The 51,278-nt window shown below is 68.0% G+C and carries 45 protein-coding genes (1 of these 45 cut by a window edge); 23 read left to right on the top strand and 22 right to left on the bottom strand.

Features of this window, described 5'->3' with window-relative positions; all coding sequences use genetic code 11:
• The 4 genes from ABD255_RS16555 to ABD255_RS16540 form a co-directional block, all read left to right on the top strand.
• Positions 1-2,430 (top strand): UvrD-helicase domain-containing protein (locus tag ABD255_RS16555; RefSeq protein WP_344214716.1); only part of this gene is annotated, 2,430 nt, incomplete at its 5' end.
• A gap of 143 nt (positions 2,431-2,573) precedes the next feature.
• Entirely contained in the window at positions 2,574-3,206 is a 633-nt protein-coding gene (locus ABD255_RS16550; protein WP_344214714.1) for a LysE/ArgO family amino acid transporter, read from the top strand.
• Positions 3,207-3,276: 70 nt separating this feature from the next.
• Positions 3,277-3,378: a DUF4291 family protein gene (locus tag ABD255_RS16545; protein WP_344214712.1), complete on the top strand. Its 102-nt coding sequence runs from the start codon at positions 3,277-3,279 to the stop codon at positions 3,376-3,378.
• Positions 3,379-3,714: 336 nt separating this feature from the next.
• The gene (locus ABD255_RS16540; protein WP_344214710.1) at positions 3,715-4,341 is read left to right on the top strand and encodes a DUF6308 family protein; all 627 of its coding nucleotides are present in this window, start codon (positions 3,715-3,717) and stop codon (positions 4,339-4,341) included.
• Here ABD255_RS16540 and ABD255_RS16535 read toward each other — a convergent pair whose 3' ends face one another.
• A complete protein-coding gene (locus tag ABD255_RS16535) occupies positions 4,342-5,940 on the bottom strand; it encodes an LLM class flavin-dependent oxidoreductase (protein ID WP_344214708.1) in 1,599 nt (532 codons plus the stop codon).
• Positions 5,941-6,025: 85 nt separating this feature from the next.
• Between ABD255_RS16535 and ABD255_RS16530 the strand changes: the two genes are divergently transcribed.
• Both ABD255_RS16530 and ABD255_RS16525 read left to right on the top strand, forming a co-directional pair.
• On the top strand, positions 6,026-6,457 hold the full coding sequence (locus ABD255_RS16530) for a MarR family winged helix-turn-helix transcriptional regulator (protein WP_344214706.1): 432 nt from the start codon (positions 6,026-6,028) through the stop codon (positions 6,455-6,457).
• Between the two features lie 4 nt (positions 6,458-6,461).
• Positions 6,462-7,385, top strand: a complete 924-nt coding sequence (locus tag ABD255_RS16525) for a PLP-dependent cysteine synthase family protein (RefSeq protein WP_344214704.1) — start codon at positions 6,462-6,464, stop codon at positions 7,383-7,385.
• Here ABD255_RS16525 and ABD255_RS16520 read toward each other — a convergent pair.
• Positions 7,362-10,430, bottom strand: coding sequence for an AfsR/SARP family transcriptional regulator (locus ABD255_RS16520; RefSeq protein WP_344214702.1), 3,069 nt, complete (start codon positions 10,428-10,430; stop codon positions 7,362-7,364). The two genes, ABD255_RS16525 and ABD255_RS16520, sit on opposite strands and share 24 nt — an antisense overlap.
• 145 nt (positions 10,431-10,575) lie before the next feature.
• Between ABD255_RS16520 and ABD255_RS16515 the strand changes: the two genes are divergently transcribed.
• The 4 genes from ABD255_RS16515 (at position 10,576) to ABD255_RS16500 (ending at position 13,018) form a co-directional block, all read left to right on the top strand.
• Positions 10,576-11,151, top strand: coding sequence for an NADPH-dependent FMN reductase (locus ABD255_RS16515; RefSeq protein ID WP_344214700.1), 576 nt, complete (start codon positions 10,576-10,578; stop codon positions 11,149-11,151).
• A gap of 30 nt (positions 11,152-11,181) precedes the next feature.
• Positions 11,182-11,721, top strand: a complete 540-nt coding sequence (locus ABD255_RS16510) for a dihydrofolate reductase family protein (RefSeq protein ID WP_344214698.1) — start codon at positions 11,182-11,184, stop codon at positions 11,719-11,721.
• A gap of 170 nt (positions 11,722-11,891) precedes the next feature.
• Entirely contained in the window at positions 11,892-12,470 is a 579-nt protein-coding gene (locus tag ABD255_RS16505; RefSeq protein ID WP_344214696.1) for a hypothetical protein, read from the top strand.
• On the top strand, positions 12,467-13,018 hold the full coding sequence (locus ABD255_RS16500) for a hypothetical protein (RefSeq protein ID WP_344214694.1): 552 nt from the start codon (positions 12,467-12,469) through the stop codon (positions 13,016-13,018). Before ABD255_RS16505 ends, ABD255_RS16500 begins: the two co-directional genes overlap by 4 nt.
• Before the next feature lie 102 nt (positions 13,019-13,120).
• On the opposite strand, the gene ABD255_RS16495 is transcribed toward ABD255_RS16500, so the two are convergent.
• The 9 genes from ABD255_RS16495 to ABD255_RS16455 all read right to left on the bottom strand — a co-directional run bounded on the left by ABD255_RS16495 (position 13,121) and on the right by ABD255_RS16455 (position 24,599).
• Positions 13,121-14,491 carry an FAD-binding oxidoreductase gene (locus ABD255_RS16495; protein ID WP_344214692.1) on the bottom strand — a complete coding sequence of 457 codons (1,371 nt, stop codon included), beginning with the start codon at positions 14,489-14,491 and terminating at the stop codon, positions 13,121-13,123.
• 250 nt (positions 14,492-14,741) lie between these two features.
• The gene (locus ABD255_RS16490; protein ID WP_344214690.1) at positions 14,742-15,407 is read right to left on the bottom strand and encodes a GntR family transcriptional regulator; all 666 of its coding nucleotides are present in this window, start codon (positions 15,405-15,407) and stop codon (positions 14,742-14,744) included.
• 62 nt (positions 15,408-15,469) lie between these two features.
• Positions 15,470-16,396: a D-2-hydroxyacid dehydrogenase gene (locus ABD255_RS16485; RefSeq protein ID WP_344214688.1), complete on the bottom strand. Its 927-nt coding sequence runs from the start codon at positions 16,394-16,396 to the stop codon at positions 15,470-15,472.
• Positions 16,393-17,268 (bottom strand): carbohydrate ABC transporter permease, encoded by an 876-nt coding sequence (locus ABD255_RS16480; protein ID WP_344214686.1) that lies wholly within the window; start codon positions 17,266-17,268, stop codon positions 16,393-16,395. The genes ABD255_RS16485 and ABD255_RS16480 overlap by 4 nt, the downstream gene beginning before the upstream one ends.
• The gene (locus ABD255_RS16475; RefSeq protein ID WP_344214684.1) at positions 17,268-18,224 is read right to left on the bottom strand and encodes a carbohydrate ABC transporter permease; all 957 of its coding nucleotides are present in this window, start codon (positions 18,222-18,224) and stop codon (positions 17,268-17,270) included. The genes ABD255_RS16480 and ABD255_RS16475 overlap by 1 nt, the downstream gene beginning before the upstream one ends.
• Positions 18,225-18,231: 7 nt before the next feature.
• Positions 18,232-19,557, bottom strand: coding sequence for an ABC transporter substrate-binding protein (locus ABD255_RS16470; RefSeq protein ID WP_344214682.1), 1,326 nt, complete (start codon positions 19,555-19,557; stop codon positions 18,232-18,234).
• A gap of 139 nt (positions 19,558-19,696) precedes the next feature.
• On the bottom strand, positions 19,697-21,631 hold the full coding sequence (locus tag ABD255_RS16465) for a beta-galactosidase trimerization domain-containing protein (RefSeq protein ID WP_344214680.1): 1,935 nt from the start codon (positions 21,629-21,631) through the stop codon (positions 19,697-19,699).
• Positions 21,628-22,476 carry a 2-hydroxy-3-oxopropionate reductase gene (locus ABD255_RS16460; protein WP_344214678.1) on the bottom strand — a complete coding sequence of 283 codons (849 nt, stop codon included), beginning with the start codon at positions 22,474-22,476 and terminating at the stop codon, positions 21,628-21,630. Before ABD255_RS16460 ends, ABD255_RS16465 begins: the two co-directional genes overlap by 4 nt.
• On the bottom strand, positions 22,473-24,599 hold the full coding sequence (locus tag ABD255_RS16455; protein WP_344214676.1) for an alpha-amylase family protein: 2,127 nt from the start codon (positions 24,597-24,599) through the stop codon (positions 22,473-22,475). Before ABD255_RS16455 ends, ABD255_RS16460 begins: the two co-directional genes overlap by 4 nt.
• A 103-nt stretch (positions 24,600-24,702) precedes the next feature.
• On the opposite strand from ABD255_RS16455, the gene ABD255_RS16450 reads away from it, so the two are divergent.
• Positions 24,703-25,509, top strand: coding sequence for a hydroxypyruvate isomerase family protein (locus ABD255_RS16450; RefSeq protein ID WP_344214674.1), 807 nt, complete (start codon positions 24,703-24,705; stop codon positions 25,507-25,509).
• A 23-nt stretch (positions 25,510-25,532) separates the two neighbouring features.
• Positions 25,533-25,949, top strand: coding sequence for a DUF4259 domain-containing protein (locus ABD255_RS16445; RefSeq protein WP_344214672.1), 417 nt, complete (start codon positions 25,533-25,535; stop codon positions 25,947-25,949).
• Between the two features lie 84 nt (positions 25,950-26,033).
• On the opposite strand, the gene ABD255_RS16440 is transcribed toward ABD255_RS16445, so the two are convergent.
• A complete protein-coding gene (locus ABD255_RS16440; protein ID WP_344214670.1) occupies positions 26,034-27,023 on the bottom strand; it encodes a helix-turn-helix domain-containing protein in 990 nt (329 codons plus the stop codon).
• A gap of 239 nt (positions 27,024-27,262) precedes the next feature.
• On the opposite strand from ABD255_RS16440, the gene ABD255_RS16435 reads away from it, so the two are divergent.
• Positions 27,263-30,697 (top strand): S8 family serine peptidase, encoded by a 3,435-nt coding sequence (locus ABD255_RS16435; protein ID WP_344214668.1) that lies wholly within the window; start codon positions 27,263-27,265, stop codon positions 30,695-30,697.
• A 136-nt stretch (positions 30,698-30,833) separates the two neighbouring features.
• Positions 30,834-31,919, top strand: coding sequence for an alpha/beta hydrolase family protein (locus tag ABD255_RS16430; protein ID WP_344214666.1), 1,086 nt, complete (start codon positions 30,834-30,836; stop codon positions 31,917-31,919).
• Here ABD255_RS16430 and ABD255_RS16425 read toward each other — a convergent pair.
• The 3 genes from ABD255_RS16425 to ABD255_RS16415 are packed head-to-tail and all read right to left on the bottom strand — an operon-like array spanning position 31,916 to position 33,803.
• A complete protein-coding gene (locus ABD255_RS16425) occupies positions 31,916-32,743 on the bottom strand; it encodes a methyltransferase domain-containing protein (RefSeq protein WP_344214664.1) in 828 nt (275 codons plus the stop codon). The two genes, ABD255_RS16430 and ABD255_RS16425, sit on opposite strands and share 4 nt — an antisense overlap.
• A 50-nt stretch (positions 32,744-32,793) precedes the next feature.
• The gene (locus ABD255_RS16420) at positions 32,794-33,453 is read right to left on the bottom strand and encodes a hypothetical protein (protein ID WP_344214662.1); all 660 of its coding nucleotides are present in this window, start codon (positions 33,451-33,453) and stop codon (positions 32,794-32,796) included.
• Positions 33,450-33,803 (bottom strand): hypothetical protein, encoded by a 354-nt coding sequence (locus ABD255_RS16415; RefSeq protein WP_344214660.1) that lies wholly within the window; start codon positions 33,801-33,803, stop codon positions 33,450-33,452. Before ABD255_RS16415 ends, ABD255_RS16420 begins: the two co-directional genes overlap by 4 nt.
• Before the next feature lie 327 nt (positions 33,804-34,130).
• Here ABD255_RS16415 and ABD255_RS16410 point away from each other — a divergent pair, with 327 nt between their 5' ends.
• On the top strand, positions 34,131-36,278 hold the full coding sequence (locus tag ABD255_RS16410) for a histidine kinase (RefSeq protein WP_344214658.1): 2,148 nt from the start codon (positions 34,131-34,133) through the stop codon (positions 36,276-36,278).
• Positions 36,275-36,937 carry a response regulator gene (locus ABD255_RS16405; protein ID WP_344214655.1) on the top strand — a complete coding sequence of 221 codons (663 nt, stop codon included), beginning with the start codon at positions 36,275-36,277 and terminating at the stop codon, positions 36,935-36,937. Before ABD255_RS16410 ends, ABD255_RS16405 begins: the two co-directional genes overlap by 4 nt.
• Before the next feature lie 37 nt (positions 36,938-36,974).
• Here the strand turns inward: ABD255_RS16405 and ABD255_RS16400 are convergent, their stop codons facing one another.
• The 3 genes from ABD255_RS16400 to ABD255_RS16390 form a co-directional block, all read right to left on the bottom strand.
• Complete coding sequence (locus ABD255_RS16400) at positions 36,975-37,337, bottom strand: cupin domain-containing protein (RefSeq protein WP_344214653.1); 363 nt, start codon at positions 37,335-37,337, stop codon at positions 36,975-36,977.
• A gap of 63 nt (positions 37,338-37,400) precedes the next feature.
• Entirely contained in the window at positions 37,401-40,535 is a 3,135-nt protein-coding gene (locus ABD255_RS16395; protein WP_344214651.1) for an ATP-binding protein, read from the bottom strand.
• A 93-nt stretch (positions 40,536-40,628) separates the two neighbouring features.
• On the bottom strand, positions 40,629-41,594 hold the full coding sequence (locus ABD255_RS16390; protein WP_344214649.1) for a helix-turn-helix transcriptional regulator: 966 nt from the start codon (positions 41,592-41,594) through the stop codon (positions 40,629-40,631).
• Positions 41,595-41,654: 60 nt separating this feature from the next.
• On the opposite strand from ABD255_RS16390, the gene ABD255_RS16385 reads away from it, so the two are divergent.
• Positions 41,655-42,800, top strand: a complete 1,146-nt coding sequence (locus ABD255_RS16385) for an epoxide hydrolase family protein (protein ID WP_344214646.1) — start codon at positions 41,655-41,657, stop codon at positions 42,798-42,800.
• Positions 42,801-42,858: 58 nt separating this feature from the next.
• On the opposite strand, the gene ABD255_RS16380 is transcribed toward ABD255_RS16385, so the two are convergent.
• The 3 genes from ABD255_RS16380 to ABD255_RS16370 all read right to left on the bottom strand — a co-directional run bounded on the left by ABD255_RS16380 (position 42,859) and on the right by ABD255_RS16370 (position 46,533).
• Positions 42,859-45,714 carry a caspase, EACC1-associated type gene (locus ABD255_RS16380; protein ID WP_344214644.1) on the bottom strand — a complete coding sequence of 952 codons (2,856 nt, stop codon included), beginning with the start codon at positions 45,712-45,714 and terminating at the stop codon, positions 42,859-42,861.
• Positions 45,715-45,717: 3 nt separating this feature from the next.
• Positions 45,718-46,131: an effector-associated constant component EACC1 gene (locus tag ABD255_RS16375; protein ID WP_344214642.1), complete on the bottom strand. Its 414-nt coding sequence runs from the start codon at positions 46,129-46,131 to the stop codon at positions 45,718-45,720.
• 90 nt (positions 46,132-46,221) lie between these two features.
• Positions 46,222-46,533: an antibiotic biosynthesis monooxygenase family protein gene (locus tag ABD255_RS16370; RefSeq protein ID WP_344214640.1), complete on the bottom strand. Its 312-nt coding sequence runs from the start codon at positions 46,531-46,533 to the stop codon at positions 46,222-46,224.
• Between the two features lie 90 nt (positions 46,534-46,623).
• On the opposite strand from ABD255_RS16370, the gene ABD255_RS16365 reads away from it, so the two are divergent.
• The 6 genes from ABD255_RS16365 to ABD255_RS16340 all read left to right on the top strand — a co-directional run bounded on the left by ABD255_RS16365 (position 46,624) and on the right by ABD255_RS16340 (position 50,880).
• Positions 46,624-47,616, top strand: coding sequence for an SDR family oxidoreductase (locus ABD255_RS16365; RefSeq protein WP_344214638.1), 993 nt, complete (start codon positions 46,624-46,626; stop codon positions 47,614-47,616).
• Positions 47,617-47,724: 108 nt separating this feature from the next.
• Entirely contained in the window at positions 47,725-48,642 is a 918-nt protein-coding gene (locus ABD255_RS16360; protein WP_344214636.1) for a hypothetical protein, read from the top strand.
• 51 nt (positions 48,643-48,693) lie between these two features.
• Positions 48,694-49,362 (top strand): RibD family protein, encoded by a 669-nt coding sequence (locus ABD255_RS16355; RefSeq protein ID WP_344214634.1) that lies wholly within the window; start codon positions 48,694-48,696, stop codon positions 49,360-49,362.
• On the top strand, positions 49,355-49,804 hold the full coding sequence (locus ABD255_RS16350) for a cytidine/deoxycytidylate deaminase family protein (RefSeq protein WP_344214632.1): 450 nt from the start codon (positions 49,355-49,357) through the stop codon (positions 49,802-49,804). Before ABD255_RS16355 ends, ABD255_RS16350 begins: the two co-directional genes overlap by 8 nt.
• An 81-nt stretch (positions 49,805-49,885) precedes the next feature.
• The gene (locus ABD255_RS16345; RefSeq protein ID WP_344214630.1) at positions 49,886-50,242 is read left to right on the top strand and encodes a hypothetical protein; all 357 of its coding nucleotides are present in this window, start codon (positions 49,886-49,888) and stop codon (positions 50,240-50,242) included.
• On the top strand, positions 50,239-50,880 hold the full coding sequence (locus tag ABD255_RS16340; protein WP_344214628.1) for a hypothetical protein: 642 nt from the start codon (positions 50,239-50,241) through the stop codon (positions 50,878-50,880). The genes ABD255_RS16345 and ABD255_RS16340 overlap by 4 nt, the downstream gene beginning before the upstream one ends.
• On the opposite strand, the gene ABD255_RS16335 is transcribed toward ABD255_RS16340, so the two are convergent.
• Positions 50,881-51,278 carry the 3' end of a helix-turn-helix transcriptional regulator gene (locus ABD255_RS16335; RefSeq protein WP_344214626.1) on the bottom strand. 559 nt of this gene lie beyond the right edge of the window, so only the last 398 of its 957 coding nucleotides appear in the window; the start codon falls outside the window, past its right edge; the stop codon is at positions 50,881-50,883.

The raw sequence follows: 51,278 nt of genomic DNA, 5'->3' as shown, positions 1-51,278 counted from the left end.
ACCCGGCCGGCGATCACCCCAGACGACCTTTCCCCGGCCCCCATCACCTCCACCGCCGACATCCCACAGAGCCCCGGCGCTGCAATCTCCCCCGCCGACACGCCCCTCAGTTCCGGCACTGCAAACCCCACCGCCGACGCTCCTGCCCACAGCCCCGCCGTCCTCACCACAACGCCGATCACGGACGTCACCGGCGATCAACTTTCCCTGCTCGGCGACTTGGAAGACCCCACCGACTCCGACCGATCCGACGTCGAGCCCACCGACTCCGACCTGTCCGACGGCGAGCCCACCGCCGGCCCGCCCAGCGCCGACGCACCCGACGCCGACCTGACCACCGCTGCCGACGTACCTCACCTCGCCAGCGTCATCCCGCTCCGCCGCCACCTGACCGCCGTCCCCACACCCACAGACGCCGACGACCGCCAGCCACCCGGCGACGCCGACATCTCCACAGCCGCAGGCACCCCCACACCCGCAGGCACCCCCACACCCGCAGGCACCCCCACACCCGCAGGCATCCCCACAACTACCGACCTCTTCGCACCAGCCGACTCGCCCGCCGCCGGAGGCGCCGCGCAGTCGTCTCCCACAGCCGCCACCCCAGGTACCCCCGGCGGACCCGCCGTGACAATCCTCGGCTCCGAGCCGCACGTCGACCTCCCCCGCGCCCAAGCCTCCGTCCTCCGCGAGCGCGAAGCAGCCGACGTCGCCGCCATCATCGACCAAGCCCTACGCGACAACTGGCAGATCTACGACGAGAAGACCACCACCTGGCGCCCCGCCGGCGCCGGCGACATCGCCGTACTAGTCCCAGCCCGTACCTCGCTCCCGTTCCTCGAGGAAGCCCTAGACCGCGCCGACATCCCGTACCGCGCCGAAGCCAGCTCCCTCGTCTACCAAACCGCCGAAGTCCGCGACCTGCTCGCCTGCGCCCGCGCCCTCGGCGACCCCAGCGACCAGCTCGCCCTAGTAACTTCCCTCCGCTCACCCCTGTTCGGCTGCGGCGACGACGACCTCTTCACCTGGAAGCGCTCCGGCGGCTCGTTCAACCTGACCGCGCCAGTCCCCGACTCCCTCCTGACTCACCCGGTCGGCGAGGCGATGGAGTGGCTGCGCCGCACGTACTACGCCGCCCGCTGGCTGACCCCGAGCGAAGTACTCGCCAGGATCGTCGCCGACCGCCGCATGCTCGAAGTCGCCGCCACGGGCCCCCGCGCCCGTGACGCCTGGCGCCGGGTGCGATTCGTCGTCGACCAGGCCCGCGCCTGGTCCGAGGTGGAGCACGGCGGCCTGCGTTCGTACCTCGCCTGGGCCGCGCATCAAGGCGAAGAAGCCTCGCGCGTCGCCGAAGCCGTCCTGCCCGAGACGGACGCGGACGCGGTACGGGTGATGACGATCCACGCCGCCAAGGGCCTGGAGTTCCCGATCGTCATCCTGTCCGGCATGACCGCCGCACCGAACCGCCAGCGCGGAGTACAGGTGTTGTGGCCGGCCGAAGGCGGTTATGCGGTGAAGCTGCGGTCGTCCGTCCAGACCGAGGACTTCGATCTCGTGCAGCCCGTCGACGAGCAGATGGACGACTTCGAACGCCGCCGACTCCTGTACGTCGCTGCCACCCGCGCGCGTGATCACCTCGTCGTGTCCTTGCACCGCTCCGGCAACCGCAAGCACTCCAGCAACGCCGAACTCATCGCCTCCGCGGGTGGCGTCGAGGCGGCCTCGGCCAACCTCTTCACCGGCCCAGCCGTCGTCGCAACCTCCAACGGCTCCTCCTCAGCCGAGGTCGCCCCACCGCTGAACCGCGCCGAGTGGAACGACCGCGTGTCCTCCGCCCGCCAAGCCAGCCGCAAACGATCCGCCCAAAGCGCCTCCGGCCTGGAGGGCACCGGCCCGGATGTCGCCCTCCACGATGCAGACCCGGGCGCCGCCAAAGCCCCTCGCGATGTCGAGTTGCCACCCTGGTCGAAGGGCCGCTACGGCACAGCCATCGGCCGAGCCGTCCATGGCGTGCTCCAGGTCGTCGACCTAGCCACCGGTGCAGGCCTGGATGCCGCAGTCTCTTCGCAGTGCATCGCCGAAGGCATCGTCGAGTACGCCGACGTCGTGACCGCGCTGGTCCGCTCAGCTCTCGCCTCGGAGGTTGTCCAACGAGCAGCCGCCCGCGAACACTGGCGCGAGTCGTACGTCGGCACCCTCCAACCAGACGGCACCGTCCTCGAAGGCTTCGTGGACCTCATCTACCGCGAGGACGACGGCAGCCTCATCATCGTCGACTACAAGACCGACGCGATTCCCGCGGCTGCCCTGGACACCCGAGTGGCCCACTACGCCCCACAGTTGCAGGCCTACTCGGACATCCTCCCCAACACCGGCCGCCCGATCCTCCTGTTCCTGGCCCCCACCACAGCCCACGCCCACCAGCTGTAAATCCACTTGCTCGCGTCACCTGACGACCTGCACGATCGAGGCATGACCACGACTCGTGCCCCTCTGCTATTGCCCTCCGCCACTGTTTCGGTGCGGGTCCAGCAGCAGACCGGCCGACTGCGGAGGCCTACCAACTCGCGGTCGTGACCGCGGCCCTCGTCGCGGGGCTCCTCGCCGGCTATGGCATCGCCATGCCCGTCGGAGCCATCGCGACCTACCTTGTGGCCCTCACCGCCCGCACTTCCCTGAAACTAGGCGCCTTCGCAGCCCTAGGCGTGGCGACAGCAGACGGCCTCTACGCCCTCATCGCCACCGCAGGCGGCTCAGCCCTGACCCCACTCATCGAACCAATCACCACCCCACTGAAGTGGATCTCGGTCTTAGTCCTACTGGCCTTGGCAACACGCGGCGCAACCACAGCCATCACCCAACATCGCCGCCTCCAGACCTCTCCCACGTCAGCCACCACCCCACCCAGCCCCACCCGCGCCTACTTCGCCCTGCTGGGCATGACCCTTCTCAACCCCACCACGATCATCTACTTCACCGCCCTTGTCCTAGGCAGCCAAGACGCCACCACCCCCACCCACCTAGAACAATCCATCTTCGTCCTAGCCGCCTTCACCGCCTCGGCCTCCTGGCAACTAGCCCTAGCCACCAGCGGCGCCCTCCTAGGCCGCCTCCTCACCACCCCGACGGCCCGCCTACTAACCGCCCTACTCTCCAGCCTCCTGATCACCGCCCTAGCCCTACACCTCCTCCTGACCACCCTCTGAACCCCAAGCGGCCCTAGGTCGGCACAACCGATCCAGGGCCGCACTACGATCCCCCAACATGGAGCCCTCAATGACTTCATCCACGCCCTACCGACAGGTCCGGGCGATGTACGACGAGACCACCATCGCCGTGTACCAGGCCTACCCACCCGAAATCGCCGAGCCCGCCTAACCCGCACCTCCCCCACCGAAGCCACCACCCTCCTCCCCACCGAGCACCCCTACCCCCTCCCCGACGAACTCGCCAAACGAAGCAGGAAGGCGAGCAACCGTCTGGCAAGGGTCATGTCGCCTCCGTTCGGTGATGGCTTGTGACGGAGAGTCTATGGAGAATGAAGTGAGCTGGAGGCGACTGGTTACAGGGTGTGGATAAGTGGGGATGTCACCCTGTGCCGGGGTACGGGTGGGCGTCCCCTACGATTCACCGCATCCGGATGTAGCTCGGATTCGGAGTCGGATGGCCCAGTCCGGCTGGCGGGTCTGCCACGAAGAGTGTGAGGGTGTGGCCATGAACATCGGTAGTCGGAAGATCGTCGTGGACGAGGCAATCGCGCAGCTGCGGCTGTACGCCGAGACGAACGGCGCGGTGCTGAAGTACTACGACGGTCTTCCCGGGATGACGAACGTCGGTGGCTCCGAGCCGGACAAGGTGACGCTGGAGGACCTGGCGCGCACGATGGTGGCCGGTTCCGACCTGCGGGCGGCGGACATTCCCTGGCTGCTCGAGGTGGAGGCCGAGAAGGAGTTCGCCGCGATCCCGGTGGACGCGCGGCTCGAGGACGCGGCGCCGGGGAGCGCGCTGTTCGAGGCGGCGAACGTGCTGGACGAGAAGTTCTCCGGGCACCGCGGGTTCGGGCACGCCAAGAAGGCGAAGCTGCTGCACCTCAAGCGGCCATATCTCTTCCCCGTCAGCGACAGCTTCATCCGGATGACCTACAGCAACGCGTCGGCGGGCGCGGACTTCCTGGCCGCCGTGCACAGCGACATGGTCAACCCGGGGAACGTTCGTGACTTCAAGCTGCTGCAGGTTCGGCTGATCGCTGAGCCTGCGACGTCGGCTGCGCGCGTACTGGCGGAGGCGCCGACGCTTCGGCTTCTCGACATCCTCGCGTCGCTGCTGGGCGAGGCCAAGTAGTTACATCACGCCTAGGCGGGCCAAGGGCTCGACTAGTTCTCGTTCCTCGTAGGAGAGGTGCGAGAGGAGGGTGTCGTCCAGGAGGTCTACGGCTGTGCGTAGGCCGGTGATGTCGCCTGAGCCGTCTACTAGGGCTACGAGCGCCTTGTCCACGCCTTCTAGGACGTCGTGGATGATCAGGTGCTCTTCCTGGAGGCGGTTCACTACTGGTGTCAGGGCGGGGTCTGCTCGGCGTAGGCGCGGGAAGAGTGAGGCGTCTTCTATTGAGTGGTGTGTCGTTACCAGGCGGCAGTAGGACTCGCAGTAGACGCCTAGGGTCCAGTTGTTCTGGCGCATGGTCATGGTGTTGATGTGGGAGCGGGCTTGGCCTACGTCTATCGAGCCGGCTGCTACCTGTTCGATGAGGTCTCGGATTTGGTCGAGTTCGGCGCGTAGGTGGTCGTGGACTTCGATGAGGTGCTGGCCTGAGGCCAGTTGGTGTGGTGCGTAGACGCGGTCGGGGTCGAGGGCTGGGCCGGTTGGGCGGGCTGCTTCGTCCCATGGCTGTACTGCGCTGCGCTTCGTCGCGGGTGGCGGGGTCGGCACCACGCTGAAGTTGCCGCGGGTGGCTGAGGCGCCGGTGGAGGTCGTGGTGGCGGCAGGGATGGAGGCGGTGCTGTCCGAGTGGGCGGGGGTGGCGGCTGGCGAGGGCGTGGCGCCGTTGGTGATGGCGAACGACGTGGTGGCGCGGGCGGCGGCTACTGACTCTCGGACTGCTTCGGCTACCTCGGCGAAGCGGCGGATGCTGTCGGGGTCGTCTGAGGCGAGGATGTAGGTGCTCATGCCCTCGGTCAGGGTCAGTTCGGTTAGTTGCTCGATCCAGAGGTCCTCTGGGCCCTGAAGGAAGCCGCCGTTGCCGTCGAAGCGGCCGGAGAGGTTGTAGAGGCGGCGGATGGCGGACGGGGCGCGCCCGGCCGCGGTGGCCGCCTCGTCGATGATTTTGTTCATCGCGGGGAGCTCCGACGGCGGCGCATAGCCGCTGGATGGCAGCCAGCCATCGGCGAGCCGGCCGGTCAGCGCGAGCATGCGCGGCTTGTAGGCGCCCAGCCAGATCTCCACGTCGTGCGCGGGCTCAGGGCCGCGCTTAGCCCCCGCAACCGTGTAGTGCTTACCCGCCAGGCGGATCCCGCCGCCAGTCGGAGTCCAGACCTCGCGGATGATCGCGATGGCCTCCTCCAGCGCAGTGATGCTCTCCCCTGTCGTCAGCTGCGGCCCAGCGTTGGCAGCGACGGCCTCCAGGAAGCCTCCTGCGCCCAGACCGAGCTCAACCCGCCCGCCGGTGATCCGGTCGAGTGTCGCCACGCTGCGGGCCAGGACGACCGGGTGCCGCAGCGGGAGGTTCGCGACGTTGGTGGAGACCTTCACCGTCTCCGTATGCGCCGCGATCACCGACAGCAGCGTCCAGGCGTCGAGCAGCCGCGGCTGGTACGGGTGGTCCTGCACGGTGACGAGGTCTAGCCCGACCTGCTCGGTCAGCCGCGCCAGCGCGATCACCCGCTCGGCGTCCTCGACCGCCGGCGTCAGGAACGTGCCGAAGACCAGCTCATGCCCGTAATCCATGCTCTACCCCAATTAGTTCGTGCCACGTAATATTGACCCGACGAACAAATTACTTCGTGCCACGAACAATCACAAGGGGAGCCCCGTGAAGGAGACGCTCGGAGCCGCCAGCGCCCTGGTCAGGCTGACCTTCCTGGTGCAGAACCTGTACGTCGAGGTCGGCCGCGGCTGCGATCTCACCCAGGCTCAGGCGCAGATGTTGTGCTCGCTCAGCGACCGCTCGGTCGGGATGGCGGAACTGTCCGGCATGCTCGGCCTGGAGCGGTCCAGCCTGACCGGGCTGGTCGATCGCGCCCAGCAGCGCGGCCTGGTGGTCCGGGAGAACAATCCGCACGATCGCCGGGCCGTCAAGGTGACGCTCACCGCTGAAGGAACCAGCGCTTTGAACAGGTTCCACGACGAGTTAACCAGGCGTCTGAGCGACCTCCTGCAGGACCTGCCCGCCACCGAGCGCGAGCGATTCACCAGGACGCTGGGCCGAGTCGTCGCCGGCGTACCCGCCGTGTTCGCGGACTGAGCCGATGATCCTCGACTCGGTGCTTGAGGCGATCGGCGACACGCCCCTGGTCAGACTGCGGCGCATCGTGCCGGACGGCGCTGCCCAGGTCCTGGTCAAGCTCGAGGGCGGCAACCCGACCGGCAGCTACAAGGATCGGATGGCCCTCGCCATGATCGAAGGCGCCGAGCGCCGCGGAGTACTGCGGCCGGGGCAGCGCGTGGTGGAGTTCACTGGCGGCAGTACGGGCTCCTCGCTGGCCTTCATCTGCGCGGTGAAGGGCTATCCCCTGTCGCTGGTGTCGTCGGACGCGTTCTCGCCCGAGAAGCTCCGCACGATGCAGGCGTTCGGCGCCGACCTGGTCGTAGTGCCGAGCGACCAGGGCCGCATCACGCCGGACCTGTTCGTCCGGATGCGCCACGAGGTCGACCGCATCATGGAGGCCGAGAACGCCTTCTGGACGGACCAGTTCAACAACACCGACGCCTTGGACGGCTATGCGGTGCTCGGCCGCGAGATCCTCGCCCAAACCGCCGGTACTACGCTCGACGTCTTCTGCGCCGCCGTAGGAACCGGCGGCATGCTGGTGGGAGTAGCCCAAGCCATACGCGGCAAGGTAGACCGCATCGTCGCGCTGGAGCCCGCAAGCTCTCCCATGCTCACGGCCGGCTTCGGCGGCCCACACCGCGCAGAAGGTACTGCGACCGGCACCATCCCACCGCTGCTCACCCCAGGCAGCTACGACGAAGCCCGCGCACTGGAGGAACCAGAGGCCCGGGAGTTGGTGAAATCCCTCTCCCGCCTAGAGGGAGTCTTCGCCGGCACCTCATCTGCCCTCAACGTGCTCGGAGCCATCCAACTGGCCACCGAACTCACTCCAGAGCAAACAGTGGTCACCGTGGCCGCCGACACCGGCCTCAAGTACCTAGCCGGGGACCTCTACCTCTGAGAACGCCTGGTCCAGTGTCAGCCCACGCCCAAGCTCGTACTGCGTAGCGAACGCCGAGTCGCCAAGAGCATCCCGCGCGGCCGCGGCAGCACGCTCGATGTCGGTCCCTTCCGCCGCCGTGACCACATACCCCTCAGCGGCGCGCACCGTCGCCGCAGCGCCCAGCAGACGCGCCGCCACAACCTTGTCCCCGGCAGAGGCCGCTAAGCCTTCCAGCGCCCAGCACATCCCCCGCTGCGACTCGTATTCCCGCGAGACCTCAAACGCCTCGACATGCAGCTCACGAGCCCCCTCCAGGTCACCCTGGAGCTCCAGCGCGTATCCCAACTCCTCCAGCGCGATCGACAGATGCAGCACCACGTCATCCTGCTGACGAGCTGAATCGACCATCGCCTGCAACCTCTTCTGCGCCGACGCCAAGTCCCCCGTACGCCGGTCCGCAAAGCCCAGCACGAGCCCCGCCAGCGCCTGGGTCGGGTGATGCCCTTGTTCGGTTGCCAGCCGCAAGCACTGCTCGCCGAGCTCCCGAGCCTGGCCGTACTCCCCCTGCCGGAGCGCGGTCCACCCCAGCCAGCCCAGCTCGCCGGCGACCTCGACCCACAGGCCGAGCTCCTCGGCCATGTGCAGGCCCTCGGTATGGAGTCGCGCAGCCTCGTCGAAGTCCCCCGCCAGCTCCGCCAGTCCCCCAAGCCAGCCAATAGCCTGCAGCAACCCCCAACGATCGCCTAGCTCCCGGAACAGCCGCGCACTCTCGTTACCGTCCCTCTCAAGGCCCGCCACATCGGCTCGGACGTGCGCAAGCTTCGCCCGGGCTACCAAGACCGCAGCAATCCCCCAGCGGTCTCCCGCCTCCTCGAAGGACTTCAGCGCGCTATCCAGCAACTTGGAGCAGGTCGGCAGATCACCCACGTCAGTACCGGTGAAGGCGAGCCACCACTCACCCCTGGCGTCGGCGGCAGCCAGGACCCGATCACGGACAGCCGGGGCCTCATTGTCGCCCTGCAGATACATGAACCCAGCAAGCCAGACTGTCGCCCGTGGACTCGCCACAGCCTCCAGCGAGCGTCGCGCCTCGGCGAACCGGCCCCGAAGGAACCAGTACCAAGCCAGCGCGTCCACAAGTCGCTCAGCCAACGACAAATCCCCGCCGGCGACAGTGTCGTCCAGCGCAGCCCGGAGGTTACCTGCTTCGGCATCGAGCCGCTGGAGCCACCTGCTCTGCTCAGGCCCATACAGATAAGGCCGAGCAGCCTCAGCGAACGCCACGTAGTACAGGTGATGCCGTTGCCGGATCTGCTCGAGCTCGCCGGCTTCACGCAGCTTGTCGACGCAGTAGGCCGCCACTGACTCGAGGAGCCGGTACCGCGGGCCGTCCGCGCCGTGCACGGACACCACGAGCGAGCGATCCACCAGCCGCATCAGTACGTCGAGCACGTCAACGCCTTCTTCGGAGCACACCTGCTCGGCCGCGTCCGCAGTACAGCCGTCTGTCTGTACTGCGAGGCGTCGGAGTACGGCCTGCTCTGTCGGAGACAGCAGGTCCCAACTCCAGTCGATCATCGCCATCAACGTCTGCTGCCGCGGTGCAGCACCTCTGTGCCCGGTTGCGAGCAGCCGGAACCGGTCGTCGAGCCGAGCAACCAACCCGTGCACCCCAAGAGCACGCACCCGAGTAGCTGCGAGCTCAAGAGCGAGCGGGATGCCGTCCAGCCGCCGACAAAGTACAGAGACCGCTTCAGCAGTCTCACGGTCCAGGACGAAGCCGCGATCAGCAGCGGCCGCACGGCTGACAAACAGCTGGACAGCAGCCGCCTCACGAAGCTCAGCAAGCGCAGCAGCGGGAGCAGGCACCTCCAGCGTCGGCACACTCCACACAGCTTCGCCAGTCAGCCCCAGAGGCTCCCGACTCGTCGCCAAAACCCTCAGACCGGGCGCAGCCGCCAGTAGCTGGTCAGTGAGCGCTGCGGCTTCCTCCACCACGTGCTCGCAGTTGTCCAGCACCAGCAGCAGCTCCAACGACTCCAACGCCGCCGCCAACCCACCAGAGCCTGCCGCATCCCTCAGATCCAAAGCAGCCTGTACTGCGTCCGCCAGCGCCCCGGCAACGTCGAAAGCATCAGGAGCCACCGCAGCCAACTCCACGAGGATCACGCCATCGGGGAACCGATCCACCAGATCCCCTGCCACAGCAAGCGCCAGACGGGTCTTGCCCACTCCCCCAGGTCCCGTCAGCGTCAGCAGGCGGTCATCCCGCAGACGCTCCTCGATCTCAGCGATTGCCCCCACACGCCCGACCAGTGCTGTGAGTTGAGCCGGCAGGTTGTTCCGCCGCTGCTGCTGAGGGAGCTCCTGGCTCAGGATCGCCTGCTGGAGCTCAGCAAGCTCCGGAGTCGGGTCCAGGCCGAGTTCGTCTGCCAGCAGGGTCCTCAACTGCTCATAGCTCTCGAGAGCCTCGCTCTGCCGCCCGGCGCGATACAGCGCCTTCATGTGGACCGCGCGTAACCGCTCGCGCAACGGATGCTTGGCCAGGAGATCCGCAAGCTCACCGACGACCTGGTCGCCACGGGCCACCCTTGCCTCGAAGTAGTCCTCCTGCGCAGTGAGCCGCTGCTCGCTCAGGCGGGCCACCGCCGTCTCCGCGAACGCCTCATCGGCGAAGTCCGCATAGGCAGGACCACGCCACAGTGCGAGGGCCTCCTCCAGCCGTCCCTGCTCCAGGTAGGTGGCGAACCTCAGGGCGTCGTACGAGCCGCTGTCGAGCTTCAGCGAGTACCCGGCTGGGCCGGAGACCACCAGAGCACGGCTGCCCGGCTCGGCGTCGTCGAAAGCGCGCCGCAGTTGTGAGACCTTGGCGGACAGCGTCCCACCAGGGTTGCCGGGCAGATCCTCGCCCCAGAGGTCGTCGATCAGGCGGTCCGCCGGGACCGGGCGCCCCTCGTGCACGAGCAGATCGGCCAGCAGGGCGCGCACCTTGAGGCCTGGGACAGTGACCGGCTCGCCGCCGTCTGTCCAGGCCGTCACCGGTCCGAGGACCCCGAAACGCATGGGCGCACCCTATCTTTCCGGCCGTCCTTACGGCCGGAGCCCGAGCGACCGGAAAGAAACCGTAAACCCCTTCCGGCAGTGTCTTCCTCAACAGCACCGAACAACACAGCACCGAACAACACAGCACCGAGGGAGGTGAGCAGGGATGACCCTACGACTCGCAGTGATCATCGGCAGCACCCGCAACGGACGCTTCGGCCCCACAGTGGCCGACTGGTTCACGCGGCAGGCGGCCAAGCGAGCAGACCTCGACCTGGACGTGGTCGACCTCGCCACTGCGAACCTGCCCGACACGCTGGCCGACACGGACGAGCCGACACCGGCCGAGGTCGCAGTACTGGCTCCACGGCTGGCTGCTGCGGATGCGTTCGCGGTGGTGGCTCCGGAGTACAACAGCAGCTTTCCGGCGCCGCTCAAGACCGCACTCGACTGGTACTACGAGGAGTGGCACGCCAAGCCCGTCGTACTGGTCACCTACGGCCGGGAGACCGGAGGCCTGTACGCCGCCGCACAGCTACGGCAGGTCTTCACCGAACTGCACGCCGTGACGATCCACAACACCGTCACGCTGCCCTGCTACTGGGAACAGTTCGCCGCCGACGGCAGCTGGCCCCGCCCGAGCGCCGGCTACGACGCCTCGGTCAAGAACGCGCTCGACCAGCTCGTCTGGTGGGGCGAAGCACTCCGGGACGCTCGCACCACGCGCCCCTACCAACCCTGACAACGCACTACAGCCACGAAAGGCAAGACCATGAGGAAGCTGATCGAGTCCACCTTCATGACGCTCAACGGCGCCATCGCCAACCCGCAGAACTGGAGCGGCCCGTACTGGGACGACGACCACACCACCTACAACGCGAGCCTGATGGAGAACACCGACGCACTGCTGCTCGGCCGGGTCACCTACGAAGGCTTCGCCGAGGCCTGGTCGCAACGCAGCGGCGACCCGTTCACCGACAAGATCAACTCGATGCCGAAGTACGTGGCCTCCAGGACGCTCAAGGACACGACCTGGAACGCCAAGGTGCTCGAGGGCGACGCGGCGGAGGCGGTCAAGGCGCTCAAGCAGGAGGAGGGCGGCGACCTGCTGAAGTACGGCACCGGCTCCTTCTCCAAGACGCTGCTCGACCACAAGCTGGTCGACGAGTACCACTTCTGGATCTTCCCGGTACTGGCCGGCGGTGAGCGTCTCTTCAGCGACATCGACGTCGACATCACCCACCTCGAATTGCTCGGCACGACCACCTTCAAGTCCGGCATCGTGGTGCACAAGCTGGCCCCGAAGGCCTGAGCACCACACCAGCGTCCGGAGAGCCCCACTGGGTTCTCCGGACGTTTTGTCGTGGGTACCGGGACCCTACGGGGGACGTGAGGCGCGCTGGGAACCGAACCGGCCCGCCGGCAACAGGTCCTCGCGGTCCACTCAGATCGCAGGGCTGACATCTGAGGACTGGAGATCCGATGGGAACCGTCATCACCGTCATCGTGATCGCCCTGGTCGTGATCGCCGCAGCCGCGGCGTTGTTCGCGTACCAGCGGCGGAAGTCCGGCCAGCTGCAGGAGCGGTTCGGCCCGGAGTACGAGCGCACGATCGAGCAGTCCGGCGACCGCCGGTCCGCCGAACGCGATCTACGGCAACGTGAGCAGCGGCGCGCCAAACTGGACGTCCACCCGCTGACCGGCGAGTCGGCCGAGCGGTACCGGACCGAGTGGCTGACACTGCAGCAGTCGTTCGTCGACGCTCCGGCCGACGCCGTGGAGCAGGCCGACCAGCTTGTACTGCGGATGATGCGCGAGTCCGGCTATCCGGTCGACGACTTCGACCAGCGGGCCGACGACATCTCTGTCGACCACCCGGACGTCGCGCAGAACTACCGCCAGGCGCATGCCGTGGCGGTCGCCCAGACCCGCGGCGAGGCCGATACCGAGGACCTGCGCCAGGCAGTCACGGCGTACCGGCGGCTGGTCGAGGTACTGCTCGACGACGACGGCCGCAGCCTCAACGGCCGGCACCACACCGGACCGAGGGAGCAATCATGACCACGCGTGACCACGACCACGACCGCCCGCTCGACGACAACCGGCTGGTAGACGACAACCGCCCGCTGGACGACAACCGGCTGGTGGACGACGACAGGCCGCTCCGCGACGACGGGCGGCAGGATGACGAGGGCAGCGGCCTCGACGCCGGCCGCGGCTGGCAGGACGATCCCACCCCGACCGACGACCGTACTGCGGACGCCGGCGACCAGGCTGACCAAGTAGGTCAAGCAGACCGGACCGATCAAGCAGACCGGACCGACCAGGTCAGCAGCTCAGCCGACGACCCGCTGGTCCCGACCGACGCATCGGTCGACTTCAAAGCCCGCTGGAACGTCATCCAGCAAGGCTTCGTCGACGACCCGCGCGCCGCGGTGACCGACGCCGACAAGCTGGTGAGCGACGTCCTGCAACGCCTGTCGGCCACCTTCGACGAGCAGCACCAGGGCCTCGAGAGCCAGTGGGCGAACGGCGAACCCTCCACCGAGGACCTCCGCTCGGCCCTGCAGCGCTACCGCGCCTTCTTCGAGCGCCTGCTCACCCTCTGACCCCGTACTGCCGGAGCGCCGCGGCCAGGCTCTCGACCTCGGCTGCGGCGCCGGGCGGCACGCAGTACTGCCGGTGGCTGTACGGCGGCGAGCTCCTCTTGGCTAGGGCGCGATGTTCTGGTTGAGGTGGAACAGGTTGTCCGGGTCGTACTTGCGCTTGACCTCCACCAGGCGGTCGTAGTTGCCCTTGTAGTTGTCGGCGATCCTGCCCTGGTCGTCGCCGGCCATGAAGTTGATGTAGCCGCCTGACTCGGAGTGCGGCGAAACCGCGTCGTAGTAGCCCCGCACCCAGTCGACCCCGGCGTCGTTCGCAGCCGGGTCCGGCCACATGCCGGCGATCACGGTCGCGAAGGTGGCGTCGCGGTAGGCGAACGCGGTCGCGTCGGCCGGTACGCGGTGGCAGGCGCCGTTGATCGGGTAGATGTGCACCGTGGAGTTCACGGCCGGCAGGCCTGGCGCATGCTGCAGGTGAGCCTGAATAGCGTCATCCGTGAGCTCTGTAACGAAGTTGGCTTTCCAGTAGTGCTGCAAGCCGGGCGGTACGAGTGCGTCGAAGGCACTGTTCAGCGCGGGATACGGCATCGCCCCGACGTGCTCCGCGACGACAGGAGCGAACTCGCGGAACTTGGCGATCTCTTGCTCGCCCTGGTCGAGATCACCGGCCCAGCAGGCGACTATCAGCGTGAAGGGGTCTCCGTGCCGGTCCTCCGGGATGAACGGCAGCGGTGGCGCCAACTGGAACGCCGGGAAGCCGCCGAGTTGCTCCGGCGCGTCCTTGATCAGGTCCCGGAACCCGGCGAGAACCGCTGCCCCGTCGGACATCTCGAACAGCATCGGCCCGCCGAAGATGGTCTCGACCGGTGCGAGCCGGAACTCCAGCGCGGTGACCACGCCGAAGTTGCCGCCGCCACCACGGAGCGCCCAGAACAGGTCGTCGTGCTCCTTCTCGCTGGCGATCAGGAACCGGCCGTCCGCGGTGACAACATCGGCCGAGATCAGGTTGTCACAGGACAGACCGAGCCCGCGGGACAGGTAGCCGATGCCGCCGCCCAGGGTGAGTCCGCTGACGCCGGTGGTCGAGATGATGCCGCCGGTGGTGGCCAGCCCGAAGGCGTGCGTCGCCGCGTTGAAGTCACCCCAGGTCGCGCCGCCGCCGGCGCGCGCAGTACGGGTGACGGGGTCGACTCTGACGTTGTTCATCAGGCTCAAGTCGGCGACGACGCCGTCGTCGACGGTGCCGAAGCCGGGCACGCTGTGCGAGCCGCCGCGGATCGCCAGGTCCAGGCCGTTCTCGGCCGCGAAGCCGACCGTCGCCATCACGTCCCCCGCGTTCGCGCAGCGCACGACGACTCGCGGGTTCTTGTCGATCATCGCGTTGTAGACCTTGCGCGCCTGGTCGTAGCCCTCGTCCGCATCGGTGAAGACCGGACCTCTGGTGCGCTCCCTCAAGTCCTCGATCGTGTACTCGCCCATGACTCCTCCACTGCCGTGCCGGGCATTCCCCACCTTGCAGCCGGCGCGCGCACTGGCGCGGCACCGGCCAGACCGGCGAGCCACCCATCGAACACAGCGCGAGAAGATTTCCCCAGCCAGCCTCTGGTCCCCCGGACGGCTGCCAGACCTCCCCTGCAGCCTCGTTTCTCCCGACGTTCCCCCTCCGGCCACGCTCAAGTCAATGCCTGACTGAACCCGGCCGGAACCGCCTACCTCGTCTGGACGAGTGTCAAGCTTTTCGCAGTGAGCTGAGCAGCCGTCCCTGCGCCTGCTCGAGGTGGTACCCGAGGTGCTCGGCGGCCGCCGCCGGATCGCCGGCCTCGATCGCCTGCAGGATCGCCGCGTGTTCCTGCGCGACGTTGGCCGGGTTCGCCGTCCGGTGGGCCTGGTACTGGCCCATCGTCAGGTGCACCTCGCCGATGATCAGTTCGTGCATCCGCGACAGCCGCCGGCTGCCGACGCCGGAGACCAGCGCGGAGTGGAAGGCGATGTCGGCCTCGACCTGGTTCTCGAAGAGCCGGTCGCGGGCGGCGTACTCGATCGCGACCTGGGCCTTCGCGGCCGCCGCCGGTACTTCGCCGGTGGCCGCGAGCGAGGAGACCGCGGCCCGCTCGATCGTCACCCGGCTGAAGAACAGGTCGCGGATCTCGTCCTCGTCGAGCGTCGGGACGACCGCGGTCTTGTGGGCCGTGCGGCGCAGCAGACCGAGCGCCGTCAGCCGCTCGAGGCAGGCCTTGGCGGTGGGCCGGGCAACGTTGTACTCGGTCGCGAGGCGGACCTCGGTGAGCTTCTCGCCCTGCGGGATGTCGCCGTTGACGATGCGCTTACGAACGGATTCGTAGAGCGCCTCGGTCAGCGAGGACGGCCCGAGTTCCAGGCTCGCATCGGTAGCCACGGGACCCCCTTCGATCAGATGGTCTGGCAAGTGTACTGGTCAACCAGTCCTCACAACGGCGCTCAATAACCGGCCACCTTGTCGACCACGTTGCGCAGTTCCTCCCCTGCGGTGAAGCGTCGCAGGTTGTCGAGCACGATCTGTTCGCCACGCCGCGCGGTACCGTCACTCGTCGCGCCGTTGTGCGGTGTCACGATGACGTTCGGGAGCGACCAGAAAGCGCTCTCCGGCGGCAACGGCTCGACCCCGTGCGCGTCCAGCCCGGCACCGGCGATCTGCCCGCTCCGCAAGGCTTCCAGCAACGCCTCGTCCTCCGCGATCCCGCCGCGCGAGATGCAGACGAAGTACGCCGACTGCTTCATCCGGGCGAAGGCCGCCGCGTCGAACCGGCCGGTGGTCGCGGGCGTGCTCGGCGCGGTGACCACCACGAAGTCCGACCGCTCGAGCATCCGGTCGAACCCGTCCTCGCCGTACACCTCGTCGACGTACGGCGATGGTTGCCCAGGCCGACGCCGTACGCCGATCACGTGCAGGTGGAACGCCTTCGCCTTCTGGGCCAGGTCGATGCCGGAGTTGCCGAGGCCGTAGATCCCCAGGGTGCGTCCGGCGAGTTCGCCATGGCGGAAGCGATCCCAGCGGCGCTCCTGCTGGGCCCGCAGCCAGCGCGGCACGTCCCGGTTCAGCATCAACATCAGCAGCATCGCGTGCTCGGCCAGGGGAATCGCCCCGTTGCCCACCGACGAGGTCAGCACCACGTCGGACCCGAGCATCTCCGGCGACAGATCGGCGTCGACGCCGGCCGCGGGACTGTGGACCCAGCGCAACTGTTTGGCCCGGGCAAGCACCTCCGGGGGGACCCGGCCGATCACCGCCTCCATCGTCTCGATCACGTCGTCGGCCTCGGACAGGTCCGCGACGAAGCGGAAGTCCACCTCCGGCGCGGTCTCGGCGTACGCCGGAGACTCCTTGCCGACCACAACGATGATCATTTGAGTCCCGTGGTCGCGATACCCCGGATCAGGTACTTCTGCGCGATCGCGAAGAAGATCAGGATCGGCACCAGCGACAGCAACGACATCGCGAACAACATCCCCACCCCGCTCTGGGTCTCGGAGTCGACCATCGAGTTGAGCGCCACCGGCACGGTGAACACCTGCGTCCTGGTCAGGTAGATCAACGGGACGAAGAAGTCGTTCCAGGTCCAGATGAAGGTGAAGATCGTGGTCGTCACCAGGGCCGGCCGCATCAGCGGCAGCACGACGTACCAGAAGGTCAGGAACGGCCCGGCACCGTCGATCCAGGCGGCCCGGTCGAGTTCGCGCGGCAGGGTCCGGATGAACTGCACCATCAGGAACACGAAGAACGCGTCGGTGGCGAGGAACTTCGGGATCAGCAGCGGCCAGTAGGTGTTCACCAGGTCGAGTTGCGAGAAGAAGATGTACTGCGGGATCACCAGCACGTGGAACGGCAGCATCACCGAGGCCAGCGTGATCGCGAAGTACACCTTGCGCATCCGGAACCGCAACCGGGCCAGCGCGTACGCCGTCAGCGAGCAGGAGAACAGGTTCCCCACGATCGAGCCGAGGGTGACCACCAGCGAGTTCACGAAGAACACCGAGAACGGCCGGTTCAGCGCGTTCCACCCGTCCTTGAAGTTGTCCAGCGTCAGGTCCTGAGGGATCAGCCCCGGCTCGGTCAGGATCTGGTCGGCCGGCTTGAACGCGCTGACCACCATCCAGACCAGCGGATAGATCATGAAGGCGACGAACACCAGCAGGCCGGTGTGCTTGAGCGCGGACCGGATCCGGCGTTCTCGCGTCGGCGGCGGGCCGGTGGTCGCGTCGGCGGTGAGTGTGGCCATCAGTTGTCTCCGTAGAAGACCCAGTACTTCGAGACCAGGAAGTGCAGCGCGGTGATCGCGGCGATCGCGGCCATCAGGACCCAGGCGAGCGCGGAGGCGTAGCCCATGTCGAAGGCAACGAACCCCTGCTGGTAGACGTACAGCGTGTAGAACAGCGTCGAGTTCGCGGGACCACCGGTGCCGCCGCTGATGATGTGCGCCTGGGTGAAGGTCTGGAAGGCGCCGATCGTCTGCAGGATCAGGTTGAAGAAGATGATCGGCGTCAGCAGCGGCACGGTGACGTGGGTGAACTGCCGCCACACTCCCGCGCCGTCGACCTTGGCCGCCTCGTACAACTCGTCGGGGATCTGCCGCAGGCCGGCCAGGAAGATCACCATCGGCGAGCCGAAGGTCCAGACGTTGAGCACGATCAGCGTCGCCAGGGCGGTCTTCGGGTTCTGCAGCCAGCTCTCGCCGTTGATCCCGATGAACGCCAGGCCCTTGTTGATCAGCCCGTCGTCACCGAAGATCTCCCGCCACAGGATCGCGATCGCCACACTCGTCCCGAGCAGCGACGGCAGGTAGAACGCGCTGCGGTAGAAGGCCAGCCCGCTCAGCCCCCGGTCCAGGATCAGCGCCAGCAGCAGGGCGAACCCGAGTTGCAGCGGCACGGAAACCACGACGTAGACCAGGGTCACCTTCACCGACGCCCAGAACTGCTCGTCGTGGACCATCCGCCGGAAGTTCTCCAGCCCGGTCCACTCCGGTGCGTTCAGGATGTCGTAGTCGGTGAAGGCTAGATACAGCGACGCGAACAGCGGCACCGCGGTGATCAACAGGAAGCCGAGCTGCCACGGGATCAGGAAGACGTGTGCCGCCCGGCCCTGCCGGTTCAGGTGAAAGGCGGGCCGGCGCCCCTTCGGCGCCGGCTCCTCCGGTTCGGCCTGCCGGACCGGCAGTTCCTCTCGGGTCAGCATGGTCTGATCACTGCGCCCGCTTGATTCCGGCGGCGATCTCCTCGACCAGCTTCTTCGCACCGTCGGGCACGGAGGTCCGGCCGAAGGCGATCTCCTCGCAGACGCGGGTGGTCGCGGTACGCCAGGTGCTCGAGCCGGGCGGCGCCTCGTACCGCGGCCGGCGCTCGGCGGTCCGCTCCTTCTGGACCAGCGTGAGCATCTCCTTCTCGTCCGGGCTGGCGAACTCCGCGGCCTGCTCGGCCACCTTCGGGTTGGTCGGCGCGCCCATCGTCAGCCGGACCGTCTTCAGCATCTCGACGTTGTTGACGTTGTAGTTCAGCACCTTGCCCGCGGCCTCGACCTTGTCGTCGTCGATCCGCTGGTAGATGGCCATCCGGGGGAAGTACAGGTACTTGTGCCCGGCCTCGGCGCCGGCGTCCACCGGCATCGCCCGCAGCCGGAAGCGCTCCTTGGGGAACATCTTCGCGTCGTCGATGATGTGGTTGGAGTTGCCGAAGTTGACCAGCACCTTCTTGCCCACCTGCGCCCAGTCGGGTCCCATCCCCTCCTGCTCGCTGAGCGACAGCGCGGCCCCGGCCTTGCGCAGCTTCTCCCACCAGTCGAGCCAGCTGCCCAGTCCGTCGGCGGTGAAGCCGACCTGGCCGTCCTCGGTCCACAACTGCTCGCCACGCTGCCGCAGCCAGGCCTCGAAGGTGAGGTCGTGGTCCGGCGCGTACGGCGTACCCTTCCGCTTGCCCGGGTTGTTCTTGCTGTAGGCAACGAGGAGTTCCGCCAGCCCGTCCCAGCTCCAGCCCGGATCGGTCTCGGCCGGGATCGTCACCCCGTCGGCGGTGGCGACGGTCTCGTTGTAGCGGATCACCGGGGTGAAGATCGCGAACGGCATGGTGTTCTGCTCGCCGCCCAGCTTGAAGGTCTCGAGGTCCTCCTTGCTGTAGTCCGACCACTGCAGCGAAGGGATGTCGTCGAGCTTCCGGTAGAGCTTGCTCTTGTGATACGTCATCACCTGCGGTGAGGCGATCCAGAAGATGTCCGGCACGTCGCGGGCCGCGATCTGCGTCGTCATCCGCTCCTGGAACGCGCTGTACTCCGCGAACTCGGGCTCGATCCCGATGTCGGTGTTCGCCGCGCTGAACTGCTGCAGCGCCTTGCTGTAGTTCTGCTGACGGATGGTGTTGCCCCACCAGGCGTACCGCAGCGTGGTCTTGTCACCGCCGCCACCGCCGCCGGAGCCGCCGCTGCTCCCGCCGCAGCCTGCTACCGCCGCGGCGGACAGCCCGGCGGCCGTCGATGCCATCGCGAGCTTCAGGAACCCACGCCGATCAAGTCCGGTCATCACGATCTCCCGTTCCTCAGGTGCTTCGGGCTTCGCCTGTCGACCCCCAGGGCAGCGGCTTCCCGATCATTGTTTGTTTCCGCTACATGACAGTCAATAGGTCATGCATAGTTGTTTGACAATCTGGCAGATATGGCGACTACGGCCGGGCGACCAGGACCTCGAACAGGGCGATCGTCGGCACGAGGACGCGACCGCCTTGCACTGGGAGTCGCCGGCCGGCGCAGAGCGCTTCCACGGCTGTGACGCCCTCAGGAAGAGTGAGCCAGCCCTCCCCGATCGGCAGCGGCTGAGCGAAGCGCTGCTCGGCGTCCCCCGATCTGTTGAGCAGATGGATCACGGTCCCCGCGGCTGAGCGGCCCATCACGATCTCGACCTGCTCAGGCAGTTCGGTGTCCACTTGCGGACCGCCCGCACGGACCACCTCGTCGACGAAGGCATCGCGATGAGCGGTGAGCCCGACTTCTCGATAGGCCCGGCCGACAGTCCACGGCATCAGCGTCGCCCGCCCCTGCCCGTACTGCGCGCTCAGCCGGCCGGGGTGGTCCAGCTCAACGTGCCCGTGGCACTTCTCCGGCGGCCCGTACGGCGCCCGCGACATCGCCAGCAGCCCGACCTCGGCTTCCGGGCTCGGCTCGACCAGGTGGAACGCGCCGACGACGGGCAGGAACTGGTCGCCCGACCGTAGGTGGAACGACCTGGCCGCCTCCTCGGTGTCGTGGCTGGACAGCCGTCTCTTGACCGGCAGACAGGCGAGCTGGACCTCGTCCGCGACCAGCCCGCTGTTGCCAGTAGCAATCACCGCGCCACCGCCAGCGGCGTACAAGTCGATCGTTGAGACGGCCTCCGGTGTGAGGCGTCCGAGATCGGGCAGGACGACGGCGCGGTACCGGCCGAGGTTGATCTCGGCCAGCCTCTCCTCGGGGAGCACGTCGAACGGAACGTGCCGCTGGAGAAGCGAGAGATAGAGCCCCTGAAACTCCGGGACCGCCCCGTGCTTGAACTGGTCCGGCCGGACCAGCAAGGTCTTCGCCGCCGGCACGAGATCGCGATACACATCCTGGTGATCGCGGTGGAACCTGGTCAGTTCCTCGGCGATCTCCAAGCAGGCATAGGGATTGTCGTCCGGAGTCCCCATGATGTACGTCGACGGAACCGCCCCGCGAGCCATTGCCTGCAGCAAGTACTGCGCGAAGTGGTGCGGCTCCTCCCCCGCCAGCCGGTACGGCATGTCCACGAAGCCGACCGAGTTGGTCAGCACCGGAACGTCCGGGCGATACGACTTGGCCGCGCTGACGTGCTCGCTGGTCCGGTGATGCCACAAGGGCCGGCCGACCGCGTTGTTGGCCTCGTGGAAGACGATGTCCGCCTGGTCACCGAGCACCAGCGGCGCCTCCGGCCGACGGTTGGCCAGGTGCTCGCGGATCCGCGCGGTCAGGTCGGCCAGGACGGTCCGCGAGAAGCGCTGCCACGTCTCGTACCCCGGCTCGCCCTTACCCGCGGGAAGCCGCTCGCCCAGCGCGTACTCGGCGTACCGGCGTACGCAGAGCAGGCAGTGGCAGACGCCTCGGTAGCGGCGGCTGTAGTCCACCTCGTTGAACGACATCCAGTTGCAGAAGAAGCCGTCGATCGGATACCGGTCGAGCACCTCGTCGAGTACTTCGAAGAGCTTGACCTGGTAGTAGTCGCCGCTCGGGCAGACGCTGGTGAGGCCGTTGTAGACCTGGGGTTCCCCAGCGGCGTCGACGAAGCACCAGTCCGGGTGCTGCTCGGCTCGCCGATGGTCGATCTTGGAGAAGTCCATCCGGCCCATCACCCGGATTCCCCGGGCGGCGGCCGCCTTCACCGCATCGCCGACCAGGTCGCCCGACGGCCGCTCGGCCAGCCAGGGGTTCGCGGTCTGGAAGTCGAGCGCGGTCGGATAGTTCGAGAGGATGCCACCGACGCTCAGCAACCAGGTGTTGGCTCCGAACTCCTCCAGGTAGTCCAGCACCCGCTCGACATCCAGCCCGGCGTCGATCTCGCGCAGGTTGGTCTGGAACATCCGGAACGGGTCCTGCCACCACAGCCTCATGACCGGTTCCGGCGCAGCGTCTTGTGGAGCGCGGAGTGGTCGAGATCCCCGTCCCCGTCCGCGATCGCCGCGTTCATCAACTGCTGGGTCGCCGCCGTGTTCGGCAACGCCAGATCGAGTTCGGCGGCGGCCTGGACCGCGAGCGACAGATCCTTGCGATGCAGGCGGATCCGGAAGCCCGGCTCGTAGCTCTCGTTGATCATCCGCTCGCCGTGCACCTCGAGAACACGCGAGGAGGCGAAGCCGCCCATCAGGGCCGCGCGGACGATCGCCGGATCAGCGCCGGCCGCTTCCGCGAACAGCAACGCCTCGGCGACGGCCTCGATGGTGAGGCCGACGACGATCTGGTTCGCGACCTTGGCGGTCTGCCCGGCGCCGACGTCGCCGATCCGGGTGATGTTCTTGCCGAGTATTTTGAACAGCGGCCTGGCGCGCTCGAACGCCTCCGGCCGGCCGCCGGCCATGATGGTCAGGCTCGCCTGTACGGCGCCGACCTCGCCGCCTGACACCGGTGCGTCGAGATAGTCGCAGCCCTGCTCTTCGATCCGCCGGGCGAAGGTCTTCGTCGCCGACGGCGAGACCGAACTCATGTCGATCACCAGCGAGCCCGGCTTCAGACTCTCCGCCACCCCGTCGACGCCGAACAGCGCGGCCTCGACGTCCGGTGTGTCCGGCAGCATCAGGATGATCACCTCGGACCGCTCGGCCGCCTCCGCGGCGGACGAGCACTGGTGACCCTCGAGTTCGCCCTTGTCCCGGTAGAGCGACAGATCGTGGCCAGCGGCAATCAAGTTCCGGGCCATCGGCCGGCCCATCACGCCCAGCCCGACGAAGCCGATCCTCATCGGTTCCCCCAGGTGAGGTGGACGACCTCGAGCAGGCCGGCGGTCGGGATGGTGATCTCCGCCCGGCCGTTCGCGATCGTCGGCTCGACCTCCACGCCCGCGACCAGCAGCCGGCACGTCACCGAACCGCCCGGTACGGCGACCGACACCGTCTGCGGCGGCAACGGCAACGTCTCGCGGATCGGGCCACGCATCGCCATCGGATTCGTCAGGTTCACGATCGCGACAGCCACCTGGTTCTCGCCACGATGCACGGCGAGGTCGACCAACCCCGCACCCTCGACGGTCACTTCGGGATCCTTGCCCAGCGCCCAGCCGACCGCGTTGGCGACGAGCAACCCGTGGTCGGACTGCAGCGCCTCCCAGAAGATCGCGCCCAGGTTGAACGGGAAGTAGACGACTCGGCCGCCGTTCTCGTTCTGCCGGCAGATCACCGCCGGCCGGTCGGGATCGTGCCGCGAGTACACCTCTTCCATCGGCAGGTCCGGAAAGTCCGGGATGAACCGGAACGGCACCTCGGTGTCCGGAGCAGCTTCCACACCGAGGATGTGAGTACCGCCGATGATCCGGGTGGTCCCCGCGAAACCCTGGTTCAGCCGGTGCTCGGCCATCAGCGCGATGTAGTTGTTCTTGACCGGCCGACTCCCCTCGACCAGATGGACGCCGAGCACGTCCGCCAGACCGAAGTCGGCCCGGGCCTGCCCGCGTTCGTCGTACAGGGAGGTCTGGTACGCAGCGACGAGCGAGCCGCCTGCTTCGACGTACCGGCGCAGTACTTCGCACTGGTCGTCGCCGAGGTGTTCGGCGTTGGCGAGCACGATCACCTTGAACGGGCTGAGGCGTTCTGCCGACAACACCTGATCGGAGATGAACTCGAACGGAACCCGGGCCTCGACCAGCGCCTGGTAGAAGCCGTCCTCGTGCTCCACGCACCGATCGCCTGCTCGCAACTGCCCGGCCCGGGTCGGGTCGAGCAGCGCGACCTCGGCGGTGATCCGCAGATCCTTGAGCACGGGCTCGACCTGTGCGTGCAGGGTGAACGCCTCGACGATCGGCGGCACCCACCGCTGGTCCGGCACGCTCGCGTTGAACTTCGTGAACCAGGGCAGCGCGCCCTGCGCGAACCCGTCGACGATCCAGGTCTTCGTCTCCTCGGCGGGTGCGACCGAGTCCTTCCAGCGGTACTGGTGGTGCTCCGGACCGACCGAGGTGATCAGCCGGACCGGCCGGTCGGGGAAGACGCCGCGGTTGCGCTTGCCGTTGCGGCCGGCCGCCCACGGGACCTCGGTGCCGGACCGGCCCTGCTTGTCGATGATGAAGATCGGGTAGTGCTTCTCGACCAGGTCGCGATCGAGGTCGCGGGCCGCCAGCGCGCCGAGGTTGGGGATGAACCTCGCGTGCGGGCGGATGTCACGGACTGCCTTGTCCCAGGTCGCCACCAGCCGGCTGAGTTGCCGGCGTCGCCAGCCGACGTACTCGTGCCAGCCCTCGGCCTGCTCGGCGACCGGGAGGTCGAGGCCGGTCTCGTCCTTGAAGGACTTGCGCGCCGCCTCGCTGTACGAGATGCCGCCGTAGCCTTCCCAACGGTTCGCGAAGACCGAGTCCACGTCGTACTCGCGAACGATCTCGCGGGCCACCTCGGTGATGAACTCCCGGTGATAGTCGGTGAACGCACAGGTCAGCCAGATGCCGGGGTGGGCCCAGTGCTCGAGCGGCTCGCCGTTGATGTCGCGCGCGAGCCACTCGGGGTGCGCGGCGGCCGCGTCCGCGTGGATCGCGTGCGGGTCCACCCGGGCCATCACGCTCATCCCCAGACTCCGCGAACCTTCGACGAGCGCGCCGAACGGGTCCGTGTCGCCGAGGTACTTGCTGCGGTAGTGGTACTCGATCTGGGTCGGGTAGTAGGCGATGTAGCCGCCCGCGCTGATGCAGGTCGCGTTCGACCGGCTGTCGCGCATCAGGTTGAGCCAGAAGTCCGCGTCGAAATGCAGCGGGTCGTCCTCGGCCAGCGTGATCTGCGCCCACCGCGTCGCCTCCGACGGCCAGTCGGCGCTGCGCTCACGAGCCGCTGTACTGCGCTCCTCCGTGCCGACGGGGACGGTCTGCTCAGGCTCGGTCCGCATTCTGAATACCTCCGGGGTCGCAGGATCGCCAGGGCCATCATCAACTGCGAAGATTGTTAGACAAGATTGCACGCCTGGCAAGAGCTGGTGTTAGCCTTTCGGCATGAAATATCGCGGCCATGAGCTGAGCGCGAACGTGTCGATGCTGTTCACCGAGCTCCCTTATCCGGACCGCTTCGCCGCGGCGGCGCGGCACGGTTTCACCCAGGTCGAGTCCTGGTGGCCGTTCCCCACCGCGGCACCGAACTCGCCGGAGCTCGACCGCTTCGCCGCCACGATCGCCGAGTCCGGCACCACCCTGAACGCGCTGAACTTCTACGGCGGCGACATCGCCGGCGGGGAGCGCGGGATCGCCTCGCGGCCGGATCGGCAGGACGAACTGGCGGCGAATGTCGAGGCAGTCGTCGGCATCGCCGAGCGGACCGGCGTACGGCAGTTCAATCTGCTCTACGGTCAGCTCGACGATCGCTGGTCCCCCGAGGAGCAGGCGGCGACCGCGGTCGCGGCGATCCGCTCGGCAGCCAAGGCGGTCGCCGAGTTCGGCGGCACCATCCTCCTCGAACCGCTGTCACAGGGTCTCAACGGCCGCTACCCGCTGCTCACCGCCGACGACGTCCTCGACCTGATCGACGGACCGTTGAGTGACGTCCCCAATCTGTCGCTGCTCTTCGACACCTTCCATCTCGCCAACAACGGCGTCGACCTTCTCGCCGGCGCTGAAGCGCTCGCCTCTCGGTTGGCGCATGTCCAACTGGCCGACACCCCGGGCCGAGGCGAGCCAGGATCCGGGACCATCCCGTTCGACTCGATCCTGGATGCCCTCAAGTCGTCGGGCTACCGCGGCGTGGTCGCTTGCGAGTACAAACCGAGCACCGAGACAACAGCCAGTCTCAGCTGGGTTACAGGCTGAGGGCCTCGGTTGTACTGTGCCTCATGGGCACCTGGGATCCCTCGGTTTTCGGCAACGACGAAGCAGCCGACTGGGCCGGCGAACTGGCCGAGAACGGCACCGTCACGGCAGTCGAGCAACTGCTCACGACCATCGCGGGCTACCCGCTGACGGAGTACCTCGAAGTCGGTACGGGCTCTTCGGCGCTCGCGGCCGCCGAGGTGGTCGCCGCCGCGATCGGCAAGCCGACGGCGAGTACGCCGTACAACAAGGAAGTCCTCGAGTGGGCCACCCGGCATCCTGAACTGGAGAGCCTGCGGAGTGTTGCCCGAGCGGCGGCGGAGCGGGTCCGGACGCCGGAGTCCGAGCTGCTCGAGGTGTGGGAAGAAGAAGAGGTCGACACCCGCGATCGCGAAGCCTGGGAGAACTCGGTCGCCGATCTCGTGACGCGTCTGCTCTAGACCTCCTGCTCCTGTGGGCGGCGGTGTCGTCCTCGCCTTCGGGTCCGACGCACCCGTGACTGACCTCGGCGCCCGAGGGGCGGCTCAGATCCAGTCTCTGCGCGTTGCTTCCATGGCGAGCTGGAAGCGGGTTTGCGCGCCGACGCGCTGGGACAGCTTCATGACGTGTCGCTGCACCGTCCGCTCGCTCCAGCCGAGCGCCCGGCTGGCTGCCTTGTCGGTCGCCCCGGCCGCGAGCAGCGTCAACAGCCGCACCTCGTCGTCGCTCAGGGCAGCATCTTCGCCCTCCTCACCCTCGGCCGCCGTCATTCCCAACCGCACCGGGACGCTGCGCTCCCAGGCCAGGTCGAAGAGCGCGACGAGCGCGTCCAGCAGCGGCGACGGATGGACCAGGTACGACGCCGTGACCGCGTCGTCGCCGGTCCGCAGCAGCGGGATGATCGCCAGCCGATCGTCGGAGATGCCCAGCTTCATCGGCAGGTCGGACGCGATCCGGGCCTGCTCACCGTGCCGGATCCCACGGCTGACGTCTTCGAGCCAGCCGGGCAGTTCGAGCACGGTCCGGTCGTAGATGACGCGATACTTCACCCCGCGCTTGAGCAGATCCAGTTCGACCGGGTTCGACTCGGAGTGGGCCTGCGGAGCGGCGTACGGCGGGCGGTCGAAGCCGCGCATCTCCACCCGGGTGTTCTGCTGCATCTCCACCCACCGATGGTTCACCTCCTCGCGGCCGGACACGACCTCGACCAGTTCGCCGGGATGGTTGAAGCGAGCTCCCGCCCGGTACATCTCCATCAGCGTCCGGACGTGCGACCGCACCTCGTGCAGCGCGCCCTCCCGCTGCCGCAGGATCGCCTCCAGCCCGCTGTCCGGCGACACCGCGACGTACTGCGCCGGGCGCCCGTCGATGCGGGTGGCGAGCCCTAGCTCGACGATCAGCCCCAGCGAGCGGCGTACGACGGCTTCGGCAGTTCGGGTGTCGGCGATCAACTCGGGCACCGTCGCCCGCGAGCGGCGTACCAGCGCGTTGTAGATGTCTTCGTCGACTGGCCCCAGCCCGATCGTCTCCAGCACCGTCGCCCTCCCTTGTCGGTCCGGGCGATTGTGCCATCGAGGTGTCGTAGACCCGCCACCTGACCGGAAGTCGCCGCCTGAACTGCTTGTGCGTGCCTAGGCCGGGTGCGAGTCTTTTCGGACGCTGGTCAGTCCTACGACGAGCCGCCCTTCCGTCCGACCATCCGGAACCACCCAGTCCCGGGCCCGGCATCCGCCGTCGCCCGTCGCTGCCGTGCGCCCGGCCCGAGGAGAACCTCATGTCGCTGTCCCTACGCCGCCGATGGTGGCTAGCCGCGTCGCTCCTGCTCCCCACCACCCTGGCCCTCTCCCCCGCCGCGGCCGCCCCGCCCATGGCAACCTCGATGGGCACATCGATGGGCGCCGCCGGTACTGCGCTGGGCAGTCCGCAGCCCGGCAAGATCGACCGCTCGCTGCTCGACCAGGTGAAGGCGGCCCGTTCGTCCGGCGGCAAGATCGAGGCGGCCGTCGTCCTCAAGCAGCCTGCTCTGACGAGCGCGCCCGAGCAGGTTCCGGCCGAGTTGAAGCGGGAGACCGCCGAGACCCAGAGCCCGGTGATCGCCACGGTCGAGGCGCACGGCGACGAGGTCGTCAGCACGTTCTGGCTGAAGAACATGGTCCTGGTCCGGGCGAAGCCCGCGACGCTCGACGCGCTCACCGGCAACGCCCTGGTGGACCGGATCATCCCGAACTTCGAACTGAAGGCTCCCGAGGAGAAGCCGGCCCGTGCCGCGAAGGCCGCCGCCGAGACCTCCACCTGGGGTCTGGCGAAGATCGGCGCCGACAAGGTGCAGGCTGAGCGCGGGATCACCGGCGACGGCGTACGGGTCGCGGTGCTCGATACCGGTATCGACGTCAGCCATCCCGATCTGGCCGGCAAACTGGTCACCGACGACCCGTCCGACCCTGCGTACCCGGGTGGTTGGCTGGAGTTCGGCTCGGGTGGCGAGCCGGTGCACTCGAATCCGCACGACAGCAGCTACCACGGCACCCACGTGGCGGGCACCATTGCCGGCGGCAACGCTTCGGGCACCCAGATCGGCGTCGCGCCCGGCGCGAAACTGATGGGCGGTCTGGTGATCCCGAACGGATCCGGCTCGCTCGCCCAGGTGATCGCGGGCATGGAGTGGGCGATCGCCCCGTACGACGCCGACGGCAACCCGGCCGGTGAGCCGGCCGACGTGGTCAGCATGTCGCTCGGCGCGGAGGGCTTCGAGGACGAGATGATCGAGCCGGTCCGGGCCATCCACCGCGCCGGCGTCTTCCCCTCGTTTGCCATCGGCAACGAGTGTCTGGAAGGCGGATCCTCCAGCCCCGGCAACGTCCACGAAGCGGTCAGTGTCGGCGCGACCGATGCGAACGACGACGTCCCCGACTGGTCCTGCGGCGGCACGGTGAGCCGGACCGACTGGATCGACGCACCGGCCGAATGGCCGGCCTCCTTCGTCGTCCCGGACATCTCGGCGCCGGGCGTCGACGTCTTCTCGACCCTGCCGGACGGCAGTTACGGCCTGCTGAGCGGAACCTCGATGGCGACCCCACACGTCTCCGGAGCAGTCGCCTTGATGCTCCAGGCCCGCCCGGACCTGAGCGTCGACGAGTCTCTCGACATCCTCGCCGGTACTGCGATCGCCGACGCCCGGTACGGGCAGATCCCGAACACCCGGGTCGGACTGGGCCGGATCGACGCCCTCGCGGCGGTCACCGAGGCCGGGTTGAAGAGTGGAGTCCGCGGCGTCGTCACAGACGACAAGACCCGGAAGCCGTTGCTTGGGGTAACCATCTCACTGCCGACCGGACGCAAGGTGGTCAGCGATGCCACCGGCGAGTTCGAGCTTCGTCTTGCCGCTGGCAACTACCAGTTCTCGCTGTCCCGCTTCGGCTACCGGGCTACCACTGCTTCCGCGCAGGTTCGTGCGGACCGCCTGACCGACGTACGGGTTTCGCTCGATCGGACCCGCTGGGGCACGATCACCGGCAAGGTTGTCTACGGCCCGACGGGGTCGACCGTGCCAGGCGCCACCGTCGAGGTGCAGAACGTGCCGGACAAGTTGACCGCCACGACCTCGCGGGACGGCCGCTACACGATCCGCGATGTCCCGGAGGGGACGTACCAGGTGATCGCGAACGCCGCGGGCATCTCGCGCTCGGCGCCGGCCACGGTCGCAGTACGGACGCAGGGCCGGGCGGATCTGGCGCTGCCGCGGCCGTTCCCGACCGAGCGGGTGTCGACCTCGGCCGAAGGTCTGCAGGGCAACTCCGACATCTGGTGGCCCGAACTGAACGACGACGGCAGCGTCGTCGCCTACGCCACCGCCTCCTCGAACCTCGTGGCCGACGACACCAACAACGACCTCGACATCTTCGTCACCGACCGGAAGTCCGGCGCGGTCGAGCGCGTCTCGGTCTCGTCATCGGGTGAGCAGGGCAACAGCTTCTCGCTCTCCCCCACGCTCAGCGCCGACGGCCGGTACGTCGGCTTCAACAGCGGCGCGTCGAACCTCGTCCCGGGCGACACCAACGGCCAGGCGGACTCGTTCGTCCACGACCGGGTCACCGGCACGACCGAACTGATCTCCGTCGGCCTCGACGGCAAGCCGGCCGACAACATGTCCTCGCCACCGTCGTTCACCGCCGACGGCCGGTACGTCGTCTTCAACAGCGACGCCTCGAACCTGGTCCCGGGCGACACCAACGGGCAGACCGACATCTTCCGGCGCGACCGGCAGACCGGTGTCGTGGACCTGGTCTCGACCGCCCTGGACGGCGGCTTCGGCAACGGCGGCTCGCGCGAGCAGTCGATCAGCGCCGACGGCCGGTACGTCGCCTTCGTCAGCGACGCGACCAACCTCGTCACCGACGACGTCGAGTTCCAGCGGGACGCGTTCGTCCGGGACCTGCAGACCGGCACCACCCGCCGGATCGCCGGGTCGAAGCCGGGCGAGAACGCCTCACCGGTGATCAGCGCCAACGGGCGGAAGGTCGTCTTCGACAACCGCAGCGCACCGGACTGGAACCTGCACCAGTACGTCTACGACCTGCAGACCGGCTCGACCGAGTTGGCAACGGTCTCCAGTTCCGGTGAAGCGGGCGACAACTGGTCGTTCGCCGGGTCGATCAGTGCCGACGGCAACAAGGTCGCGTTCTACAGCGACGCGACGAATCTCGCCGCCGGTGACACCAACGGCAAGCCGGACATCTACGTCCGTGATCTCGCCGCGGGCACCACGACGATCGTCTCGGGCGGTCCGGACTCGGTCCAGGGCGATGGCCGGTCCGAGCTGCCGATGATCAGCGGCAACGGGCGGTACGTGTCCTTCCAGAGCACGTCCGGGAACCTCGTCGGCGGTGACACCAACCACCGGTCGGACATCTTCGTCCACGATCTGGTGGCGGGCCCGGAAGCGCGGTGGGCTTTGACCGACCTCGCGGTCAGCCCGGTGGTGCGGGTCGGCCGGACCGCCTCGGTCACCGCATGGGTCAAGAACGTCGGTGAGGCGGCAGGCACGTACGACGCCGTCCTCAAGCTGGGCGGTCAGGTCGTGGCCAAGCAGGCGGTAAGGCTGAAGACTGGTCAGGAAACCCGCGTCACCTTCAGCATCCGGCCGACCGCGCCGGGCACCGCCACTCTCACCCTCGGCCCGCTCACCGAACAACTGACCATCCGCCGCTGACCGCGGCACCCGCCGTCGCTCAGCCGGCACCGCATGCCGCTGAGCGACGGCACCAGAGCGTTGCGTCCGGGGCACCGGGGGCCCTGACCCTCGGTTCCCCGGACGCAACTTGGGCGGGGACGGCACCATGGGTTGCATGGACAGACGTCGGCGAATTCTCTGGGCGGGCTTCGCCGCGTTGACCCTGGTCACCGCCGCGGCCTGCACTCCGGACGAGGCCTCTGCGCCGGAGCCAAGCCCCTCGGCCTCGTCGTCCCCGCCCGCTTCCTCGGCACCCACGCCCTCGGGCCCGCCGTCTTCCGCGCCCACCGCCTCGGCGCCGGCCGCTCCATCGCCCACCACGCCCGCGCTTCCACCGGTGACCGACCCGGTCTCCCTCCCAGCGCTGATGGCGAAGAAGTACACCGGCGGCTCCATCCGCCTCGGCCGGGTCCTGGCCCGCAACGAGGCCTACACGCGGTACTTCGTCACCTACCCGAGCGGCAGGCTGACGATCTCCGGCATCCTCAACGTCCCGCGCACTCCCGGCAAGCACCCCGCGCTCGTGCTCAACCACGGCTTCATCGATCCAGCCGTCTACACGAACGGCCGCGGCCTGATGCGCGAGCAGGACTACCTGGCCCGCCGAGGGTACGTAGTACTGCACACCGACTACCGGAATCACGCTCAGTCGTCGAAGGACGCCAACTCCGAGCTCAACCTGCGCCTCGGCTACACCGAGGACGTGATCAACGCGGTACTGGCGCTCAAGGCCGCGTCGTACGTCGACCCCGCCCGGGTCGGGCTGTTCGGCCGGTCGATGGGCGGCGGCATCACCTACAACGTGCTCGTCGCCCAGCCCGGTCTGGTCAAGGCGGCGGTGGTCTACGCGCCGGTCAGCTCGAACGCCGCCGACAACTTCAACCGCTGGACCCGCCCCGACGGCGCCGTCGCGACCGCGATCCTCCGCGCCCACGGCGAGCCCGCCAGCAACCCCGCCTTCTGGCGCAACGTGTCAGCCGTGAACTTCTTCGACCGAGTCACCGAACCACTCCTGATCCAGCACGGCGACGCCGACAGCACCTGCCCCCCGGTCTGGTCCGCCAGAACCCTCGCGGCCCTGAAGGCCGCCGGAAAGACCGCCACCCTCTACACCTACCCCGGCGAAGAACACGCCTTCGCCGCCGCCTGGCCCACCTCCATGTCCAGAACCGTAGCCTTCCTCAAGCAACAGGGTCTCTAGCCAGCCGGGGCTTTGGTTGCCGCGACTGCGTACATGGTCAGGGACATGTGGAAGGATCCGCGGGCGGCGGCCTCGGCTAGGCCTTGCTGGAAGGCTTCGGCTTCGGGTGCGGTGATCACGCCGAGGGCGGCGCAGGTCGTTGCCATCATTGTCAGGTAGCCCTGGGCTGCTCCGCTTTGAGGTTCGAGCCAGGTTGCTGCGGTCTCGTCCACGGTCGTGAGCCCGGCGTCGGCGAGGAGGGCGCGCAGCGTGCGGCCGGAGTACGGGTTGGCGGTTTCGGCGAGCAAGAACGCGAAGATGCGGCTGAGTACTTCGGGGTCGGCGGGGTAGACGATCGCGGTCGCCCAGTCCGTGTCGACGAGCGCGATGCGGCCGCCCGGTCTGAGCACCCGAGCCATCTCGGAGACCGCCTTCCCGGGCTCGCTGATGTGCTGCAGGACCCGCTCGCATCTGACGGCGTCGAAGGACGCGTCGTCGAACGGCAGCGACAGCGCGTCGCCGTCGACCACCTCGATCCCCTCGGCTCGGCGGACAGATTCGGCTCGTAGACCCGGGCTCGGCTCGACGCCGACGGCTCTCCCGCTCGGGCCCACACGCTTGGTCAGCTCGACCAGGTCCTCGCCCGTTCCCGAGCCCACATCGAGTGCGCTCTCGCCCTCCGCCGGTGCCAACGCCGCCAAGACCCACGCCTTCAGGTGCTGGACGGCCGGCTTGCTCGCGATCAGATCCAGGATCGTCGCCAACTGGGCGACGTTCTGCCGGTCCGCCTCGGACGCCTTGAAACTGCCGGGCGTCGACTCGTCCGGCGACAGCGCTTCAGCCATGTCCATCCCCCTCTAGACGACTTCAGCGTAGCGCCGGACTCGATGTCGGCCTATGCCCCGTCGCGCAGCCTGAGCAGCGCCCAACTCACCGCAGCGAACCCGGCTGCCTGCAGTCCCCAGCCGAAGAGATCGAGCGTGTGGTTCGGCACGATCACCGCCGAGACGAAGTGGATCGGCTGGGAAACGATCACGGCCACGGCTGCCCACTTGGCGACGACCCGAGCCCGCCACATCGCCACGCCGAGCAGGATCGTGCCGACGACGTGCCCGAGAACGTAGACCCCGGCGGCCACGTCGTTGGTCGGATGCATTGATTCGGACAGCCGGACAACGGTATCGACGTCAAGGCCTGCTTGCGCCCCGGACCAGACGAACTGGTCCGCCGCCGCCAGCCAACTCAGCGCCAAGTAGCCCGGTACCAGCAGCAGCATCGCGATCACCGTCAGCCTCGGAGCGCCTGGCTTGGTGAACCGCCCGACCACATAGGTCGCCGGGACCAGCGTCAGGATCGCGAGGAGGCCGAGCCAGAGTACGGCTGACATCCGGCCCTGCTCCGCCATGGCTCTCGCGGTCATCGCGGTCGTGTCGTCCGTGGTGTCGTAGGGCAACACGTACCGCAGTACTGCGATGGCGGCCGGCCCGATCGGCAGCAACAGCGCCTCGAACACCGGGCGCACCGAGGTCGGAGTACGGGTTGCTGTGGTGGTCATCGCGCACCTGCCAATTCGCGCGCCGGGACGAGGACGAGCGCAGTACCGGCGATCGCCAGCGCGATCGTGAACCCCGCCGCCACCATCGCGATCGCCGGGATGTCCCCCGCGAAGAACGCCGGTACTGCGCTCAGCCCCGACAGCAACCGCACTGCGATCAGCGGTACTACGGCCCGCCGGGCACCCCGCCAGGCGAGCACCACGAGCACGAGGCTCACCAGCCCCAGCGCGGCCGCGATCAGCGCGACAGACATCGGCGGGTGCTCCCCATCGGTCAGCACCGGCGTAAGCAGATCCCCCACGGACAGCACTCCGAACACGACCAGACCGGCCCGAAACGTACGAGACATCAGAACCTCCCCTAATCACGCCCCTTCACGAACCCGGGGCCTCGGCAACCACCGTCGCCCCCGCCGGCACCCGCCCACCTGAGCCGGCGTTCACCGCGGGTCAGGAATCAGCCCGACCACCCCAGGAACCCAATCCCGGGACGCCGGGAGCCTCCAAGGCGCACACTGATCCACATGACAGGAGGCACCAACGGGCCGCGAGACAGCCGTCCGCGGGATCCGCAACCCAGTCCGCACCCGCACCAGTCGCCGGCGGACCCCGTTTCCCGGCCTTCAGCGCCTTCGCCTGCCGGCACCGCAGGCCGGCGCGCTTCCCTCAAGCAAGCCTTGGCCGTCTCCGTCGCCACCTTCGCCGTCGCCGAGGTGCTCGCCGGCATAGTCCTGGCCCTCGTCGTCAACTGGACCTTCGCCACCGCGCTGGACAGCTTCCTCGTCACCAACGGACTGATGGGCCTCACGTTCGCCTCCTGCGGCGCCGTGATCGCCTGGCACCGCCCCTCGAACCCGATCGGCTGGCTCTTCATCGCCGACGGCCTCGCCCACGCCACCACCGCGTTCGGCGCACCACTGAGCCAAGTCCTGTACGACAGCGGCGCGCCGCCCACCCTCCAGCGCGTCTCCGCCACCGTGATCATGTGGTCGTGGCCCTGGGCAATCGCCTTGTTCCTGCCGCTCGCCCTGCTTCTCTTCCCCGACGGCCGCCTCGTCTCACCGCGCTGGCGCCCGGTCGTGATCGCAACCGTCCTCACCGCGCCCCTCTTCGCCCTGGAGATGGGCGCCGGTACGGAACCGCTCTTCGACGGCGGACCCACCGGCTACCCCGCCATGCCGACGTACGACCAGTTCCAGCCGTTGTGGACGGCAACCGAACTCCGCAACCTCATCGTCTTCGTCCTGGCCATCGCCAGCCTGGTGATCCGCTATCGCCGAGCCTCCGAGACCGGCCGCCGCCAGCTCCTCTGGTTGCTGCTAGCAACCACCATCATGCTGGCTTTCGTCGCTCCCTGGGCGCTGGTCACCGGGACCCCGGTCTTCGTGTTGCTGGCCATTCCGTTGGTTCCCATCGCGGTTGCGGTGGCGATCGTCCGCCACCATCTGCTCGACATCCGCGTGGTCGTCTCCCGAGCTCTCACCTGGGCTCTGCTGTCGCTGGTTGCCGTAGCAGCCTATGTAGCTTTGGTCGCCCTGACCGACTCGTTCATCTCGTCTCGCTTCGGCCGCTCGGCCTTCGTCACCGTGCTGGTCGCGCTCCTGATCGCCCCGGTCCTGCCGCGCCTGCAGCGGATGGTCGACCGTGCCATGTACGGCGACCGCCGCGACCCCGCGCGGATCGCCTCGCTGGTCGGCGAAGAGCTCTCCGCCGGAACCGCCGGCGGCATGCCCGGCGTCGTCACCGCCATCCGCTCCGCCCTGAGGCTCCCGTACGTCGCCCTCTCCACCTCCGGCACGATCTCCCCCGGCACGATCTCCCCCGGCACGGTCCCCACGTCCCCCGGCACGATCTCCGCCTCCTCCGGCACGGTCCCCGCCTCCTCCGGCACGGTCCCCGCCTCCTCCGGCACGATCTCCGCCTCCTCGGGCACGATTCTTGCGTCGTCCGGAGTCCCCGGCACGGTGGTACCGGTCGACCTCTCCTACGGCGGCACCACCGTCGGCTCACTCCTGGTCGGCCTCCGCCCGGGCGAATCGTCTTTGTCCGCAGCCGATCGCGACGTGCTCGCGCTGGTCGCAGTGCCGCTGGCTGTGGCCGTGCACGCCACCCGCCTCTCCTCGGAGCTCCAGACTTCCCGCGAGAGACTCGTCGCCGCCCGCGAGGAGGAACGCCGCCGCCTACGCCGCGACCTCCACGACGGCCTCGGCCCCACGCTGACCGGCGTAGCCTTCACCGCCGACGCCGCCGCCAACCTCATCTCGGTCGACCCCGCCCATGCCTCGGAACTCCTGACCACCTTGCGCACAGACACCCGTACTGCGATCGCCGACGTACGCCGCCTCGTGGACGACCTCCGCCCACCCGCCCTCGACGAACTCGGCCTGGTCGGAGCACTACGCCAACGAGCCGACCAACTCTCCTGGCGAGCAGATGGCGCCTCCATCTCGGTCTCGGTCGAGGTATCCGCCGACGCCCTCCCGCCGCTGCCGGCCGCCTTGGAGGTCGCGGCGTACCGCATCGCCACGGAGGCGCTGACGAACGTAGTACGGCACTCGCACGCGACGTCCGCAGTACTGTCGCTGCGCTACAACACAAACCTGGAGATCGAGGTAACGGACAATGGCGCTCCCCACGGCCCTTGGCACCCCGGCGTAGGCCTCACCGCCATGCAAGAACGCACCTCAGAACTAGGCGGCACCCTGAAAACCGGCCCCACCCCCACCGGCGGCCAAGTCCACGCCACCTTCCCCTTAACCGCGACGCCAACCACACTCTCAACAATTTCGCCCACAGCGGAGTCCCACCCGGCGGCGACACCATGACCGCCACCCCCGCGATCCGAGTCGTCCTCGCAGACGACCACCCCGTCGTCCGCGCCGGCCTGGCCGCCCTCCTCACCTCCCTCCCCGGCATCGAGGTAGTAGGCGTAGCCGCCACCGGCCGAGAAGCAGTCCGCGAAGTAGTAACCACCCAACCCGACGTAGCCGTCCTAGACCTCCAAATGCCCGACCTGGACGGCTTCGCCGCGACCCGAGAACTAGCCCGCTCCGCCCCCACGGTCGCAGTACTCGTCCTCACCATGTTCGAAGACGACGACTCAGTCTTCGCCGCCATGCGCGCCGGCGCCCGCGGCTACCTCGTCAAGGGCGCCGAACAAGACGAAATAGCCCGAGCCATCCGCGCAGTAGCCGCAGGAGAAGCAATCTTCGGCCCCGGAGTAGCCCGCCGGGTCCTCTCCTTCTTCTCCGCACCCCCCACCCCCACCGCAGACCCCTTCCCCGACCTCACCCCAAGAGAACGAGAAATCCTCAACCTCCTGGCCTCCGGCCTCACCAACGCCGCCATCGGCACCAACTTAGGCCTAGCCTCGAAAACGGTAGCCAACAACGTCTCCACCATCTTCACCAAACTCGCCGTAGCCGACCGCCCCACCGCCATCATCCGAGCCCGCGACGCCGGCCTCGGAAACGGGCCTGGGTAACGGCCTCGGGGCCCCACCTGACCGAGGCCGGAAGTGCTCAGCCCTGGGACTGGATGTGGCTGATGACCTGGTTGAACTCGTCGGTGGGTGAGAAGTCGACGTACTCGCTGTCCTCCAGCGCCACCGGGACGTGGCCCGGGGCCCAGTACACCGCCTGGCCGGCTTCGTAGATCTTGTCGCCGTCCGGCGTTCGCATCTGGAGCCGGCCCTTGAGCATGTAGCCCCAGTGCGGGCATTGGCACTGGTCGTCGGGGAGGCCCTTCAGTGCGGGTCCGAGGTCGGCTCCCTGAGGCAGCCGGATGAAGGAGGTGGACATGCCACCGCCGATCTCCAGCAAGCGCACCTCCACACCGTCGCCCTCGATGACAACGGGAACGTCTTGTCTCGCGACAGCCTTCATGATTTTCTCCTCGCAAATAGCAGCCAACTGCTGGTTCGGAGAAGCCTGCCCGGCGAGCGTTCCTCAAACGTTCCTGGCCGCCCAGGTGAGGCAGCGGTCCGCGTCGAGCGGCTGGCCCGCCTTGCGGAAGCCGATGGTCGCCGCGGTGAATCTGGCCTCCGCCTCGATCCGATCACCGGTCGCGACGGCGCGGTGGCCTCTCACCTCGTCGAGCGCGGCATACCAGCCCGGCAAGCGCATCAGCAGCACCGTGAGTTTCTCCGCAGCCTGCTCGTACCGCCACGCGCGCTCCAGATCTCCCGCTTTGGCCGCCGCGATCGCAGCCGGTACGGCGAGGGTGATCTGGCATCCAGGGCACGTCTCCCCAGAGCCGTGGACACCGGCCTCGGCCTCCTCGACCGCTGCCATCGCCAGATCCGGATCCGCAGCGGCGGCGGTGATTCTCGCGCCATAGATCCGGTCCAGCAGATGGAACCCGAGGTCCGATTCGCGCGCAACCGCCAGTGCTTCGTCCAGCAGAGCAGCGGCGTCGGCGCGACGTCCTCGGTAGAACGCGACCTCTGACCACCGTTGCAGCGACAGCGCCTCCCCCGCGACCGCGCCGATCGCCTGGTGCAGCCGGACCCCGGTGGCCAGATCATGGTCGGCTTCCTCAAGACGCCCGGTCAGCAACTCGGCCTCGCCGCGGAAGGTGGTGGCGAAGGCCCTGCCACGGCTCGCGCCCAGCCGTTTGGCTTCCGCCTCCAACGCGTCCGCGAAGGCGATCACCTCGGGGTACGGCCGGCCGCCGTACAGGAGCCGCTCGGCGACGCACAGTTGGCCGTCGAAGATCGTGACCGCCAACTCCGGAAGGGCATGGGTGTCGCGCAGACCGGTTGTCAGCAAGCGAGGCAGGTCGCCTCTGGCATGAGCCGCCGCTGCCTCGGCCCACGAGGCGATGACGATCGCCGCGGGTTGCCCGGACGCGACCGCCAGCCGGCGGATCTCGACAGCCTTGAGTTCTCCCCGGGCCGGATCTGCCATTCCCATCGCGGCGGCGCCACACATGGCCAGCGCCTGAGCCAGCCGGCCGTCGATCGACCGAGGTTCAATCCCCTCCAAAGCCTCGATGGCACCCGCGGGGTCGCCGGCCCGTACCGAGGCCAACGCCTGCTTCGCCTTGATCTCGTGCCGGTCCTCGGCTGATGCGACCTCGGCCGCGGCCGCGTAGGCGCCCGGCGCGCGCTCATCCCCGAGCGCCTCCAGCGTTTCAGCCTTGAGGCAGAGCGCGGCTGCATGAGTGGGCGCGTGCTCCAGCAGCACCTCGAGGTACCCGAGCCCGTCGCGGAGCGCGCCGAGTTTGACCGCATGGCGCGCGGCGGCCAATTGCCACCCGATCGCCTCGTCCGGACGCCCGCCGGCCAGCCAGTGACCGGCGATCACCGCAGCCTGTCCGCCCGCGCTCGAGAGGCGGTCCGCGATGTCGCGGTGAAGGGCGGTGCGACGGTGCGGTGGAATCTGCTCGACCAGCGCCTGCCGCACCAGTTCGTGCCGGAAGCGATAATGCGTTCCCGAGACGACCAGCAAGTCGGCGCTCAAGGCTGCGTCGAGCAACGTCGACGTCTCCGGCTCGGGCCGCCCGCTGACTGCGAGAATCCCGGCTGGATCCAGGTCGGCACCCGTCACGGCGAGCCGCTGCAACATCGCCCTCAATCCCTGGTCGAGATCGACGAAACGCGCTGCGACTGCTTCCCAGACAGTCGGTACGCCGGCCGGCGCAACGCCTGCGTCGAGGCCACGAGCCAACTCCAGCAGGAAGAACGGGTTGCCGGCCGCGAGGTCGACCACCTTGGCGACAGCGGCCGCGTCGGGCTTGGCCGAAGCCGCCGCGGCCACCAGCGCTCCGGCATCTTCCCGGTCCAAGGGTTCGAGATTGACCGTCACAGTCATCCCAGCACGGTCGAGTCGGGCCACTCCCCGCGCGAGCGCTTCACCCGCCAGTTCCGGCCGATAAGCCAGTACTACGAACAACCGCCCGGTGCTGCTGACACTGATGAGATGGAGCAGCGCGTCGATCGTGGCGTCGTCCGCGAGGTGCGCGTCGTCGATCACGAGCATCATCCGCGCCGCATCGTCGGCCAGCAGCACTCGGCGGAGCGCACCGATCACCTGGTGACGGGTGAGCGCGCCTTCAATCGGCGGCGCGGGGGCTGCGAGCATCGTGAGTTCGGCCAGGACCGAGCGAGTCCGATCCGATAGCTTCTCGACCGGGACGTGATCGTGGCTCAGCAACTGTTCGACCACGTCGACCAGCGGAGCGTACGGATCGCTCTCACTGATCGCGGTGGCTGTTGCGACCGTCCAGCCTTGACCGCGGGCGATCGATGCGACCCGGCGACTCAAGGCCGATTTCCCGATGCCGGCCGGTCCGCGGACGACCAGAGCACCCAACTCGGCACGAGCGGCTGCCTGGAGCGCCGCTTCTGCCCGGGCCAGGTCGATCTGGCGGCCGACGAGTTCCTGCTCGGCGGAAAGAAGCCCCGCGACGCATTCGTCGTACAGGGCCTCGGATTCCGGACCAGGCGGCATGCCGAGTTCTTGCTGGAGGGTTGTGCGGAGCCTGCCGTACCAGCGGATCGCGGCGTGCCGATTGCCGGCCCGGAGTGCGGCGCACATCAGTTCGCGGTACGCCTGTTCATCGGTGGGCTCGACCTCGACGAGCCGCTCCCAGGCGCCGCTCAGCCGCAGGAGCGTGACGTACCGGGATTTCAACTGGTCGCGACGTGCGTTCGCCCAGTCCTCATACAGCGCCCCGGGCAGCAGGTCACCGACGTACGCAGCAGCGGCCTCGGTGCAAGCAATTGGCTCATTAGTACGGAGTGCCGTTTGGGCGGCGCGCTCGAAGCATTCGACGTCGGTTTCCACCTGCTGGAAGGGGAAGAGAGCCACCTCGCCACTGCGGAGTACGACCGCCTGCTGGTCGCCGAGCGCTTGCCGAGCATGGTGGGCAGCCTTCCGCAGGTTCGCGGCGCCCGCTTCCGGATCGAGATGCGACCAGAGCGCCTCGATCACCTGGTCGCGGAGCAGGGTATGGCCGTTGGCGAGGGCAAGCAGTTGCACCAGTTCCGCCGCCCGCCGAGCAGGCCAGCCGTCCGGCGCCACCTCTTTGCCCGCGACCAGGACCCGGAAGCGCCCGAGCAACTCGACGCGAACCGTCACCTCTGCTGAATGCGCCCCCATACCCCTCCCATCACGCGCAGTCCCCCGACCTAGCCATCATCCGCCAAGAGCGCTCTCCTGACCACGCCCGTCCTACTGCTCGATCGCGCGAAGGTAGCGCTCCCCGATGAGCTTGAGATGGGCTACGAGTCGCGGTGGAGCGGTGACCTGGAAGTCAAGGCCGAGCATGCCGATGTACACGGCAACCACTTCCAGGCTTTCGGCTCCGGTGATGAGGAGGCAGGTGTTGTCGTCGATCGGCTCGACGATGCCGACCGCGGCGTGGATGCGGGAGAGGACCTCCTCGGCGGAGGCGAACACCGTGATCCTGGCGTGCACCTTCCACCCGGTGGACGCGACGTCGCGGAGTACGAAATCCATGTAGTCGTCCTCGGGCATCGGGCGTGCCTTGTAGCGCCGGCCCGTCGCCATCCGCAGATCCATCCAGTCGACGCGGTACGTGTGCCACTCCGACAACTCATCCCGCGCGACCAGGTACCAGTACCGCTGCCAACTCACCAACCGATACGGCTCCACCAACAGCAACCGCGCCCCACCTTCCGGTACTGCGTACTCAAACCGCAGGTAGTGCTCATCCCGGATAGCAGCCGCGATCGTCGTCACAACCCCTGGATCGACCTCGGGATCCTGCACGTTCGACCCCGTGTTGTCCGGGCCCTTCGACAACGTCGTGTGGATCGCGTTCACCTGCCGCCGGAGTCGATGCGGCAACACCTGCTCGAGCTTCGCCAGCGCCCGCCCCGAGCTCTCCTCCATCCCCGCCACCCCAGCACCCGTCCGCAACCCGACGGCGACAGCAACCGCTTCCTCGTCATCCAGCAACAGCGGCGGCAACTTCGCCCCCACGCCCAACTGGTAATACCCAGCCGCCCCGCGCGTCGCGTCCACCGGATATCCCAGCTCTCGCAGCCGATCGATGTCGTTCCGGATCGTCCGCGTACTCACCCCCAACCGCTCCGCCAGTTCCGACCCGGGCCAGGCCGGCCGCGACTGCATCAGGGCGAGCAGAGACAGCAATCGGGACGAAGTTTCGCGCATACGGAAAATAGTCTCACAACTAGGAATCTACTGTTCCTATATGGCTTCTACGGTAAAGCCATGAACAACAACGCAGCAGCTCAGATCAGCCCCTTCCGCGTCGAGATCGCCCAGGCCGACCTGGACGACCTGCAGGTCCGGCTCGCCAACACCCGCCTCCCCGCGGAGGCGCCCGGCGACAACTGGGACCTCGGTACTCCGAACAGCTACCTCCGCGAGACGGTCGACCACTGGCAGAACGGCTTCGACTGGCGCGAGCAGGAGGCCCGGATGAACGAGTTCCCGCACTACCTGACCGACATCGACGGCCAGACCGTCCACTTCCTCCACATCCCGTCGGCCGAGGCGGACGCCACCCCGCTCCTCCTGATCCACACCTACCCCGGCTCGTTCGTCGACTTCCTCGACCTGATCGGCCCGCTCACCGACCCGGTCGCCCACGGTGGCCAGGCTTCTGACGCCTTCTCCGTGGTCATCCCCTCGATCCCCGGCTTCGGCTTCAGTACTCCGCTCGCCGGCCGCGGCTGGACGATGGCCCGCGTCGCCAAGACCTTCGACACCCTGATGCGTCGCCTCGGCTACGACTCGTACGGCTCGCACGGCAGCGACGCCGGCGCGATGATCTCCCGCGAACTCGGCCTGCTGAACCCTCCCGGTTTCCTCGGGATGCACGTCCTCCAACTCTTCTCGTTCCCGAGCGGCGACCCGACCGAGTTCGAGAAGTTCACCCCGGAGGACTACGCCGCTCTGCAGCACCTGGAGTGGTTCCAGTCCGTCGGCGGCTACAACGCCATCAACTCCACCCGCCCGCAGACCGTTGCCGTCGGCATCTCCGACTCCCCGGTCGGCCAGCTCGCCTGGAACGAACTCTTCAACAACTTCGGCAACGGCACCAGCCTGGTCTCCCGCGACCAGATCCTGACCGAGGTCTCCCTCTACTGGTTCACCAACACCAGCGCCACCGCCGGCCGCTACCACTACGAGGAAGCCCACGCCGACACCCAGCCGGCCATCAACACCGCCCCCACCGGCGTCGCCGTCTTCGCCGACGACTTCAAGACCATCCGCCCCCTCGCCGAGCGCGACAACTCCAACATCGTGCACTGGAGCACCTTCCCCGAAGGCGGCCACTTCGCCACCCTCGAACGCCCCACCGACGTCACCGAAGACCTCCGCGCGTTCTTCAGCGGACTCCGCAAGGCCTGACCCACCCTCAAGAGCGGGGCGCCTCACCAAGGCGCCCCGCTCTGGTCTGTCCTATCCGCTACTTCTCCAGAGCGATCTCCCCGACGACCCGAGGGATCGTCGCGTCCACGACCAGCACCGTGTACCGGAGGTTGTAACCCCCGGCATAGACGCGCTGGTTGTCATGGCTCATCTCGAGCCGCAACGACAAGCCACCTTCGGTCTCGGCCGTGCCGATCACCTCACGCCCCGCGGTGTCGATGACGGTGACCACGTCCTTGAGGGGCGACTCTTCAGACGGCGAACTCAGTACGACGAACCGGCTGCCGTCGTCGCTCAGTACTGCGTCTTTCAGACGTCCGGGAAGCGGCACTGGCGTAGGCCGCGGACTTTCGACGTTCGTGTTGACGACGGAGTAGGAATCCGCGGACATCACATAGAGGTAGTTGTCCCGCGTGATGCTCAGATCGATCGGCCGGCCGGTGATCTTGTACGGAGATCGCGCCGGCCGCATCGTCTCCGCATCGAACACGGCGACGGTCGACGAGTCGCGACTCGCCACGTACAAACGCTTGCCGTCCTGTCCCAGGACCAGGGCGGACGGTGTGTCGCCGCTGCTGACAGGCCCTCCCACCGTCGCCAGCTTCTCCGTATCGACGACCGTGATCGTGGCCGCCTTCGAACTGAGCACGAACAACCGCTCGGTCTCGGGGCTGAGTGCCATGGCCAGCGGTTCGGGCCCAACCGGTATCGGCCGGCCGAGGACCTTCCAGCTGTCGACATCGATCACCGAGACCGAGTTGGCCCGGGTGTTGGCCACGTACAGCCGATGCCCGTCAGGCGCGAGCACGATCCCGAGCGGGCCGTGACCGACCCCGAGGGCCTCGCCTTCCTGATGTCTGGAATTGGTGTTGATCTTCAGGACTCTGTCGTTGGCCGAGTCGGCCGCATAGAGAACGTCGTTGTTCGGCCCGACCGTCAGTCCGATGACGACAGGCGTCGAAGGACCTTGCGGATCCACAACGGCCACCGCACCACCGAGCAGTACGGGAAGCACCAACGCCGCCACGCTCCCGACGACCCGCCCGCGAGCAGGTTTCTGCACAGCCTCGACTGCTGACTTGTCGCGCCAGCCGACGAACGCCATCGCTGCGAGCGACACCCAAGCGGCAAGGAGTACGACGACGGCCACAGTCGGCGGCGCAAATCCGTCGACGCCGCGGTAGACCCCGATCAAGCCCGCGACGCCCGCGAGCACCCATCCACCCAGGAACGCACGTCCCTGCTTCAGCAGGACCGCGATCAACGGTCCGGCGATCGCCAGTTCGGTGGTGATGATGCTGAGCGCGATCGGGTAGAGGAGCAACTGGAAGTCCAGGCGCGACTCGTAGCTCACGGCGTACTGGATCACCAGTTGCGCCAGCACCCCGATTCCCCCCAGCGCGAGCACCAGCCAGACCTTGCGACCCCGCACGCGTCGTACGTCGAAGCTCAGCTCACCGACGCGGCGCAGATGCCACAGCCCGGCGACGCCGGCGCCAACCCAAGCCACGTGCCCGACTACCGCCAGCCAGGCAAGGAGCGGTTGGGACCAGAGCGCAACCCCGCCAACGCGCCAGAGCCAATCCGCCGACCACCCGAGCAGGAGCAACGCACCCAGTACTCCGAACGCTGCCGTCCCCGCGACCAGGCTGACTCCAAGTCTCCGCTGAAGGACCACCGACGCACACGACACGACGCCCGCCGCAACCAGGTACCAAGCGAGACGGCTGCGCCAATCGTCCTCCACGAATCCCACGACCACCGCCGCCGCAAGCGCCAACGCAGCCAGCAGGCTGAGGGTGTAGATCGGCCAGGGAACGCCTGCGGGGATCAGGCGGTCCACCCCACGCCGGAAGTAAGCGCCGAGCACCGCGCCCATCGTGATGGTCGGCCTGGCGGCTGTCCTCGGCCGACTTGGTCGAGGAGCCGCCGCCGGGATCGGCATCGGTGGCGCGGGAGCGTCGAGGGCCGCGCGGGCTGCCGCGGACACGGCCCGGCTGTCGTCTTCGAGGAGTTCCTCGAGCCGGCGATCCGCAGTACGGCGGACGAGATCGTTGCCGGACCACCTCAACTGAGCGAGCTGCCCCACGGCCGCTTCTCGTGCTCCTGGCAACGGACTGACGACAGCCTCGGCCAGGTGACCCGGCAGACTCCAGTTCACGTTGGCGGCGACGATCGTCCGGCCCTCGACCTGGTCCAACTTCTTCGGCCGCTGGTTGGGCTGCTCGGCGGTGACTCGGTCGTAGACATAGTTGTAGAGCTCGTCGACGGTGATGTCGCCGTCACCGTCCAGGTCCGCGGTACCGTCTCGAAGCCCTTCCACCAGATGGCGGGTGAAGACGGACTGCGCGGCCTCGCCATGGATCGTGCTGCCCTCGAAGGCGTACTGGGTCGAGTCGGACGCGGTCAGAACCGTGCGCCCGCGACCGCCGAGCCGCTCCAACGTGTGCACAGCGGAGTCCGCCTTGGCGAACCGCTGCGTCTCGTACGAACCGCTGTAGCAACAGTCCAGGACGAGGATCTTCTGACGGGAAAGGCTGTCGGACATCGCCTCGTCGACCAACTGTGCCGACAACGCGGTGAACCGCAGGCGATCCCGCTTGGTGTTGGACATGGCCAGGTGCAGCCGCCCGTTGTCGTCCTTCAGCCCGTGACCGGTGAAGTAGAGCAGCGTGAGATCGTCGCGCCGGCTCTCGCCGTAGAACTCCGCGATCGCCTCGCCGACCTCATGCGTCGGAGCGTTGACGAGAGTCCGTACTTCGAAGCCCGCGATCTCGGGATCCTCCAGCACGGCCGCGAGAGCTTCCGCATCGTGCGCCGGGGTGGTGAGCCTCCTGAGCCCGGTGTCCTCGTACTCGTAGGTCGCGATCAGCAACGCCAGCCGGCGACCCATGCTTCACCGGTCCGAGTGCTTGGCGAGGAACGCCTGGAGCAGTTCCTCCCGCTCACTGAAGCTCGGCCGGTCCAACTCGACCGAGTCGTCCCCGATCCTGACGCAGATCCGGTCGGGGCCGGTCCGCCGGCCGAGCCAGTCCCGCAGTACGTCGATCAGCGTCGGGATCATGCCGCCCGCCCCGACCAGCGCGACCGCGATCGCTCCGAAGACCGCGACGTCCCCCTTGGTGTCGCCGGGAGCAGCCGCCGTCACCGAACGCGTCTCGAACTCCCGCTCGGCCAACTCCCTGCGCAACTGGCGCGCGAGCCGATCCGCGCGGTCGGCGTCGTCCTCGTCCTCCGTCAGCACGACGAACTCGACCCACCGCGCGTCGTCGCCCTCGGTCCGCCCCACGAGCTTCCCCCGCCTCGTCACCGGTCCCCGTGTTCGCGCTCCATGATCCTCGGGTCCGTGCCCACCCACAAGAACCTGGCGCTAACGGTGCGTGACCGAAGCCAGGGCTCGTCAGACCAGGTCCGGCGCTATCCATGGCTGGTCGACAACCAGGAGTTCGACCGTTTGCGGGGGCCTGAGGAAGCCTGCCGCCAGGATCGCCTCGACGGTCTGGAGGTAGTCCTCGGACCGCGCCAGCGCGTCGACCGCCGCCATATCCCGCCAGAAAGTGATCACCGCGCGACCGGTCTCCGGCCTCACCAGGAACGCCGCGCGGATGCCGTCCTGCCGCCGGAACATCGGTAGCGACCGCTCAACCGCGAACGCGTCGTACTCCGCCGCCCGGCTCTCGTCCAGGCCAGTCCGCCAAATCCGAGCGATCACGATGGCTCCCTTCTCCGGTCTCCCCGCCCACGCATCGATCGTAAGCACGTTTCGGCGACTAGGGACGGCGATGATGGGCACCGGCGGGACATGAGTGTTGTGGCTATCACCGGGGCAAGTGCTGGAATCGGGCGGGCTACCGCGCGGCTGTTCGCCGAGCGTGGGTACGACGTGGGGCTGATCGCGCGGGGCGACGAGGGGCTCAGCGCGGCGGAGGCGGAGGTCGAGTACACCGGCAGCCGGGCGGTCGCAGTACAGGCTGATGTGAGTGATCACGAAGCCGTCGAGCGGGCCGCGAAGCAGATCGAGGACGAACTCGGCCCCATCGACGTCTGGATCAACGACGCGATGGCGACCGTCTTCGGACCGTTCCTGGACCTCGAGCCGGAAGAGTTCCGCCGCGTCACCGAGGTCACGTACCTGGGCTTCGTGAACGGAACCCGCGCCGCCCTTCAGCGGATGATCCCGCGCGATCAGGGCGTGATCATCCAGGTCGGCTCGGCGCTGGCGTACCGCGGAATTCCCCTGCAATCGGCGTATTGCGGCGCCAAGCACGCCGCGCAAGGTTTCACCGACTCCATCCGCTGCGAGTTGCTCCACGACGAGAGCAACGTCCGCATCGCCGAAGTACAGATGCCGGCCGTCAACACTCCGCAATTCCGGATCCAGCGTTCGAAGCTCAACCGCAAGGCTCAGCCGGTCCCGCCGATCTATCAACCTGAACTAGCCGCCGAAGCGATCTGGCACGCCGCGCACCACAACCGCCGGCAGATCTGGGTCGGCCTACCCACCGTCTACACCATCCTCGGGAACCGCGTAGCCGCCCCGCTGCTGGACGCCTTCCTGGGGAAGACCGGCTACGACAGCCAGCAGGTGGACGAACCCGAAACCCCGAACCGTCCCGACAATCTCAACGACCCGGTCCCCGGCGACCACGGCTCCCACGGCGTCTTCGACGACACGGCCAAGTCAGCCAGTCGCCAGTTGGCCCTTCTCCTTTCCCCACCCGTAGCGCTCATCGCCGAGTCGCTGGATGAACTCAGCGCACGCGCCGGCCGCCTGCTGGCCCGGTTGACTACTTAAGCGGGACAGTCACACACACCACGTAAAGGGCATCAGTTGTATAACCCTGCGCGATTGGTCTGCCCAGGCGGCCGTTTGTGAGGTTTCCTCAAGTCAGGGGAAACAGCCATGACATCAGACCCACAGGGGCGGCCGAATCGTCGTACGCGAGCGGCGGTCATCGTCGCAGCGGCCGCGGCGATCACACTGCTGTCCGCAGTACTGTCCGGGCTCGCTGTCGTGTACCTCGGCGGGCAGACGGACTCGGGCCAGCCCGCTGTTCCCTTGCCCTCGGCCAGTACTTCGCCGACTCGTACGACGCCGCCGCGGCCGTCAGCCACAGCCAACCCCTCGCCTAAGCCCACCACGTCGAAGCCCACCTCACCGACACGCACAACCTCGCCGACGCCTACCGACTCGCCGTCGCCGTCGCCGAGGCCGTTCAGATTTCAGCCACTGTGGCCGTTCACCTCAGTAGCGGAGGCCATCGAGTGGCAGCGTCAGTACCGCGCCGGCGGGCAGCAGCCGTGGCATCTGGACGCGGATCAGACCGCGCTGACCTTCACCACCGAGTTCCTCGGCTTCAACGAGGTCGACCAGGTGGTGTCCCGCACGATCCGAGGCGACGACGCGCGGGTCGCCGTAGGCTTTCACGGCGACGAAGGCCCCCTCATCGTCGCAGCCGTGCTGCATCTGGTCCGGATCGGTCAGGGAGAGGACGCGCCGTGGGAGGTGGTCGGCTCCATCGACAGCACGCTGACGCTGAGCCGCCCCCGGTACGCCGCGACCGTGACCTCTCCAGTGACCGCGGGCGGCCTGATCACCGGCGTGGACGAGACCATTCGAGTAGAAGTCCGTCAGCCGTCGTCCGCCGAGCCGATCGGCTCGTTCTGCTGTCTCGCTGCCGGCGGTGAACGTCAACCGTGGTCGACCCGGGTCAGCTTCCGCGGCGCGACCGATCCCGCCCTGACGATCGTCGTATCAGTCGGCGCTCATCTTCAAGGCGTCGAGCGCTTCGCCATCACCGGCATCCGCCGCGGCGGCTGAGCCGTCATACGCTCCTGCTGAAGCACTAGATCCCGATTTCGGAGGAGCCACGTGCCCGATCGCCCGTACGTCGTACTGTCGGCCGCCGCGTCGATCGACGGCTACCTCGACGACACCACAGACCAGCGGTTGCTGCTCTCGAACGACGAGGACTTCGACCGGGTCGACGAAGTACGGGCGAGCGTCGACGCGATCCTCGTCGGCGCGAACACCATCCGCCGGGACAACCCCCGCCTCCTGGTCCGCTCCCCCGAACGCCGCGAGCGCCGAGTCGCCGCCGGTCGCCCCTTCTCCCCCGTCAAGGTCACCATTACGTCCACCGGCGACCTCGACCCGACCGCCAACTTCTTCACCGCAGGCGACGTCGAAAAGCTCATCTACACCACCGCCCCTGAGCGGACCTCTCTGGACAAGGTCGCGACCGTCATCGAGGCCCCCGACCTCCCCTCCGTACTCCGTGACCTCGCCACCCGCGGCATCCAGCGCCTGCTGGTCGAGGGCGGAACGACGATGCTCACCCAGTTCCTCACCGACGGCCTGGCGGACGAACTCCACCTCGTCATCGCCCCGCTCTTCGTCGGCGACCCGGCCGCCCCACGCTTCGTCGCCCCCGGCAACTTCCCGCACGACTCCGCGCACCGGATGGACCTGGCCGAAGTACGCCGGCTCGGTGACGTAGTTTTGGTGCGTTATCTCCTGGAGAGGCCTGCCGATGACTGACCACGACGACCGCTACTGGCTGGAGCAGGCGATCGACCTGTCCCGCTCCTGCCCGCCGTCGCAGACCGCGTTCGCCGTCGGCGCGATCATCCTCGACGACGCCGGCCAGATCATCTCCACCGGCTACTCCCGCGAGACCGACCCCAAGGACCACGCCGAGGAAGTTGCCCTGAGCAAGCTGTCTCCGGATGACTCCCGCTTGCCCACCGCAACCATCTACACCACCCTCGAACCCTGCAGCAAACGCGCCTCCCGCCCTCGCACCTGCACGCAGTTGATCCTGGCCGCCGGCATCCCCCGAGTCGTTCTGGCCTGGCGCGAACCTTCCCTGTTCGTAGACTGCGAAGGCGTAGAACTCCTCACCTCCGCAGGCCTCGAGGTCATCGAATACCCCGACCTGGCGCCCGCAGTACGCGAGCTCAACGCCCACCTCTTCACCTGACCAAGCCGCTGTGGATAACTCCCCAGCCCGGTAGCCCTCCCGGCCTATCCTGTTAAAACGCCCCACCGGGAAGGAAACTCCATGAACTCCGAGACGCCGTACCTGCTGCCTGACGGTGAAACTGCCTGGGTCATCGAGACCTCCGTCGCCGCGGCTCATCTCGCTGACATGCTGGTCCGCTTCCGCGAAGGAGAGCAGGAGCCGCTGATCTTCGGCCATGCCGGCCAGCCCGAGGGTGTGGTCATCTCTTGGGACCAGTGGCGGCGGCTGATGGCTATAGCTGCCGGCGAGGAAGGGTTCGACCAGACTTACCAGATCGCCCGAGAGCGGCTCGCCGACAAGAACGCGGGTCCGTCCGTGCCCTTCGAGGACGTTGCAGCCGAGCTCGGCATAAATCTCGAGGAGGGAACCGGTGACGCGGACAAGCCGAAGCCTTGAGTACGCAGTACCGGCTGATCATCCGGCCGGAGCTCAGACGGCACCTCTTCGTTCTGCAGCAGGCCGCACGGAGCCAACCGGGTGGCCTGCGTGATCGCGAGTTCAAGACAGTCATCGACGGTCTCAAGGCACTGGCCGACGGACGCGAAGAGGAGTTCGACGGCCGTCGCCTCGGCTACTCGCCGCGACACCACGACCTCCGCGACTGCGCCGAGATCAAGCTGCAAGCCATCCCGGAATCTCGCGGCGACCGCGAACTGGGCCCGTCCCACCGCCTGATCTACCGCGAGTTCGAAGCCGAGGACGGCGGTCCGCCGTACCGCGAGGCCGTCTCCTTCGAACCCCGCCGCGATGACCGCCCCTTCATCGTCGCCGCGGCCCGCCTCAACCGAAAGCTCGGCGTCCGCGTCGAAGAATTCGGGTCCATCCCTGACCGACGCCCGACCTCAGGCCCACGAGCGCAGCAGGGTCCAGCGGCCCCGGCTCGCCAACCTCTTCCACCCGACCTCCGCCGAGCCCTCGCCGCAGCCTCAGACATAGCTCCCGCAACCGGTGCCACGTCGGGCCGCGCAACTCGCGCCTCGCACCATCCATCGACGCACCAACATCGCGACCATCCACCGGAACGCGACAGGTAGTTAGGCTGGCCCAGCCGCTCGGTGATACCGATCGCCCATCTTGCGCAGTTCGTCAGCCAACTCCGGGGCGTCGACCGCCTCGAAGTCCGCGTCCAGCATCCCCAGCCACAACGCGAGCTGATGCGGACTATCCGACCCCAGCTCCACAACACACGTGCTCTCATCAACGACTTCCGCGTCAATCGGGATCGGCATCCGGCCCTGCACATACTGGGCGGACGCCTTCACCACCACCCGAGCCCGATACTGCCAAGACGCCGTCCCCACCGTCCTCTTCACGAAGTCCGTGAGCTTCTCCTCATCCAACTCCCGAGGCACAAACCGCGGCCCAGTCGGCACCCTCGGCACAATCCGATCCACCCGGAACGTCCGCCACCCCTCCCGCTCCACATCCCAAG

It is taken from the genome of Kribbella sancticallisti, assembly GCF_039530625.1.
In the GTDB taxonomy this organism is placed as follows: Bacteria; Actinomycetota; Actinomycetes; order Propionibacteriales; family Kribbellaceae; genus Kribbella; species Kribbella sancticallisti.
Note: the sequence above shows the minus strand (reverse complement) of the source record. Positions and strands in the feature narration are given on the sequence as shown.

Bases quoted from the DNA above. Each gene is read 5' to 3' on its own strand.
- ABD255_RS16360 (WP_344214636.1), top strand. From the start codon at position 47,725: ATGACATCAGACCCACAGGGGCGGCCGAATCGTCGTACGCGAGCGGCG.
- ABD255_RS16545 (WP_344214712.1), top strand. From the start codon at position 3,277: ATGACTTCATCCACGCCCTACCGACAGGTCCGGGCGATGTACGACGAG.
- ABD255_RS16385 (WP_344214646.1), top strand. From the start codon at position 41,655: ATGAACAACAACGCAGCAGCTCAGATCAGCCCCTTCCGCGTCGAGATC.
- ABD255_RS16365 (WP_344214638.1), top strand. From the start codon at position 46,624: ATGAGTGTTGTGGCTATCACCGGGGCAAGTGCTGGAATCGGGCGGGCT.
- ABD255_RS16455 (WP_344214676.1), bottom strand. From the start codon at position 24,599: ATGCGGACCGAGCCTGAGCAGACCGTCCCCGTCGGCACGGAGGAGCGC.
- ABD255_RS16430 (WP_344214666.1), top strand. From the start codon at position 30,834: ATGGACAGACGTCGGCGAATTCTCTGGGCGGGCTTCGCCGCGTTGACC.
- ABD255_RS16485 (WP_344214688.1), bottom strand. From the start codon at position 16,396: ATGATCATCGTTGTGGTCGGCAAGGAGTCTCCGGCGTACGCCGAGACC.
- ABD255_RS16445 (WP_344214672.1), top strand. From the start codon at position 25,533: ATGGGCACCTGGGATCCCTCGGTTTTCGGCAACGACGAAGCAGCCGAC.
- ABD255_RS16500 (WP_344214694.1), top strand. From the start codon at position 12,467: ATGACCACGCGTGACCACGACCACGACCGCCCGCTCGACGACAACCGG.
- ABD255_RS16405 (WP_344214655.1), top strand. From the start codon at position 36,275: ATGACCGCCACCCCCGCGATCCGAGTCGTCCTCGCAGACGACCACCCC.
- ABD255_RS16515 (WP_344214700.1), top strand. From the start codon at position 10,576: ATGACCCTACGACTCGCAGTGATCATCGGCAGCACCCGCAACGGACGC.
- ABD255_RS16345 (WP_344214630.1), top strand. From the start codon at position 49,886: ATGAACTCCGAGACGCCGTACCTGCTGCCTGACGGTGAAACTGCCTGG.
- ABD255_RS16480 (WP_344214686.1), bottom strand. From the start codon at position 17,268: ATGGCCACACTCACCGCCGACGCGACCACCGGCCCGCCGCCGACGCGA.
- ABD255_RS16475 (WP_344214684.1), bottom strand. From the start codon at position 18,224: ATGCTGACCCGAGAGGAACTGCCGGTCCGGCAGGCCGAACCGGAGGAG.
- ABD255_RS16420 (WP_344214662.1), bottom strand. From the start codon at position 33,453: ATGACCACCACAGCAACCCGTACTCCGACCTCGGTGCGCCCGGTGTTC.
- ABD255_RS16415 (WP_344214660.1), bottom strand. From the start codon at position 33,803: ATGTCTCGTACGTTTCGGGCCGGTCTGGTCGTGTTCGGAGTGCTGTCC.
- ABD255_RS16425 (WP_344214664.1), bottom strand. From the start codon at position 32,743: ATGGCTGAAGCGCTGTCGCCGGACGAGTCGACGCCCGGCAGTTTCAAG.
- ABD255_RS16535 (WP_344214708.1), bottom strand. From the start codon at position 5,940: ATGGATTACGGGCATGAGCTGGTCTTCGGCACGTTCCTGACGCCGGCG.
- ABD255_RS16380 (WP_344214644.1), bottom strand. From the start codon at position 45,714: ATGGGTCGCCGGCTGGCGTTGCTGATCGCGACCTACGAGTACGAGGAC.
- ABD255_RS16400 (WP_344214653.1), bottom strand. From the start codon at position 37,337: ATGAAGGCTGTCGCGAGACAAGACGTTCCCGTTGTCATCGAGGGCGAC.
- ABD255_RS16390 (WP_344214649.1), bottom strand. From the start codon at position 41,594: ATGCGCGAAACTTCGTCCCGATTGCTGTCTCTGCTCGCCCTGATGCAG.
- ABD255_RS16525 (WP_344214704.1), top strand. From the start codon at position 6,462: ATGATCCTCGACTCGGTGCTTGAGGCGATCGGCGACACGCCCCTGGTC.
- ABD255_RS16510 (WP_344214698.1), top strand. From the start codon at position 11,182: ATGAGGAAGCTGATCGAGTCCACCTTCATGACGCTCAACGGCGCCATC.
- ABD255_RS16435 (WP_344214668.1), top strand. From the start codon at position 27,263: ATGTCGCTGTCCCTACGCCGCCGATGGTGGCTAGCCGCGTCGCTCCTG.
- ABD255_RS16450 (WP_344214674.1), top strand. From the start codon at position 24,703: ATGAAATATCGCGGCCATGAGCTGAGCGCGAACGTGTCGATGCTGTTC.
- ABD255_RS16540 (WP_344214710.1), top strand. From the start codon at position 3,715: ATGAACATCGGTAGTCGGAAGATCGTCGTGGACGAGGCAATCGCGCAG.
- ABD255_RS16520 (WP_344214702.1), bottom strand. From the start codon at position 10,430: ATGCGTTTCGGGGTCCTCGGACCGGTGACGGCCTGGACAGACGGCGGC.
- ABD255_RS16350 (WP_344214632.1), top strand. From the start codon at position 49,355: ATGACTGACCACGACGACCGCTACTGGCTGGAGCAGGCGATCGACCTG.
- ABD255_RS16460 (WP_344214678.1), bottom strand. From the start codon at position 22,476: ATGAGGATCGGCTTCGTCGGGCTGGGCGTGATGGGCCGGCCGATGGCC.
- ABD255_RS16465 (WP_344214680.1), bottom strand. From the start codon at position 21,631: ATGAGGCTGTGGTGGCAGGACCCGTTCCGGATGTTCCAGACCAACCTG.
- ABD255_RS16505 (WP_344214696.1), top strand. From the start codon at position 11,892: ATGGGAACCGTCATCACCGTCATCGTGATCGCCCTGGTCGTGATCGCC.
- ABD255_RS16470 (WP_344214682.1), bottom strand. From the start codon at position 19,557: ATGACCGGACTTGATCGGCGTGGGTTCCTGAAGCTCGCGATGGCATCG.
- ABD255_RS16495 (WP_344214692.1), bottom strand. From the start codon at position 14,491: ATGGGCGAGTACACGATCGAGGACTTGAGGGAGCGCACCAGAGGTCCG.